This window comes from Acinetobacter johnsonii CIP 64.6, from assembly GCF_000368045.1.
GTDB classification, from domain to species: domain Bacteria; phylum Pseudomonadota; class Gammaproteobacteria; order Pseudomonadales; family Moraxellaceae; genus Acinetobacter; species Acinetobacter johnsonii.
The window spans coordinates 1,038,964-1,096,634 of record NZ_KB849236.1; the positions used below are offsets into that span (position 1 = coordinate 1,038,964).

The window sequence follows — 57,671 nt, forward strand, 5'->3', positions numbered from 1 at the left end:
GGCTTTAAAAATAATGGTTATATTCCTGCGATTTATTTGGCCGTATTATCGCAAAGCCTACAAATGCACATGATGGGGCAAGAGCCGTTTCCATTTCCTGTGCTAGGTTTGGTACATATTCGCAATCAAGTCAAACAAATGCGTAAAGTTGGCGTTAATGAAACCCTCACTTTATCATGTAAATATGGCGCGCTTGAGCCACATGATAAAGGTGTTCAATTTGATTTTATTACCACAGTGAAAGTTGGCAATGAAGTGGTGGTTGAAGCATTAACCACGTATTTAGCACGTCAAAAGACCGATGGTAAAACAGCACAAAAATTAGTTGAAGCAACGACTCCAGATTATCAGCCGAATGCAGTCTGGGAAGTCTCTGAAAACACAGGTCGTCGTTATGCAATGACCTCGGGCGACTTCAACCTCATCCACATTCATGCGGTGACAGCAAAAGCCTTTGGTTTCAAACAAGCCATTGCGCACGGCATGTGGAGTAAGGCGCGAGCATTGGCTTCGATCACATTGCCTGATGCTTATGAAGCGGATGTTTGGTTTAAACTGCCGATGTATTTGCCTTCAACGGTCGATTTTATGACCACGACAGAAGGTGTAAATACCGCTTTCTTAATTCGAAATAGTAAGAATCAAAAACCGCATGTGACGGGACAGGTCAAAGCACTATAACTTTAAAAAGCCCAGTTTAGATTACACTGGGCTTTTTTATGTCAGCTTAAAAATACAAGGATGTGTAAATGAAAATTTTAAAACAATATTTACAAGCGAATCCGAACCATTACCAAGGCTATGTTGACCCACGTTTTCAAAGTGTTGCCCATTTGTTTAGCCGCTTGCAGGATGCTCGTTCAGCATATGGTGGTGCAGCCTGTGTTTTATATTTTCAAGGTGAAAAAGTTGTCGATATCTATACTGGTTTAGCAGCGGTAGATTCTCTTTGGCAGGCCAATACCATGTCGGTGTGTTATTCGACAGGCAAAGGCGTGCTCGCAACCTTGGCGCATATTTTAGTCAGTCAAGGTGTGCTGAGTTACGATCAACCGATTGCGGATTATTGGCCTGAATTTGCCCAAAATGGCAAAGGAAAGATGACGCTAAGACATGTGCTAAGTCATCAAAGTGGATTATTTGATATCCGTAATAACATTGCCGATGCAACAGAGATGTTGGATTGGGCACATATGTTAGACGTATTTGAAAAGGCACAACCACGCTTTGCAATTGGTGAAGATGCTGCTTATCAACCTTTGTCATTTGGTTGGCTGGTCGGTGGTGCTTTGGAAAAAGCAACGGGGAAACGTTTAACGGAACTCTTCCAAACCTATTTAGTTGAGCCACTTGAGCTAGATGGGGCTTACTTTGGTGCACCCAGTGCTGAATTAAAACGTATCGCACGACCTATTACTCGTCCTGTACCTGTCCAATCAAATCAGAAAAGTCCAACGAAGGTGCGTAAAGTTTCATTGCTGGATAAAGCGATGCAGTGGTCAGGGCAAGATCCACAAGACTTTCAAGATGGCATGATACCCAAAGGCATGAAAAAGGTCAGTTTTTATCATGATGATGCGATTCAGGCGATCATTCCTGCTGCAAATGGTGTATTTACAGCCAATAGTTTAGCCAAAGTGTATGCGATGCTATCTCAAAAAGGGATTTGGGAAGGTCAGCAGCTGATTCGCCCTGATGTGTTTTCTGAATTGAGTCGAGTGCAATATACCTATCGAGATCGCGTGATGCCGATACCTATGCATTGGCGCTTGGGTTATCACCGTATATTAACCTTAGGAAAAACTGCAGAGCAGGGTTTTGGTCATATGGGCTTTAATGGTTCAGGGGCTTGGGGCGATGGTGAGCGAGGCTTGAGTTTTGCTTATACACATAACTTTGCTACAGGTTCTTTAACTGGGGATTATCGACTATGGGCTTTGAGCCAAGAAAGTTTACGCTGTGCAGATGAGATCTTAACAGGCAAAAAAGGCTGGTTTTGATAGGTCTGAGATTTAGTCATCGTCTAAAATATGTTATGTTCGTCGCGGTTTAGGTTTTGAATATTTGTGACATGAAGACTCCCATTCTTATCCCGCTGGTTGCTACAGGATTATTGTTAGGTTGTTCCGAGGCGAATCAAACGCAACATGATCAGTCTAAACTTCAAGTGGCAGAACAAAAGCAGATTATTCCTGCGTGGGTTGGGAGTTATCAGGGGACAACGCCGTGTATGGGGTGTTTGTCCCGTTGTGAAGACTGTCCGGGTATGGCAGTTGCACTAGAGTTGCATGAAAACAAGACCTATACCCTAAAACGAGAAAGTTTGAGTGGGCATAACGAAATCGAAACTTTGACTGGAGCACTTCGTTTTAATGCTCAAGATCAGCACAAGGTAGAGTTGATGAACGTGACAACGCGAAACTTACTTTATATCGATTTAGAAGATGGTGTTTTAGAAATACGTGAAGATGTGACTGGAAAAAAATACCAAATGCAAAGTGATTTTATTTTGGCGAAACCGGCTTAATTTTCTAAATAGTCGTATTTTAGGAATTCATTTTAATATTTGCACCTTTTTACTTTTCCAGAGCTTTCACTTTATTTCAAATCTATAATCTAAATGCATAAATAACTTGAGATAGAGAGTGGGATAAAAATGGAGCTAATGGTTTTTGAATTATTGATCTAAATCAGGTTTGTAGCTTAGAAATGAGAGAACGGAGTGAAGTAATTCATTCACTCTTTGGCAAAAAAACAGTATGCTTAGACCTATAAAAAGGAGCATACATGTATCAAGTACTTGCACGGAAATATCGTCCTCGCAATTTTAATGAGCTGGTGGGTCAAAACCATGTTTCTCGAGCGCTAACCAGTGCTTTAGAGCGCGGGCGTTTGCACCATGCTTATTTATTTACAGGAACGCGTGGGGTCGGAAAAACCACGATTGCCCGTATTTTGGCGAAGTGCTTGAACTGTGAAACAGGTGTGACTTCGACGCCATGTGAAGTTTGCCCAACCTGTACCGCCGTGAATGAAGGCCGTTTTATTGACTTGATTGAAATTGATGCGGCATCACGGACTAAAGTTGAAGATACGCGAGAGCTTTTAGACAATGTTCCTTATGCGCCGACACAAGGTCGTTTTAAGGTCTATTTAATCGATGAAGTGCATATGCTGTCTACGCATTCTTTTAATGCTTTACTCAAAACATTGGAAGAACCACCTGAACATGTGAAATTCCTTTTTGCAACGACAGATCCGCAAAAGCTCCCAATTACCGTGATCTCGCGTTGTTTGCAATTTACACTACGTCCGTTGGCTGTAGATGAAATTACCGAGCATCTGGCTAATATTTTAAATAAAGAAAGCATCCAAGCCGAACAAGATGCGATTTGGCAAATTGCAGAGTCTGCCCAAGGCTCATTACGTGATGCGCTTTCTTTGACAGACCAAGCGATTGCTTACGGTCAGGGCGCTATCCAGCACCAAGATGTCAAAGAGATGTTGGGTTTAATCGACCGTACCATTATTTATGATCTGATCCTTGCGATACATCAAAACCAGAAACAACGGGTGAGTAAGTTGCTGATGCAATTCCGCCAGCAAGCCCTGGATGTATCTTTAGTTTTAGATCAGCTGATTTCGACTTTACATGAGTTGGCATTACTACAATATTTGCCAGAACTTAGTCTCAAATATAGTGATGAAATTAATAAAAAAATCATGCAATTGTCTCAGCAGATTGCTGCACAAGACTTACAACTTTATTACCAAATTGCATGTAAAGGGCGTGCTGAATTACAGCTAGCAGTCACACAAGAGCAAGGCTTTGAAATGTCAGTGCTGCGTATGTTAGCGTTTCGTCCATTACAACCGAATGAAGTGTTGGTGGCTCAGACCAATAGCGCTGTAGTTGAATTTGTACAACAAACGGCAATACGGAGTGCTGATCCAGAAACGGCTTTGCAGCAAGATGCTCAAGGCACAGACGTTGATGCGGCATTTGAAGATACTGCAATAACTCAGAATGTAGAACTTGAGTTTAAGTCTGAACTTGATGATGTCGCTCTTTCAGAAAGTGCCGAAGATAGTAAACCACTAGTGGATGCATCTCAGCAATCTGATCAAATCGTTTTCGATCCTTCCAGTGATGAAGTGCTATTCGATTTAGATGAAGCAGACGAATTTAATGCGCAAACTCATGACGAGGAGCCCAATAGTGATGATTTCTTATTTGATGAAATTGTACCGCTAGACCTAGAAACTCAAAATGACGCATCCGTTGAACCTGCCGCAGTAATAGCTGAACCTGCTGTGCAAGCGAAGTCGTTTGATTTAGCAAATGAAGTGCTGTCTGCTGATAGTGTACAGGACACCCAAGTTGTAGAAAATGAAAGCCTGCAAACTGTTGCCGCTATTGTAGAGCCCGTTCAACCTGAACAGGTTTCAACTGCATCAGCCGATTTAATGCCACAAGATATTTTACAACTTCAACCGCAGCAGTTAGTCGGTGAGTGGACGGTGGAGAAGTGGGAGTACTGGTTCAGAAGCAGTGGCTTATCACCCGCGGTACAAGAGTTGGCTCAGCAAGGTTTAATGGCTGGGCAAATTAATGCCGAGTCTGTGTTTATGATTCCGCAGCGTTATGAGCAACTCCTCACCCAGTTACGTCATGTCTTGGAAGATGCGCTCAAAGCTGAATGGCCTCAGACGCGTTTTGATGTGAAATATGCAGAAGTTGAAACAATTACCCCGTACACCATGCAGGCGCAGCGCAAGCAAAGAGCATTTCAACGTGCGCATGAATTACTGCAAAACGAAGATACGGTCAAAGGCCTTGTACAAACTTTTGATGGTGAATTGCAGAATATCCAACTTAAGTAATGCCATGGCTTAAGTAGTGGCGCAAAGCACTCCGCATTTCAGATGGAATCGGGGTGCTTTTGCGTGTTTCACGGTCTACAAAGACATGAACAAAATGTCCTTGAGCTGAAGCAGTTTCTTGACCAAATTTGAAAATGGCAAGTTCGTAAGTGAGTGAAGAGTTCCCTATTTTGGCAATAGTCACACCAACATCAATAATCTCAGGATAAGACAACTCATGTAAGAAACTGCATGCTGAGTCGACCACTAAACCAATAATAGGGGATTGGTGAATATCAAAATTTGCTTTTTCAATCAGTAAGGCATTTGCGGCAGTATCAAAATAACTATAGTAGGTGACATTGTTGACATGGCCATAGAGGTCATTGTCCGACCAACGTGTTTGAATCGGTAGAAAATAATGAAATTGGTCACGTGTCTTTGCAGCTTGTCTCATCGATATCATCCTTAAAAATCATCTTATAAGTAGCCTAAGTTAATTATATGGTTTAGCTGTAAATGGCTTGATAAATTTCGCGTGCCTGTTGCCATTCTAGTTCTCTTGGGTTGTTTTGTAGTAGGCGTGTTTGCAACATGGCATCGGTTGCAAGCTGGTCTAGACTATGTTCAGAAACATTCAATGCTTTGAGTTTTAAGGTTAAACCGCTACGGTCCAAATGGTTTTGCATATGATCGACGAAAAGATCAGAAAGACCATCGGTACAGCCTGTACTTTTTGGGTCGAGCCAGCAGATCAGTTCCGCATAATGTTGCTTAGCTTGAGGTAGATTAAACTTTAAAACCTCTGTCAGCACTAAGGCATTACTGTGTCCATGAGAAATGTGAAAATGCCCACCCAATGGATAAGCAAGCGCATGAACAGCACCTACTGGGGCATTGGCAAATGCTTGTCCTGCCAACATCGAACCGACCAACATATTTTGTCGAGCTTCTAAATTTTGACCATCTTCTAGCACCAAACTGAGGTTTTGATTCAGCAGTTTTAAAGCCTGTTTCGCCAACATGTCAGCATAGGGATTTTTCTTGATTTTAGAAGTATAGGCTTCAATCGCATGTACCATCGCATCAATGCCTGTAGCAGCACTAATATGACGCGGCAGGTTTTCAGTAAATGTCGCATCCAAAATCGCGACATCGGCAAAAAGAACGGGTGCTACGATTCCAGTCTTTGTCGTTTCACCTGTGGTGACGATCGAAATTGGTGTGACCTCAGAGCCTGTCCCTGCAGTGGTAGGGACTAAAATTAAGGGTAGACGAGGTGCTTGGACATTATTTACCCCATAAAGATCGGCTAACTTTTGCTGCTGTGCAGGATGGCTGAGGATGGCAATAATTTTTGCAACATCCATAGAGCTGCCGCCACCAAAGCCTAAAACGATATCTACCTTTTGCTGTTTGGCATAATCAACCGCATTTAAAATAATTTGTTCACTCGGATCTGCTTCAACCTCACTGTAAATACTGTAAGTGAGCGAGAGATCTTCTAAAATTTCCAAGATGGGAAGGTGAAGCTGATGCTTTAACATGCCTGCATCTGTAACCAATAACAGATGTTGATAAGGGCGTACTGTTAAAATGTCTCTGAGTTGCTGAATGCTGCCTAAGCCTGAAATAATATTCGGCACAGTTTGAAATTGAAATTGGTTCATAACAGCATCCTTTTTTATATCTTATCCAACAATATTGTTTTGTACTTCTATAGGATTCATCCTCTAAATAACTTAACATAAGACACTTGAAAATAAAGCTGTTTCGAGGTGGTTATGTCATTCACAGCGCCCTATAAGGTGTTATGTGTCTGTTTAGGAAATATTTGTCGTTCTCCCACGGCAGAAGTGGTTCTCAGACATTTTTGTGATGCACATCAGCTCAATATCGAAATCGATTCGGCGGGAACCAGTAACTACCATCCCAACAAAGCACCTGACTTACGTAGTCAAGAACATGCTTTAAAACGGGGCTATGATTTATCCAGCTTACGCGCACGACAGTTACAGACCCATGATTTTGTTCATTTCGATTTAATTTTGGCGATGGATCATCTTAATTTTGATGATATTCAAGCGTTGTATCAAACAGCGCAAACTGAATTTGGTGCTCAACCTCTCCGCGCTAAAGTTGCACTCATGTCTGAGCATGACGCACAGTATCCGCAGCAAGCATTACCTGATCCTTACTATGGTGGCTTTGATGGTTTTGAACGTGTTCTTGATCAATGTGAGTCGAGCAGCCAAGCGTGGGTCAGTATTTTTAAACAACAATTTGAACAGTAATTAAGGTTCGTGCATGCAAATTGAAACACAAAAACAGCTTAAACCTTTTAATACGTTAAGCTTAAATGCGATAGCCTCTCATTATGTTCAAATTCACAATCCAGATGAGCTTGTAGACGCATTGGATTATGCACAGCAACACGCTTTGAATGTCATGATTTTATCTGGTGGAAGTAATATGCTGCTTCCTGCACAAATTGATGCTCTAGTTGTGCATATGAACATTCTAGGCGTAGAAAACCTGTCTGAAGATGCAACTACCAAAACTATACGGGTCGGTGCGGGTCAAGTTTGGCATGACTTTGTGCTTTGGACGACAGAACACCATTTATTTGGCTTACAGAATTTGGCATTGATTCCGGGCCTCGTGGGCGCATCTCCTGTACAAAATATTGGGGCTTATGGTGTAGAGGCCGGTGAGTTCATCGAAAGCGTGCAAGTCTATGACCGACAGTTGAAAACATTTAGCGATATTCAAGCTAAAGACTGTGCATTTAGTTATCGTCATAGTATTTTTAAAGATGATCCAAATCGCTATGTGATTACGCATGTGACCTTCAAGTTGTTGAAAAAAGAAGATTTGAAAATTAGCTATGGTGACTTAAAACAAGCCGTGGGTGATGAGCTCACTGCTTTTAATTTACAACAACAAGTGATTCAGATTCGTCAAAGTAAATTGCCTGATCCGAAAGAATTTCCTAACGTAGGCAGTTTTTTTAAGAACCCAATTATTAGTCAGCAAGCTTATGACCTTTTAGCCCAACAATTTGAAAAACTGCCACATTATCCGCAGGCGAATGGTGATGTTAAAATTGCAGCAGGTTGGTTGATTGATCAATCGGGCTGGAAAGGTAAGCAGCTTGGTGTGGTCGGGATGTTTGCCAAACAAGCCTTGGTTTTAGTGAATTATGCCAATGCAGATTTGAACGATGTACAGAGCACATACCGTGCAGTACAGCAGGATGTGTATAATAAATTTAAAGTTTTGTTGGAACCTGAGCCTGTGCTATTTAATTCGGCGGGTCTCATCCAATCTCATCAGGATCGTTAAAAGTATGAGTAAAACCCATAAAATGGTACGTTTAATGCAAATCACTTCGGTGCTGTTTGCATTTTTCGGCTGTTTAATGATTTTTATTTATACGCCTTTTTACTCTAAGCTGATTGTGGCGACATTAAATGCCTTTGTCCCTGTAGACGTCAATGAAGTTGCAGCACAAAGTCAAAAAATGGCGGCACTCAGTGAGCAAGAGAGCTTAGAACCGGGTTCTGATTTGTGGATTGCCCGTCAAGCGTATTTACAGTTGATGGAAGAGCAAATTAAAGAACATAATTCGCAAAACCTAACCACGATTCAGGCACGTTATAAAGCACTGCAAGAGTTAATTATTTCTGAACAGCGTGAAGAGCAAGAAAAAGAGCAAAAGCCTCAAATTCCTTTGGTGGTTGAGACGGCAAGTTCTGAGGTTGACCCGACTGAAAATGTCAAAGAACTGCTAGAGCTGAATAGCAAAGAAAATAAAGCCTTGATGGAACATTATCTCGACTTTTTAAAAACACATAAAGTTGAGACTGTAGAGGAAGAGCCGATAGATGAACAAATCTATCAGGACATCGCACAAATACATGCACAAAATGAAGAGAGAAAAGCGGCATTAAACATGCCGAATGCCATAGTTGTTTTGGGTGGCGGATTAACTTTAGACAAAAACCGTAAAGATATTGTGGTGAATGAATATACGCGACTACGTCTTGAAACCACTTTACAAGTAGAACAACAGTTCAAGCTCCCCATTGTGCTTAGCGGTGTCGAAGCCCCGTATATGCAAAAATGGTTAAAGGCACGTGGCGTCGATGCGAAACTATTGGAAGATCGTAGTATGAACACCTGCGAAAACTCGCGCTTTAGCTCTTTGCTGTTGCAGAAAAAAGGTGGTGCGCCTAGAGTGATTTTAATTACAGATCAATATCATATGCCACGTACACGCCGTTTATTTGCTTTAAATGGTATCGAAACACAGCCGATAGAGGCGCCTATGCCGACCCAATTAACCCAATGGCGTCCAAGTGAACAAAATTATGATCATAGTCGCCGTGCCAATTATGAAATGCTCGCAACGATACGCGATGTACTGTTGGGTTCGAGTGACTGTCGGGAGATTCCATAATGCCTGAACTTCCTTTTTTAAATCCTTCGGTACTCAAACAGCTTGAACTTCCTGTGCCGAGTCGTGAGACAACACCACAGCTTTTAATGCCTTTGAATCTAAACCAGCCGTATGAGGCATCGGTGGAGATGGTATCTTATCGTCGTTTATACGGTTTAGATGCGTTGGACTGTGATCACTGGCAAGGTTATGTTCAAATGCCCTTATTTAAGTTGCATGTCCAAGTTTTTGCACCAAAAATTGAAAAAATCAAAGGTTCAGTCTGTCTGTTGCATGGTTATTTAGAGCATAGCGGAATTTATCAACCCATTATTAAAGAGTTGCTTGAACAAGGCTTTAGTGTACTGACCTATGATCTTCCGGGGCATGGACTCAGTGATGGATCACCTGCGAATATCCAAAATTTTGATCATTATCAAGATGTGTTACATGCTGTGGTACGTTATGTCAAACATGCAGAACAGCTACCGCAACCGTGGCTAGGCATAGGGCAGAGCACGGGTGGTGCAATTTTGATGCATCATTTGCTTGAGTTTGCCGAACGCCGTGAAAATCCTTATGTACAACGTGTCTTGTTGTTGTCGCCACTCATTCGACCTGCAAAATCCGCTTGGTGGCATAATTCAGTTGGATTAGGCATCATTCGTCGGATTAAACGTCAAGTGCCGCGTCATTTTAGGCGGAATAATCACAACCCAGAGTTCTTACGCTTTGTTCGTTTAAAAGATCCGCTACAACCTCGCATGATGGGTATGGATTGGATTTTGGCTATGTCCAAATGGATGTTGGAAATGGAGCAGCGCCCAGCCTGCCGCATTCCTGTCTGGTTAGCCCAAGGTGCGCTGGATCAGACGGTAGACTGGCGTTATAACATTGAGTTTATTCGTGAAAAGTTCCGCTTACAAACTTTATTGATGTTGGAGGAAGGTTCACATCAATTGATCAATGAACGTTCAGATATTCGTGCGGCATTAACAGGTCTAATTCCAGCCTTTTTACATGCGCAGGGTTCATCGAGTGGTTATTACTAACATTCTGTGATTTCTGTTATCGAAAATAAAAAAAGAGGCTGATAGAGCCTCCTTTTTATTTAGAAATGTTCTAATTTGGACATATTCCACATACGGAAATAGAAGTTCTCTTCATCTTTATTTTCACAAGACAGCAGTTCACCATCTTTTAACCAAAAATGTAGCTGCGCATAGTTTCGAATTTCTCGGTCATTAATACGCTGCGCTAAATGGCGTGCTTTAATTTCTGCTGGATGTTTTAAGCCCGCTGAAGCAATCATTTCTGAAAGTGCCTTTAATGTGTTGTCATGAAAATGCAAAACGCGTTCGGCTTTTGTGGGCACATGTATTGCTTTTTGACGCTCTTTGTCTTGCGTTGCGACACCAACAGGGCATTGGTTGGTATGACAACTTTGTGCTTGAATGCAACCCACCGCAAACATAAACCCTCGTGCAGAGTTCACCCAATCTGCACCAATTGCCATGGTACTGGCAATATCAAAGGCACTCACCAATTTGCCGCTGGCACCAATTTTGATCTGATCACGTAAACCGGCACCGACCAGTGTATTGTGTACAAAAAGTAAGCCTTCACGTAGTGGTACGCCCATATTATCTATCAGCTCGATAGGCGCTGCACCAGTCCCGCCTTCTGAACCATCTACGACAATAAAATCAGGAATAATCTGAGTATGTAGCATGGCTTTGACAATACTCATAAACTGCCAAGGCTGGCCAATACAAAGCTTGAAGCCGACAGGTTTGCCTTCAGATAACTCACGCAGTTTTTGAATAAAATGCATCATCTGAATTGGAGTTTTAAAAGCAGAGTGACTTGAGGGAGAAACACAGTCATGATCGCGACTGACTCCACGTATTTCAGCAATCTCTTCAGAAATTTTATCTTTCGGTAGAATCCCGCCATGACCGGGTTTTGCTCCCTGAGAGAGCTTGATTTCGATCATTTTGACTTGAGGTCGTTTGGCTTGAACGGCAAATTTTTCAGGGTCAAATTGACCATCTAGGGTACGGCAGCCAAAATAACCACTGCCTAACTCCCAAACAATATCGCCTCCATACTCAAGATGGTACGGACTTAAACTGCCTTCGCCAGTATCATGGTAAAAACCACCCATTTGCGCTCCTTTATTTAAAGCGCGAATGGCATTGGCACTCAGGCTGCCAAAGCTCATGGCTGAAATATTGAAAATAGAAGCATTATAAGGTTGTGAACATTGCGAATTGCCCACCAGAATACGGAAGGTTTTAGGGTCAGCAGGTGTGCATGGGCTCAGTGAATGAGTCATGAAACGGTAATTATCTGCATAGACATCGATAATGGAGCCGAATGGTTTATCTGCATTTTGGTTTTTTGCACGTTGATAGACCAGACTGCGTTGCATACGTGAAAAAGGCAGTGCGTCTTGATCGGCCTCAATAAAATACTGGCGAATTTCGGGGCGGAAATCTTCAAAAATAAAACGAAAATGCCCTATGATCGGGTAGTTCTTTAAGATCGAATGTTTATTTTGTAAAACATCATGCAAGCCAACAAGACTCAGTAAACCTGTAATCAGCCAAATACTGTTCAGTAAAGTGTCTGAAATAAAATAATTAATATAGATAGGGGTGCGGCTATAATGAAAAAAAGAAATGCTCAAAAAAATAAAAATACACAGTAGCCAAATGGAGTGCCGTGAAAAAAATGTATTCAGCAATTTATGACGTATGGATTGAGCAGGGCTAGACATATGGCTGGGCATCCTTCCTGGTTGTTTAAACCTAATGTGCCAAGTCTCTGTTTCATCTACAAGTAATAAATTGTTGTTACGCCCCTTATTATTTGCAGGAGGAATCCAATATTAAAATTATGGATAAATTTTGTGCAGATTGATATCTTTCAGAATCTAAAGTATATAAAATGAAAATAAATAAGGGCTTATAGTTCGAAAGAAAAAATTATAAATTACTTACTTCTAGGGATAGGTTAGGCCAAGTTTGCATCGGTATAGTGTGGTTGAAGAATGATAAGAAAAAGGGGAAGCTTCAGTGAAAAATAAGGAAACTGTTTTGCCTGCACCTGTTTTAATCGTGGAAGATGAAGCCATGATTCGCTCGCGCCTAGATCTGATCCTGTCGGAGCTAGGCTATAGTCAAGATATGCTGATTTTTGCTAAAAATTTAGCTGAAGCCATGCAAATTATTGCATCACAACCGATTTCTTTAGCTTTAGTTGATTTAGGTTTGCCCGATGGAAATGGTATTACCTTAATTGAAAAACTTAGAGAAATAGACGAAAGCGCCTTAATTTTGGTGATTTCGGCATGGAGTACACAGCAAAGTTTATTTGCCTCGATTAAGGCAGGAGCGAATGGCTATGTACTGAAAGAACGTGATGATGCTGAAGTATTGATGTCGATACGGAGTATTTTGCGCGGCGGAGCGCCGATTGATCCCTTTATTGCTCGCGAAATTTTAAATCAAATCTCAACCTCAAATACCCCCCAAACTGAGCGTGTAGAGCAGTTGGATGGTCAGGACTATGATCAACTGACCAATCGAGAAACTGAAATTCTAAACTTGGTGGCACAAGGCCTGAGTAACCGCGAAATTGCTGAGCAATTATTTGTTTCGCGCTATACCGTTGAAAGCCATATTAAGCATATTTACCGCAAGCTTTCTGTTTCAAAAAGAACCAAAGCAGTCAGTACTGCGCGTTCTTTAGGTATTTTATGAGAAATGGCTGGCTGAGCATTTTTGTCACACTGTGTTTGTGTGTGCTTAGTTTTGCCAGTTCCGCACAAACGAACTTTGCTGTTAGTCCAACCTGTAAAGTGAATGTCGATAAAATTTCTGCGGTGAAAACAAGTTCTATCGATGTTGTTCCGAAGACGGGATGGGTAGAGGTTAAAAACCCTGACGTGTGGACAGAACGCTGGCCACATTACGATGGCGGCGTTTGGTACCATTTTAATTGGCATTGGAGTTGTAACGACAGTAATGAACTGAAGCAGCCTTTAGCATTTTCTGTGGAAGGCATGAGTAGCGCAGGCGCTGTTTTTTTTAATCGAAACCTGCTTTGGAAAGATAAGCATTTAGTTGAACCCCTATCAAAAAGTTGGAATACTCCGCGTTTTTGGATCCTTCCTGTCGAAAGCTTAAAACAAAAAAACAATGACATTTGGGTCTATGTGGTTGGTAATAGTTATGAAAGTCCGGGTTTAGGTAATTTAGAATTTTCTGATATCACAACAGCATATGATAAGCAGCAAAAACGACTTTGGAATAAAAGGGCGCTGTTTCAAGTCAACTTAGTTATTTCCACCACCTTAGGTTTGGTGTGTTTTGTCATTTGGTTTTTTAGACGCAATGAAACGACATTTCTGTGGTTTTCTGTTAGCTGTTTGTTTTGGGTGTTGTTTATTTGGAATGTCATCAATCGAGAAGTGTTTCCATATCCAAACTCTTTATGGGTCATGAAAACCACCCTGACTTATTTTGTTTTATACAATGTTTGCTTTTCCATTTACTTGCTGCGTTTTGTGAAAACAAAGTTTGCAGAGTTAGAGAAAACCTTATTTTTAGTTGCTGCGGTGTGTATTGTCACCATCTTGTTTATCCCGAGCTTGATGGTCAATATCGTATTTGCTGTGATTTTCCTGTTGTGTATAGCACTATTTATCGCATCGTTTTGCTTCGTGATTTATCGTGCCTATAAGACCAAGCGCCGTGATTTTATTTTGTTGGCCGTTTGTTTAAGTGTGATTCTTATCGTTATGCTTTACGATATTTCATTACTTCTTGATGGACATATTAATGACCATCAGCCTTTATCGCCGTATACCTCACCGGTGATCACTTTTTTTATTGTGATTATTCTCGCAACGCGCTTAGATAAAAATATAAAGAAAATACAAAGATTTAATAGTGAGCTTGAGCAGCGTGTAAGCTTTGTGACCAGTAATCTGTCCTCTAGTTTATATGCTCGACATCAATTAGAGCTTGAAAATGTCCGTCTACAAGAGCGTATTCATTTAGCGCATGATTTGCACGATGGTTTGGGTGCATCCTTGGTTCGTTCCATGATTTTGGTGGATCAGAGCTCCAGCACCATGTCGAATCAACAATTTTTATCCATCCTTAAATTGCTCCGAGATGACTTAAGACAAATTATTGACAGTGGTTCCTTAACCAATAACAAAACGCCAGATAATCCAGTGTTATGGATTGCACCTGTTCGGCATCGGTTTAGTCAGATCATGGATGAGTTGGATATTGAAGCGACTTGGAGCATTCCTGAGGCATGGGAAATACAACCGACAGCTCTACAATGTTTGACTTTAATTCGTGTGCTTGAAGAAAGTTTGACCAATATTATGAAGCACAGTCAAGCACGGCATATTGATGTAAAAATGTATTATCCAAGTACAACTCACTTGGTCATGATTATTCAGGATGATGGTGTAGGTTTTAATGTGGAGTGTGTGCTTAACCACGGGATGGGCATTGGTATGCGCAGTATGAAAATGCGTTTAGAAAAAATTGGTGCTGAGCTCAATATCGAGTCTGAAAAAGGTTGTACCAAAATTATTGCCAGTTTAAGGTTTGGTGAAGGAGAAAGTGCTGAGTAGATTAGACTACCCAGCACTTGGTCTGCTTAAGCTTCGTCGGGTGGGAGTAGCATTAAGACAGATTCGTTCATCAGCATCGCAATGTCTTCTAGAATATCGGCATCATATAAGCTTTCATCAAGTAAGAGTGCTTCACCATCTGCTAAATTCTTGAGTAATGGTGCAAATTGCTCCGAAATGCATAGCCCTTCACCGTTGGCCCAAAATAAGAATTCAACTTCATCGTGAGTATAAAGTAGGCGAGAAGCGGGTTCTAAGATCAGCTGATAGCCTTGGTCTAAAATACCTTCTAAATCTCCTGTGCCAATTTCTTCAGCTTCAGGAATATTTTCAGGGTATTTCGGCTCTGACATCAAGGTCATAATAGCATCTTCAAGCAAAGTTGAATTTTGTAGCTGCGCCAAAATTTCTGCTTTTAAATAATCCAATTCGTTTTGTGTTAATTGGCCGATCGGGCTTTGTTGGTCACGAACAATATCGAGCAAAGGATTACGCAATAGCGCGTTATCAGACAGTTTATCGCCTACACGGTCTACCATGTCGGTGACGTTTGGCATACGGAAGCCAAAAGAGAAAGTCAGGCAGTCATCTTCGGCTACACCAAAATGTGATAAACCTGGTGGTACATAAAGTAGATCACCTGGCGCTAATACTTCGTCAAAATGTACGTCAATTTCAGGCAGTAATTTTAAAGGTTGGCCTGCAACAATCTCAGATTCAGCATCGCACATTTGACCCAACTGCCAACGACGATGACCATAACCTTGAACTAAAAAGACATCGTAAAAGTCAAAATGCTTTCCGACAGAGCCACCCTTAGGTGCATAAGACACCATGATGTCATCACGGCGCCACTGCGGAATAAAAGGAAATTTTTTCCACAGTGCTGCTAAGTCAAAAGAGTAGTGGTCTACGGCTTGAACCAATAAAGTCCAGAGTTTTGGCATCTTTTGGAAATCAGCTTTTAACAGCGGTGAAGACTTGACCGACCACTGATTTGGGTCACGGTCTTTTTGTTTGATGAGACGAGCTGTGACATTTTCATCTAAAGCCAGTTCCATGATATCGCTAGGTTCTAAAATATTGATAATTTCAGGCAGCGCGTTGCGGACCAATAATGGCTTTTTTTGCCAATATTCGGCAAGGAACTGTTCAGCTGTAATACCGCCAAGAACATCAAGAGATTGGGACATGGAAATAGCCTAAGCAAATTTAAAACAATATTGTGACTATTGTCTTATGATCGAAGGCCTATGTGCAAGTATCGTTAGATTTATTTAAATGCGCTTGGTTGATTTAAATAAATTAAGTTTGTCTGAGTCGTTATGATTGCAGGCATCAAAATTTTTACAGCATAATAGGTCTAAAATATAGTGAAGAAAAATAGGGTCTGTTGACATTTACTGTTCATAATTAACCCTATAAAGGTAGCCATAAAAATATACAGGCTAAAGCAACAGAACTTTGATAATTTCTTTTGAGCTTGTCATATCGAGTAGCTATTCCTCTAAATTGCTTTAATCTACAAAACATATTTTCAACTAAATGCCTGATTTTATATAAATACCAGTCCATATGGTCATTGTTCGATTGGCTATTTGTTTTCTTTGGTATATTCGCTTTAGTCCCTGTTTTCCTGATCTGTTCACGCAGTGGTTCTGAATCATAGCCTTTATCTGCACATACCACTTTTGTCTCTTTTAAATCTAATGTTGATATTAAATCAGGTGCAACTTTAACATCATGTGTGGTTCCATCGGTAATCATGAAATCAATAGGATTGCCATGTGCATCAACAATCAAATGTATTTTTGAGGAGTTTCCTCCTACACTTTTAGAAATAGATTGATTCGCTATGCCGGCAGAATGTTGATGAGCACGTACATGAGAGCCATCAATAAAAATCCACTCCATATCGGGGCATGAGGCTAATAATTTGAATAATCTAAGTAACTAACCGCTGCTTGACCAACGATTAAAACGTTTGAAAATAGAGTTTGAATGACCAAAACAACAAGGAATATCTCGCCACGGACAGCCTGTTCTAATTCTATAGAGAATAGCTTCAATAAAATTGCGTAAATTTGAGTTGTGGTGAATGGATAAATTACGCAGAATAACTTTCAACTTTTGCCAGTGTTGATCTGTCAGCATGGTAAGAGGCATAGCGAATAGTAAAATTGGGTTTGGCGATTTGATTTTACTACTTCGCTATTTTTTTAAGCTAAAAGTGTCAACACACCCTAATGTTAAGTAAAGAAGATGCCGAGAAAATGGCGAATGAGATATTGCAAAAAGAAAGAGGGAAAAGTCAGTCCAAATTAGCGAAAAAATCATCCTCAATCGATAGGATATACAAAACAAAAAATTTGGCTAAGGTGCCGCAATATCAGCATATTTTACTTTTTAGACAAGCCAAAAGTCTTGCTGAAGATCATCCGCTATATAATAAAATGTGGTATGGCTATTTGGTATTGGCATTGTTATTTGTCAAATATCTCTTTAGACAGAGGGAAAATGTGAGTAGCTTTGACCCTAATAATATTGGTCTATTTTCATTTCTTATTCTTTTTATGCTGATTACGCTGTACCGTAGTCTATTCATTCGAATGTACTTTAAACGACTCATTCAAGCTTATCTCTCAGCAAATTCGTCTAAAAAGCTTTGAGCGATTGGCCATAATTATATTCATGATCTTGTTAAATTTAATATTCAGAATTGAACGGCAACATCTGCTGCCGTTCAATTTATTGGGAATCAACTAAAAACACTTCTAATAATTATGGCACAAGTACTTTTAATTCACGCAGAATATTGCATAACTGAATCATAGGCATACCCATCAACGTGGTTTGATCTTGTCCTATCATTTGTTCAAATAAGCTGATACCAAGGCTTTCACACTTGAAGCTTCCTGCACACATCAGTGGCTGTTCAATTTCAACATAACGCTGAATTTCAGGCAGTCCCAGTTTACGGAACTTAACTTTATAGTGCTCAACTAGACTACGTTCAAAACCTGTTGAGTGTTGCTGCACGCTGAGTGCGGTACTGAAGTAGACAATTTTGTCCGAATTGGCCTGTAGCTGTTTAATGGCTTTTTCAGTACTCAATGGCTTACCAATAAAAATATCGGGTGCACCTTCACGCCATGCCACTTGATCTGAACCAATCACGATTGCTTCAGGGTTTTGTGACGCAATGACATGCGCTTTTTCAAAAGCCAGTCGCTTGGCTAAATCATCGGCATGGCTTTCACCACGAGGCGATTCGTCTATATCAGGGACAACGCAGCGGTAGTCTAGGCGTAAACGGTTCATGAGGTCTTTACGAGTTTGACTGCTTGATGCCAAGATGATTTCTGAAGTATTCATTCGACTGCATATTCCATAAGCACATTCAGTGGTACATAGGACAGTACAGCTTGATGGCAAGCTTGAACTTTAACAGGAGGCGCAAAACCGGCCTGATAAGCTTCTACCCAACGGGTCACACAGATACACCAAAAGTCACCAGGTTGTAGACCTGGAAAGTCAACTTCAGGCACAGGGGTAATGAGATCATTACCTACACGCTGAGAAAAATTTAAAAACTCAGAGGTCATTTCAACACAGATCGTGTGTTGTCCCAAATCGGAAGGTGCTGTATGACAAAAACCATTACGGAAATATCCCGTAATCGGGGAATAACAACAGCTGGATAAAGGTTCACCCAAAACGTTTAAACGGTTTAGATTTGGATCAGGATGAATAGACATAAATGCTAAATCTAGTGAGACTTTTCACTATGATAGCAAAACTTTGCCTTTCGTTTGCTTTTCTGCAAAAGAAGCTAACCTTTTTTTGCATAATCATTTAAAATCGACGCGATTTTTATATATAGAAAGAGAGCTCTACATGAATTTTCAGCGTATGACTGACCTCGATTTAACGGGTAAACGTGTTCTTATTCGCGAAGATTTAAACGTTCCTGTTAAAAATGGTGTGATTACAAGCGATGCACGTTTACGTGCCGCTTTACCAACAATTAAAGCAGCGTTAGCACAAGGCGCAGCCCTAATGGTTTATTCTCACCTTGGTCGTCCAGTTGAAGGTGAGCCAAAACCAGAACAATCATTAGCACCTGTTGCTGCGTATTTGACTGAAGCATTGGGTCAAGACGTTCAATTAGTGACGGATTACCTTGATGGTGTTGAAGTTTTAGCAGGTCAAGTGGTACTCCTTGAAAACTGCCGTTTTAACGCGGGTGAAAAGAAAAACAATGCAGAACTTGCAGCAAAATATGCAGCACTTTGTGATGTATTTGTGATGGATGCATTCGGTACAGCGCACCGCGCAGAAGCATCAACTGAAGGTGTGGCACGTTTAGCGAAAGTTGCAGCAGCGGGTCCTTTATTGGCGGCTGAGTTAGATGCACTTGGCCGTGCATTACAAACCCCTGAAAAACCAATGGTTGCTATTGTTGCGGGTTCTAAAGTATCGACTAAGTTAGATGTGTTGACATCACTTTCTGATATTTGTGATCAATTGATCGTGGGTGGTGGTATTGCCAATACTTTCTTGGCAGCAGCAGGCTTCAATGTCGGTAAATCATTGTGTGAAAATGATTTGATCGATACAGCAAAAGCAATTGCGGCAAAAGTTTCTGTACCGCTTCCAACAGATGTTGTAGTAGCTGATGCTTCTGAAATCGATTTTGCAGACTTCTTAGGTTCATTGGCTGCTGCTAAAGCAGTCGTGAAAAAAGTTGAAGATGTGACTGACAATGACATGATTTTGGATGTAGGTCCAGAAACAGCAAAAGCATTTGCTGAAATCTTGAAAACGTCGAAAACGATTCTTTGGAATGGTCCAGTGGGTGTATTTGAAGTTGATCAATTCGGCGAAGGCACAAAAACTTTATCTTTAGCGATTGCTGAATCTGCTGGGTTCTCTATTGCAGGTGGTGGTGACACTTTAGCTGCTATTGATAAATACGAAGTTGCAGACAAAATTGGTTATATCTCAACCGGTGGTGGTGCTTTCCTTGAGTTTGTCGAAGGTAAAACACTTCCAGCAGTTGCAGCGCTGATAGAGCGTGCACAATAATTATTGTGTGCTCATGCTGTTGTAAAAAGGTTGACTTCGGTCAACCTTTTTTTATGGGATTAACAAATCTATTCATCATTCAGTCATGAAAATGAAATAATGCTGAAATAAACTACAGGGCATTAAATCATCTGTTCTAGGAAAACATTATGAATTTAAAAATGACCCTTGCTGCACTTTTGTTAGCACCATTGGCACTGACTGCTTGTAAGAAAAATGAAGCACCAGAGCAAACTGCTGCGGCATCTGAAACAGCAGCAGTTGAAGAAGCTGTAACGGCTGAACAACAAGCGGCAATTGATGCGATTGATCAGCCAGAATTGGATGAAAAGAACAAAGACATTCCTGCTGAAGTTGCAAATGCACCTGCAGATGCTGCAACTGCGGATCCTGCCGTAGAGGCTTCGGCTGCTACAGCACACTAAATACACGCGAATTTCGTAAAAAGTCCCTGCAATTGCGGGGATTTTTTTTAAATAGTGTTATTTGTTGCTGAATTGAAACCTTTGAGCATGTAGAATATGTCGCATCAACTGGGAGGACATTATGGCTCTTATTTCATTGCGCCAGCTCTTGGATCACGCCGGCGAACATGCTTACGGCGTACCAGCATTCAACGTAAACAACTTAGAACAAATGCGCGCAATCATGCTTGCAGCAGATGCGACAAATTCACCTGTTATCGTACAAGCATCAGCGGGTGCGCGTAAATATGCAGGTGCTCCATTCTTACGTCATCTTATTTTGGCTGCAATTGAAGAATGGCCACACATTCCAGTGGTAATGCATCAAGACCATGGTACAGATCCGGACGTTTGCCAACGTTCAATTCAATTGGGCTTCTCATCAGTAATGATGGATGGTTCATTGGGTGCAGACGGTAAAACACCAACAACGTATGAGTACAACGTTGATGTAACTCGTCGTACAGTACAAATGGCGCATGCATGTGGTGTTTCAGTTGAAGGTGAAATCGGTTGTTTAGGTAGCCTTGAAACTGGTCTAGCGGGTGAAGAAGATGGTGTAGGCGCTGAAGGTGTTCTTGATCATTCTCAACTTCTCACTTCAGTTGAAGAAGCACGTCAGTTCGTTGCAGATACCAATGTAGATGCACTTGCAATTGCAGTAGGTACTTCACACGGTGCATACAAGTTCACGCGTCCACCTACAGGCGATATTTTGGCAATTGACCGCATTAAAGAAATTCATGCGGCACTTCCAAATACCCACCTTGTGATGCACGGTTCAAGCTCTGTACCACAAGAATGGTTAGCGATCATTAACCAGTATGGCGGCGACATCAAAGAAACTTATGGTGTTCCTGTTGAGCAATTGGTTGAAGCAATCAAGCACGGTGTTCGTAAAATCAACATCGATACAGACTTGCGTTTAGCATCGACTGGTGCAATGCGTCGTATGATGGCTGAACAACCAAGCGAATTTGACCCTCGTAAATTCTTCGCGAAAACTGTAGATGCAATGAAACAAATTTGTGTTGACCGTTATGAAGCATTTGGTACTGCGGGTAATGCCGATAAGATTCGTCCAATTTCTTTAGAGAAAATGGTTGATCGTTATAAATAATTCTTTTTGAATAATTTATATTGGAAAAGCCCACCCTGATGTGGGCTTTTCTATGTGTGTTTATATTCGAGGCGACAATAATAAGAGTGTGCTATGGAACTGATATTTGCTGCGGCCTGTTGTAGTGTGGTGGTCTCCATTCTTTTAAAATGGGGCAAAAACAAAGGATTTGATCCGATCCAGATGATTAGCTGGAACTATGCTTCAGCCAGTTTACTGTGTTACTTCTGGTTTAAACCTGATCTAAGCCACGTTTCTATTTCAAATACCCCTTGGTGGCTGATTGTCGCGCTTGGTGTTTTGTTGCCGAGTGTATTTTTATTTTTAGCTAAATCTTTACAATATGCAGGCATTGTCAAAACAGAAATCGCACAGCGTTTGTCGGTGATTTTATCTTTATTGGCGGCTTATTTTATTTTTCAAGAACAGTTTAATCAGCTCAAAATTATCGGGGTGGTCTTGGGGCTTGCCGCCGTGATGTGCATTTTATTTACCAATGCCTCTGGTGGTGGAGAAGGTCAAAAACAGGCTGTGTGGTATTTAGCACTAGTCTGGTTTGGTTATGCGCTGATTGATGTCTTACTCAAATATACAACAGGGCTGGGTGTGCAGTTTTCCGTTGCGTTAAACCTGATGTTTATTTGTGCGTTTTTATTGTCAGTCGGTTATGTTGCCGTGATTACGAAAAATATCGGCTTAACCAAGAACGTCGTGGCAGGTCTATGTCTTGGGGTGTTGAACTTTGCCAATATCGCACTTTATGTCAAAGCTCATCTGCTACTCAAGGATAGCCCAGCGGTGGTTTTTGCGGGCATGAATATTATGGTGGTGCTGTTAGGCGTATTCAGCGGACTACTTTTCTTTAAAGAGAAGGTCAAACTCGCAACAGCCATCGGATTGGTGTTGGGTATTACAAGCGTGGCTTGTTTAGCTTATGCAATGTCTGTTTAAAATAGTTCTGCATAAAGGAAAAAGGGTGTTTGAGCAGATCTTCAATCACTGCAATCCCTAATAACAGACCTGGTCGCTCACAACTGGGACAATCGGGATAGTGAGGGCGCATGATATGTTGATACTGACCTAAATAGATTTTATTGCAATGTGCACATTCAAATTTCATCGGCATATTGGGCTTAACAGGCATCAGCAACCTCACTTTTTTTGTTTTTGACATTGAACATGATGAAGCAATTTTCAGGCCCAAAATATAAAAGGGACTGAAGTCCCTTTTATATACAAATAGCATTACAGCTGTGTGAAAATATCTTCTTTGCTTAAACGAGACTTTGGCAATTTTGCATTGAAGTCGGCATCACTCCGATAGCCTAGTGTGAGCAATACAGAAGGGACTAGACCTTGTTCGGTTAAACCTAGCTCTTCACTAATAATGGATTCATCAAAACCACCAATCGGTGTAGCATCAATTTTTTCAATACCTGCAGCCAATAGAATTTGACCTAAAGCAATAAAGGTTTGGTTTTCAGCCCAACGCTGTACATCACCTTTTTCATTGCGGTAATAGTTGACATAACCTGAACGACTGTCTTTTTGGCCTTGCTTAGCGGCATCATCTTTAAAACGACCATGTAGGTCATCTTGATGCAATAAATTTTCCAAATGTTGCTCAGAAATATCGGCTTTGGTACAAAATAAAATTGTATGTGATGAATCTAGTACTTTGGGAGCATTGTATGCGTATTTACCCACCAGTGCTTTTGCAATCCGCTCTTTGGCGTTTGTGTTTTCTGCAATGAAAAAATGCCAAGGTTGGATGTTGATAGACGATGGAGTTAAGCGGAGAATTTCTAATAATCGAGTAAACTGTTCATGAGGGATCTTTCTATTTGGGTCATAAGCTTTGGTGGTATAACGACTTTTTGAAATATTTAGCAGATCCATAATCACACTCAATTTATTGTTGATCTCTCATTCTAACCGATGAAAGGAGACTTGTGATCACGCTACAACTCGAACAGACTTAGATTTTAGTTGAAAAAGGCATACAGACTTAGTTCGTTATCATTATTGAATAACGAGTGTGTTACTCAATTTCTACGGGGGGAGGCAGTTAGTATGTAATCAAATCTGGGTGTAAGTTACTCGTTTTGTCTTTATGTGACATTGAGATAGTAATTGCGTTGCAATCAAATCTATAAAGTGGTTGAATTACTTCTTTAAAATAATGAACATACTGTATAAATGTTTGATCTAGAACCTAAAAATATCAAAGCTAAAATCCGACAACAGTCTTTAACGAAAGTTTTTACGGTGTTGATTTTTGGTTTGAGTATTTTAATTATTGTGTCGGAATATCAAAAATATAGTGAATGGAATTTTAAGTTTCTAGTGATTGCTGTGGCTGTCATGGTTTGGAATTATAAGTTGGCTCGTGAAATTAAAAATTTAAAAGATCAAAATACCGATGTGCCTTAAACAAATCATTTTCTGGTTTATGCTAGTATTTACGCAAAGTGAGCTACTTTTGCTTAAATCTTGACAACCTAGTATAATGAAGACTACGAGTAGGTATTGTTCCTACTTTTCTATGATATAGCTGATTGTGATCTATCTGAGTTCAGGCATTTGACTTGAATATCATCATTGTAACTACAGAATTATTATTCAAAACCCGTTTTATTAATCTCTTTGTTCCATCACAAAAAGCTCACTTAGTGAGTTAAAATTTTGACAACTTTAAATACATGGCGTGTTGCTACAGCCGTAAATGGTAGTGAAATCAATGTAAAATTGGTGCCACTTAAACGTCAACAGAATACAAATCACGGTTTAATCTGGGTTGAAGTGGGGCATATGATTCAACTTGAATCTGGCGAAACTCTTCCAATGAACTTAGATGGTTTGAGCTTTTATACCGGTGTTAATCAATTGTATCGTCTAAATGAGTTGAATTAAGGCGGTAAGTACTTGAGTTAACATTATGTATAATATTGATTGGTATAGTAAAAAAATGGCATTAATACTGCCATTTTTTTAATGCCAAATTTTGTAGATGACCATTCGCATTAATTTCTAAAATCTGAGCGGAATCTTCTTTCCAGTCACCGAGTACAATTCTCTTTTTCCCATCGATATCATGAATATTGGCACGATGGGTGTGTCCGTGAATCAGTAAATCCGCATTGCTTAATGCTGCTTGAACAGCATCTTGATTCACATCCATGACTTCATAGCTTTTAAACTGTTGTGCTTGACGGCTTTTTTTACGGAACCCATTGGCCAGTTTTTGTCTAAAGCCAAGCGGTGTACTTTTTAAAAACTTCAGCAGAAGGGGGTTACGGATAATTTTACGAAAACGCTGATAGGATACGTCATCCGTGCAGAGCAAATCACCATGTTCAATACGAATGGTGTGATCTGAAAGTTTGAGTGTGCAAACTTCAGCTAACAGTTGGCCATTAAATTGGTCGAGGAACTGCTGTCCTAGGGCAAAATCACGGTTACCTGTTAAGAAATAGATGTGATTGCCTGCATTTGAAAATTGCTTTAAAGCGCGAATGATTTCATCTAGCCAAGGAGCAGTGTAGTCGTCGCCGATCCATGCATTGAACCAGTCGCCTAAAATATACAGTTGGGTATTCTTGTTCTTATAAGCATCTAATAAATCTAAAAACCCCCGAACGAGTCGAGGGTGATCGGGTGACAAGTGTAAATCAGCGATAAACAAATAGGTCACGGAAGTTTCCTTTTAAAAATCCCTCCCGACCTCCCTTTAAAAAGGGAGGGTAATCTCATATTCGAATGAGAGTCTAGCTCCCTCCTTTATCAAAGGAGGGCTGGGGAGGATTTAAAAATTACTCAGAAATGATCTTAGCAGATTCAATCACAACGTTTTCTAGTGGAACATCAGCGTGGTAGCCACGGTTGCCAGTACGAACGCCTTTAATTTCGTTTACTACGTCTAGACCTTCAGTTACTTTACCGAAAACTGCATAACCCCAACCTTGTGCATTTTTGCCAGAGTGGTTAAGGAAAGAGTTATTACCCACGTTAATAAAGAACTGAGCAGATGCAGAGTGAGGTGCTTGTGTACGCGCCATTGCAATTGTACCAAGGTCATTGGTTAAGCCGTTATCAGCTTCGTTTTCAATTGCATCACGTGTTGCTTTTTCTTTGAAGTTTTCATCCATACCACCACCTTGGATCATGAAACCATCGATCACGCGGTGGAAAATTACGCCGTCATAGAAACCGTCACGTACGTATTCTAAGAAGTTAGCAACAGTGATTGGTGCTTTTTCGTTGTTAAGTTCAAGAACAATACGACCTTTATTGGTGTTTAATTCGACTTGAGGAAAACTCATTGTGTAATCTCCTAATCATGGACATCAAAGCCATGGGTTTTTTGGTTGTGAGAAGCATAAGCAAACTGTAAACTACAAGGCAAGTAAAAACGTTATTTTCTTTGTAAAATAGATCAAATATCGTTTAAGGGGCTGTAAAATATTCATAAATCGACTGATAGATCAGTTAGAATTATGCTCGTATAGCAGAACCCTATTTTTCCTTAATTTTTTTCATCAAAGTGATTTTTAAACTATGAAGCCGAATGATGTTGTTTCAACACTGCCAAATAACCCGACACCAAGTAACAATGCCTCTGTCGCAGCGCAGCAAGAACAACAGCCAGGCTTAGATTTTGTTCGCCAAGTGATTACCGAAGATTTGGCTGAAGGTCGTACGCAAAAAGTAGTCACGCGTTTCCCGCCAGAGCCGAATGGTTATTTACACATTGGTCATGTGAAAGCGATTTGTTTAAACTTTGGTATTGCCAACGAGTTTGATGGTTTTTGCAATCTACGTTTTGATGACACCAACCCAGATGCAGAAGAACAAGAATATGTAGATGGGATCGCCAACGACGTTAAATGGTTAGGTTTTGAGTGGAATGGCGAACCGCGCTATGCATCAAGCTATTTTGATCAACTCCATGCATGGGCGATTCAACTGATAAAACAGGGTGATGCTTATGTGGATTTGCAGTCACCTGAAGAAATTCGTTTGAACCGTGGTAACTTTATTGAGCCGGGTAAAAACTCGCCTTACCGTGATACTTCAGTTGAAGAAAACCTTGCGCGTTTTGAAAAAATGAACAATGGTGAGTTTGCGGAAGGTGAAGCTGTTCTGCGTGCCAAGATTGATATGGCATCTCCAAATGTGCATATGCGTGACCCTATTTTGTACCGTGTACTCCATTCAGAGCATCACCAAACAGGTGATAAATGGAAAATGTACCCAATGTACGACTATGCACATCCATTATCCGATGCAATTGAAGGCATTACTCACTCATTATGTACTTTGGAATTCCAAGACCACCGTCCGTTTTATGACTGGGTGGTTGAGAAAGTTCACTCGGAAGCAGTACCACGTCAGTATGAGTCTAGCCGTTTAAATATTGACTACACCATTACCTCTAAGCGTAAATTACGTAAATTGGTTGAAGGTGGTTATGTCAATGGATGGGATGACCCACGTATGCCAACCGTTGTAGGTATGCGTCGTCGTGGTTTTACCCCAGAAGGCCTACGTGACTTCTGTAAGCGTGTTGGTGTGTCGAAGTCAGATGGTATTGTTGATGTTGCAATGCTTGAATACTGCATCCGTCAGTCTTTGGAAAATACAGCTGCTCGTGGTATGGCAGTATTGAATCCACTCAAAGTCACACTCACAAATTTGCCTAACGATATAGATTTAACTCATTCACGTCATCCAAATGTAGACATGGGTGAGCGTGTAATTCCGTTAACCTCTGAAATTTACATTGACCGTAAAGACTTTGAAGAAGAACCACCAAAAGGCTTCAAGCGTTTAATTCCGGGTGGTGAAGTTCGTCTACGTCATGCTTATGTCATTAAGTGTGATGAAGTGATTAAAGATGAAAACGGTAAAGTGGTTGAGTTGAAATGTTCAATCGACCCTGAAACTTTGGGCAAAAATCCAGAAGGTCGTAAAGTTAAAGGGGTGATTCACTGGGTATCTGCGACTAAAGGCATTCCTGCTGAAGTGCGTATTTATGATCGCCTGTTTACAGAGTCGGACCCTGAAGTGGGCGATGATTTCTTAGCGAACTTGAATCCTGATTCATTGAAAATTGTAAACGCGGTGATTGAGCCTGCATTGGCGCAAGCACAGCCTGAAGACCGTTTCCAATTTGAGCGTGAAGGTTATTTTGTTGCAGATCAATACGACCATACAGCAGAGAAACCTGTGTTTAACCGTATTTTAGACTTAAAAGACAGCTTTAAGCCTAAATAAGCGCTGTTTGCTTGATTTGGATAGATATAAGGCTCAACTTCGGTTGAGCCTTTTCGTAGCGAAACCAATAGGAATATACTGTGATCGTTCGAGATAAAACCAATAGCTTTGCATTACTCTTTGCTTGGCGTGGCACCATTTTGCCGAAAGTGTTTCCGGCACTGATGGTCGGTGTTTTAATTTCAACTCTTTTGGTTTATCTAGCGACTCAACATTACGTGACAGCTCCTGCAGTGCCTGTCATTGGGTTTACTGTATTTGGTGTGATTCTTTCGATTTTCTTAAGCTTTCGAAATACAGCGTGTTATGACCGCTGGTGGGAAGGGCGTAAGCTATGGGGCGCAATGATTGCCAACGCACGGCATATGATCCGTGATAGTTATGTCTTAAATGATGCAGAGCGTACAGTTTTGATGTATCGCGTGATGTTATTTAGTCATTTGCTTCGAGATCGTTTACGGCAGCAAAGTCATACCTATGACCACTATCAAGCCAAAGTACAACTGACAGTAGAGCAGTGGGAGGTATTGGCTACGCATATTAATCCACCGCAATATCTATTAGAGCTTACGCAGAAAGATCTGGCGGTGTTGTATAAGCGTGGTGAGATTAGCGATATTATTTACAGTATGCTGACTAAGCATACGGTGGCAATGGGAGATATTCACGCTGGTTGTGACCGTATTTCATCTACACCTCTGCCATTTTCTTATTCAGTTTTGTTACACCGTGCCGTGTACTCTTTCTGTCTCATTTTACCTTTTAGTTTAAGTTCCAGTCTCGGTTTTTGGTCACCGGTGATCGTGGCCTTAATTGCCTATCTATTATTGGGTTTAGATGCGCTAAGTGCAGAGTTAGAAGAACCCTTCGGGCTTCAGGAAAATGATTTGCCTTTAGATGCTATTGTGCGGGGCATAGAGCGCGAAATGCTCAGTTCTTTAAATGAATCTTTGCCAGAACCAGTAAGTGCGCATAGAGCCAATTTAAGTTAAAGCAGTGAACAAATCCATAACAGAAAATGAGCGGATTGCCTGAGCCATAACAAATTTTCGATATGATTGGTTTGTTGAGATGTGCTATCACTAAGTTTAAAAGTGATAGGGATATAACAATGACTACCGTGATCGAAACTCAGATGTTGATTCGCCGTTCTGTCAATATTGTGTTTAACGCTTTTGTTGATCCACTTATAACCACCAAGTTTTGGTTTAGTCAGTCTTCGGGCTATTTAGAAAAAGGCGCAATGGTCGATTGGACCTGGGATAAATACCAAATTACACACTCGACTCATGTCCTACAAGTCGTTGAAAATGAGTTGATCTGCATCGAATGGGGCACGCCTAAAACTAAAGTGGATTTTGTATTTGAAAAAATCGACAGCATGAATACCTATGTGATCATTCGAAATTATGACATTGAGTTACAAGGTAATGAGCTGATTCATTATGTGATGGATGCAACAGGTGGCTTTACTACAGTGCTAGATGGTGCCAAGGCATGGCTTGAATACGATATCCAGCTCAACTTGGTTGAAGATAAATTTCCGCCTTTTCAACTGCGTTCACATCAGTGATCTTTTTTAGAGCGTTCCTCTTTAAACTCAAAATAGTTCCCAAGCTGCTGTTTGGCCTTATCACGTAATTTCTTTTTGATGTAGAGCACCAAGGCAAAACAGGTGGTGGTCAGCGTTAACATCAGGCTGTTCATGAAACTCATCATAGAGCTGACATAGCCAATAGTAGTAAGTCTGTTCATCATTTTGATGACTTGTGGGCTACTTTCAACGCCTGTAATGGCCCATGTGCATAAGTGTTCACAGTTATTGATAATAAGATGGTAGTTGTTTTCATGCATGCGTGAGCGCATACGGCGAACCACTTTACGGCCTTTATATTTGGGGGCTTGGTACTGATTAACTGTAATTTTACGTCCGTGGCTAAAGTTCTCGATGGAGGTGATTTCAATCGGATACTTTTTAAAAAGATGTGCAAAACCTGAATAATGAATCACACGTCCACGCCCCGCATATATGCCGTGATGCGTATAGCCAAAATGTTTGACTATAAGATGAGCCCCCAAGGGGTAGTGGACTTTTTGTTGTTGCATGCCTAATACGTGCTAATTCATTACAGTTGTCTTTTATCTGTATTTTAAAGCTTCTGCTGTGAATTAGCGACTGTTTAGTGGGTTTCGGTTATTTGAGTTTACGATGATAGAAATAAAAGAGACCGATTGGAAAGGAGTATCTAGCTTTTGTGATCGCATTAAAAGAGGATGCAAGCATCCTCTTTTAAGATGAAGTAGTGTTTATTGATCCACTAGACCTAAAAGTGAGTTTTGGGTACTGCACATGCGTGTTGCTTCTTCAGTGTTCATCGCTTTCACGTCTTCTTCAAATTTCTTTTTTTGTTCTTTGAGTTGTTCTTCAGGCAAACCCATCTGCTCGGCAAGTTTTTCCATTTTTTCCCAAGACTCAACACAAGCTTTCGGCATCTTGCTACATGCTGTTAAAGATAAAAGGGTAATACATGTGCTGATTATGAGTAGTTTTTTCATTACTTAACCTTTTAATTTCAAACATTATTGATTTTTATATTGAGCCTGTAAGGTAACAAAAATTTAAGACTTTGTATAATATTTAAACGTGCAAAGTGTGCTGTGCTTCATATACCGTGGTTTTTTATACGCAGAATGATGTACAGCCATTAAAAAAGGCACTTAGATCAATCTAAGTGCCTTTTTGATGAATATTCAGTGACTCTACTACTGTAGAGGTCGATGCTGAAGTTCATTTAACTCCTTACGGCCATAGCCACGAGAAGCTAATACTTTTTTAATCCCAACAATCACTTCTTCATCGGTCGCTGTTTTAAGCTTTTCGATGAGCTGTTCATTGGTTTTACAAGAGCAGTCATTTTCAACACAAGCAATTTGATTTTTATGCTCGTTTTGCTGTTCATTTGAAAACAGCTTTTGCCAAAAACTCATATAGACTTCATTTACAACCTAACATAGGGTGAAATATAACCAATCTGTAAAATAATGCAAGTCAGCGTGAGAGATAAAAGCAGCGATCGATGTCGAAAAATTCCGATTATAGCGCAAGGTATTAACGTTATTATGACAGTTGAAATACTTGCATTTTATATAAGCTTATCTTTTTTCATGAAAATTAAAAAAGAAGCTCATTTGAGCTTCTTTTTTATACGGTTTAAGTTGCAACAAATTGTTTAAATTTTTTCCAGCAAAACCCCAGACTCGACATGGTGGGTATAGGGAAATTGGTCAAACAGCGCAAACTGTGAAATTTTATGGGTTTGGCTGAGTGTTTTTAAGTTGTCATGCAAGGTATCAGGATTACACGAAATATAGATAATCCGTTCAAAACGCTGAATCAATTTTAAGGTTTCACCATCAATGCCCGCACGCGGTGGGTCAACAAACACGGTATCGAACTCATAGCTGCTCATATCTATATTTGCTTCTTGTAAGCGACGGAATTCGCGTTCGCCGTTATAGGCTTGTGTGAAGTCTTCTGCTGATAAACGCGCGACTTGAATATTATCGATGTGGTTTTGTTCGATGTTCCACTGTGCGGCATACACCGAAGACTTAGCCAGTTCAGTGGCTAAGACACGGTTGAAACGGGTGGAAAGCGGTAGGGTAAAGTTACCATTGCCGCAGTAAAGTTCTAACAAATCTTTATTTGATTGCTGTGCAGCATTGCAGGCCCATTCGAGCATTTTTTGGCAGACTTGCGCATTGGGCTGTGTAAAGCTACTTTCAATTTGTTTGTATTGATATTTACGCTCAAAAACTTGCAGTTCTTCCACCACAAATTCATCGGTGAGTACCACTTTTTGACCACGGCTACGGCCAATCAACTTAATATTTAATTTTTCTGAAAGTTGTTTGGCTAAAACCTGCCATTGTTCATCGAGTGGGCAGCGGTAAATCAGGGAAACTAGCATTTCACCTTTTAAGGTCGCTAAGAAATGCACTTCAAATAGGCGTTTTGAGAGGAGATCATTGCTTTTCAATTCTGCCAATAAAACAGGCATGAGCTGATTAATACTGGCATCAGCGATTGGGAAGTCGTCAATACGGATGACTTTTTTCTGATTGTCTTCATCGCGTTCAAACATGGCATAAAACATATCATCTTCGGTATGCCAAATACGGAATTCTGCACGCATGCGAAAGTGTTTTTCAGGAGAATGAAAAACTTCAAGCGAAGGTGGAGTGAATTCAGCAAATTGAGCTGTAATTCGTTCAATTTTGGCGTCAAGTTGTTGTTGATAAGAAGGAGTCATATGCAGTAAAAATCGCAAACATATTGAAAAAAGAGATGGTAACAAAGTTTGCCGAATTAGCCTAAAGATATTCAGCAAAAGCGTGGGGTTTATTCATGCTACAGATGGCTTGATGCTGTGCTATATCGGAAATTTTCGAGCAGATTGGGCCAAACTGAGCCGCATAAAAAATGCCAAGTAAACAGACCAGAAGATGTTTACTTGGCAATAGAGGAAACACAGTAATAAACCTGCAGTCCCAATGAGGACTACAGGTTTAAATTAGGTTTAATTCAAAGTCATGAGACTTGCATTACCACCAGCAGCTGCCGTGTTAACACTAATAGCGCGCTCAATCACAAAACGTTCTAAAGGAATGGCCGTTTGTGATGGGCTAAGGTGAGTAATACCTACAATCGCCCCTTGACGCTCAGCAATCTGCTGTTGCAGAGCTAAAAGCTGCGCTGTCGTACCATGGTGTAGTACTGCATCAAAAGCATCAGTTTTGATGTCTTTGATGACATGGAACGCTTGAGCCAATGCTTTAGGCATGCTTGGCATGTGTTTTAACACAAAGCTGTTATCTGCAAGCACTGCTGGACGGCTACCGACTGCAAAAATCGCATTCAACTGTTGTAGTTGATCTGCTTCTTGTTCAGCTAATGACAAGACTGCATGACGCGGAATCACCATGTATTGGTTGCTTTCACCAGTCGGACCTTGCAGCTCGTAATGATGGCCTGAACAGAAGTTCTCAATTTTTGCCAATTTCACTGCTGGGAAGGTTTTAGCTGCCCACTCAAGGAACAATGCAGAGTTGCTGAACTCAACCTGAGGGTTTAAATCAGCACCTGTAGCAAAAGGTTTATTCAACTTTTTCGCAGAACAGTTTTGCATTAGGCGATATAGATAAATTGGACCACCCGCTTTAGGGCCAGTGCCTGATAAACCTTCACCACCAAAAGGTTGTACACCGACAACTGCACCCACAATGTTGCGGTTGATGTAGAGGTTACCTACTTCAGCATGGGTCATTACAGTTTGAATGGTCTCATCAATACGGGTATGTAGACCCATCGTCAGGCCATAGCCTTTGCTGTTGATGTGCTCAAGTAACTGTTTGAGTGAACCTTGGTTAAAGCGAATCACGTGCAGCACAGGACCAAACACTTCGCGCTCTAAATCATTTAGATTTGGCAACTCAATTAGTGTTGGTGTAATGAACGTGCCTGCATTTATCTCAGTGTCTTGAGCATCATTACGCATCAACTGGTGTACGCGATGACCTTTTTGGCGCATTTTGTCGATGTGCTTTTGAATGTTTTCTTGCGCTTCAGCATCAATGACTGGACCAATATCTGTTTTAAGTAGATATGGGTTGCCCACTTGAAGTTGCTGCATTGCGCCTTTAAGCATTTGAATCACAGCATCGGCATTGTCTTCTTGTACACACAGTACGCGAAGAGCAGAACAACGTTGACCTGCGCTGTCATAAGCTGAACTGACGACATCAAGTACAACTTGTTCAGTCAATGCTGATGAGTCAACGATCATGGCATTTTGACCGCCTGTTTCAGCAATCAATGGAATGCTTTCACCATTTTTGCTTAGACGCTTCGCCACAGTTTTTTGCAAAATCTTAGCAACTTCAGTTGAACCTGTGAACATGATGCCTTGAACTTGCTCGGATGCACTGAGTTGTGCACCCACAGTTTCACCGCGACCCGGCATCAGCTGTACAGCCGCTTGAGGCACACCGGCTTGCCATAAGATCTGAATTGCTTGCGCTGCGATCAATGGCGTTTGTTCAGCTGGTTTAGCAATCACTGTATTACCTGCAACCAATGCAGCAGCGACTTGACCTGTGAAGATGGCCAATGGGAAGTTCCATGGACTAATGCATAGCATCGTGCCTAAAGGCTCAACTTCTGCGTTTGCATCTAGATCAATCATTTGCGTTGCATAGTAGCGTAAGAAATCTACAGCTTCACGAACTTCTGCAATGGCATTGGCATACGTTTTACCACTTTCACGGCAAAGTAAAACCATCAGTTCTTCTAAGCGAGCTTCCATTAAGTCAGCAGCGCGAAGTAGGTAACTCGCACGGGTGTCTTTAGCCGTACGTGCCCAAATGTCTTGAACAGCCTGGGCATTGTTTAATGCTTGCTCAACTTGTTCAGTTGTTGCTTCTTGTACATAACCGACAACATCTGAGTGACGTGCTGGGTTGATGATGCTTTGCGGAGCAACGGCGTCATTGGTCTGAATGTGTTCACCCATTGGGGCAGCAGACCATTGATGCTTAGCAAACTGTTGAGCTGTTTGGTTCAACTGAGCTAATGCAGAGTCATTTGCAAGGTCTAAACCTTTAGAATTTGCACGCAGTTGGCCATAAAGTTCAGCAGGAAGTGGAATCGAAAGGTGCTTTTGACCCACGATATTTTCACGTTTTGCACTGCTTAAAATGGTTTGAGTTGGATTTTCAATCAAATCATCAATCGCGAGTGACTTGTCTGCAATACGGTTTACAAAAGAGGTGTTTGCACCATTTTCAAGTAAACGACGTACAAGATAAGCCAATAGTGTTTCATGGTTACCGACAGGTGCATAAATACGGCAAGGTACACCTAGTTTTTTATCTAGTTTTTCGCCGACTACTTGTTCATACAGTGGCTCGCCCATGCCGTGTAAGCATTGGAACTCATACTGACCTATGTAGTATTTCTCTGGGTTGGCCATTTCATAAATAGTCGCCAAGGTTTGCGCATTGTGTGTTGCAAACTGTGGGTAGATTTGTTCTGGTGCAGCCAATAATTTCTTCGCACACGCGATATACGACAAGTCTGTATGTACTTTACGGGTAAATACAGGGTAGTCAGTCATCCCTTCAATTTGTGCTTTCTTGATTTCGCTGTCCCAGTACGCACCTTTCACTAAACGGATCATTAAGCGTTTTTCGCTACGTTTAGCCAAGTCTACGATGTAGTCAACCACGTAGAAACAACGTTTTTGATACGCTTGGATAACGAAACCAATGCCTTTCCAGTCTTTGAGTTCTGGTTCAAAGCATAGGCGTTCAAGCATTTCTAAAGAAATTTCTAAACGCTCAGATTCTTCTGCATCGATATTTAAACCGATGTTATAGCCGCGTGCTAATTTAGCAAGGGTAAAGACTTTACCGTATAACTCTTCATGCATACGTGCAACTTGTGCACGTTGGTAGCGAGGGTGTAGAGCAGATAATTTAATTGAAATACCTGGACCATCGTAAACATCTTTGTCTTTTGACGCTTGACCAATGGCATGAATGGCATCGGTATAGTCTTTCATATAACGATCAGCATCATGATCGGTCAGTGCTGCTTCACCCAACATGTCGTATGAATAGCGGAAGCCTTTTTCTTCAAGACGTTCAGCGTGTTGTAATGCTTCACCAATGGTTTCACCAGTCACAAACTGTTCGCCCATCATACGCATAGCCACATCAACCGCTTTACGGATGATGCCACGCCCACTACGTGCCAATAAGCCTGTTAAAGTGCCTGATAAGCTATTTTGCTTTGGTGTTTCCATGAGCTTGCCAGTCAACATGAGACCCCATGCTGCCGCATTGACAAACATCAGGTTACTTTGACCAACGTGCTCTTTCCAGTTGCCTTGGTTGATTTTGTCTTTAATCAATAGGTCACGTGTCGCCATGTCTGGAATACGAAGCAAAGCTTCAGCTAAACACATCAGCGCGATGCCTTCTTGAGAAGACAGCGCAAATTCTTGTAAGAGACCCTGTACAATACCTGCTTTACCGCTGCCGCTTTTACGTTCACGTAAAGTATGAGCCAAATCAAACGCAAGTTCATGAATGCGTTGATTCATCTCGTCAGAGATTTTGCTGTGGTCTAATAAGTTTTTAACACAGTCAGTTTCGGCACGTCGCCAAGCGGTATTGATTTCAACTTCAAGCTCACTTTTTTCTTTGAATTCGGTAATATATTCAAATTGATTTTGAGCGTCGTTGAAATGCGTATTGCTTTCCATCATATTCATGCCTACATCCTGTGCATACAATAATGTGTTGAGAGATCTATAGTAATTAATTTATGATTACAGAAAGAATGCCGAATAACTCACTATAATTTGTATGCTATTTAGAGATTAATTCAGATGACGAGCCCAATTTTTAGCTTGGACCGAACAGATATCAAAATATTAGATATTCTTCAAAGAGATGGAAAAATATCGAATATTAAACTTGCCGAAGAAGTGAACTTATCAGCGACGGCTGCTTTGGCGCGGGTGCAAAAATTAACCAAGGAAGGCTTTATTCTGAGTTATGAAGCACGCTTAAATCCGAACATGCTCAATGCCAGTTTTGTGGTTTTTGTTGAGATACTTTTGGATAAAACCACCCCACATGTCTTGGAAGATTTTCGCCATGCCGTGCTACAGCATGATGAAATTGTGGAATGTCATATGACCAGTGGAGGCTTTGATTTTGTGGTGAAGATTCGCTGTGCCAGTATGGATGAGTTCCGAAAAATCTCAGGTCAAGTCTTGTGGCAACTGCCGGGCGTTAAAGAAACGCGCAGTTATCCAGTGATGGAAGTCATCAAAGAAAGTTCACGTATTCAACTCAAATACAAACCCTTGTCGAAATAATTGAGTACATGAGATGCAAAAAAGGGGCTTAAAAGCCCCTTTTTTGCATCTACACGTTCAATTAACGTTGTGTAGATTCTTCTTTCATTTCAGCCATCGCTTGTTTGTACATGCTGTCTGCTTGTTCAAAGCGTTGTACCACTTCAGCTTCAGGGGCTTTACCCATTAAGCTTACAACTACAATGCTGATCCAAGAGAAGATGAAGCCTGGAATAATTTCATATAGACCTAAGTGTCCTAATGCATTTTTCCACACAATCACGGTTACCGCACCAACAATAATACCTGCAATAGCACCATTCAAGGTCATGCGCTTCCAGAACAAAGACAAGATAATCAGTGGACCAAATGCTGCACCAAAACCTGCCCATGCATAAGCGACAAGGCCTAAAACTTTACTGTCCGGGTTGCTTGCTAAACAAATTGCAAGAACAGCAACAGCAATAACCATGAAACGACCCACCCAGACCAATTCTTTTTGAGAAGCGGTTTTACGGATGAATGCTTTGTACATGTCTTCTGTCAATGTTGTAGAACAAACTAGTAACTGACAGCTTAATGTACTCATCACCGCAGCTAAAATTGCAGCTAAAATGATACCCGCAATCCAAGGGTTGAATAAGAGTTTAGTCAGTTCCATGAACACAGTTTCAGGGTTTTGAGAAACCACAGCCGCTAGTTCAGGGTGTTGTTGGAAGTACGCGATGGCAATAAAACCAGCACCTACCGCACCACCTAGACATAAAATCATCCATGTCATACCAATGCGACGCGCAGCAGGAATCGTTTTCACAGAATCCGCAGCCATGAAGCGCACTAAAATGTGTGGCTGACCAAAATAGCCTAAGCCCCATGCCAATGATGACAGGATGGCAACAGTGCTGAGTTCAGAAACAATATGCATCGCTTGTGGGCGAGCCGTTTCAAGTAAGACGGTGAACTGTGCAGCATTACCATCAATCGCAAGATAAGTCATGATTGGGGTAAGCAGCAGAGCAAAAATCATTAAGCCTGCTTGGAATGTGTCTGTCCAGCTAATTGCAAGGAAGCCACCGATACATACATAACTGATGGTTGCAATTGCGCTAATCCAAAGAGCAGTGGTGTAGTCCCAGCCAAAGATGCTTTCAAATAAACGTGAGCCAGCCACCATGCCGGAAGCACAGTAAATCGCGAAGAATACTAAAATGACGATCGCTGAGATCATACGCAAGATACGTTTACGATCGGCGAAACGACCTGTGAAATAATCAGGCAGGGTGAGGGCATTGTTTTGGACTTCAGTATGTACACGTAAACGTCCTGCAACCAATAACCAGTTGAGCCATGCACCAATGATCAGACCTACAGCAATCCACGCTTCAGACAAACCAGACAAATAAATTGCGCCCGGTAAGCCCATCAGTAACCAGCCACTCATGTCTGATGCACCTGCAGAAAGCGCAGTAACTACACTTCCTAAACTACGACCACCTAAGATGTAATCATCAAAGTTGTTTGTAGACTTGTATGCATACAAACCGATGCCAACCATGGCAATGATATAAACTAAAAATGTGACGAGGGTGGGGTTAATTTGACTCATAGGCATTCCTTGGCAAAATCCGACTTGGGAGATTTTTTAATCGCTTTGTTTGAGACGGCGATTCAAGCATAAAAATAAAATTACACTCTGTAACAGTTGTGAGGTGTTTTTGTATATTTTGTGTAATTATTAATTGTTTTTTAAAATTAAACAATAAGTTGTTGAAAATATGCTGTTTATTGATCGTTTATTATTCTTTTTTTATAGGGTAAGTGAAATTTTACGCTTTTATTCCGTAAAATCAGCGGGCTAGTTATAATTTTTGATTTTTTATTGCTTACGTAAAATTACATTGCCTGCAGAATAGGCACATTTCCATATAAAATGTTTCATTTATGAAATGTATTTATAGTGATGAAATGGATGGAAAAGATGAATATTTCACTATTTAACTAACTTTCTTGGGGCATTCATACTTTGAGTTTATAGGAATACTTTCAAATTTCTAATTAGAAAATAGGAATTCAATGGCATTTTCTGCATGCTTTGGCGTAAGTAAAAATAGAGTCAGCATAAATTAACTGCACATTTGGCAAAAATCTCTCATGAAATTGTGCAGGCCATTGCGGTGGCATGTGAGCAATTGATCCAACCATCTGAAAGTTGGTTACACGCTTTTCCCTTAGATCTCTATCAGCGTGTAGCGGGCATCTCAACTAATATGAATAGCAACCAAGTGCTGGCCAATCTTGCATTAAAGCATGTATTCCTTTCTTAAGGTAAATGCTAGGTTATTCAACCAAATGACTTTGTCAATAAATCTTAATCGACCAATACTTTCTACAGTGGCGCTATGTTTAGCAATTAATTAGTGTTGGTATTCTCACTTTGTTTAATCGAATCTTAGGCCATGCGAAATGTGATGAAATGGGTAAACAGTGTATTGCGGAAAACAAAACAGTTCGGTGAGCGGTATTGGAGAAAGGGTTGTTGACTTAATAACCCTTAGGTCACATTTCTCATTTGAAACTTGGCTGCTGAGGTGACGCCTAAGGTTGTATCTTTAGCATACGCTAGCTAGAACATTTATAACTATATATAGGTATAAAAGTAGTCAATGCGCTGCTTTTATACTTTTTAGCCGATACACGCTAACAAAATGTAGTAGTTAGAACTACAATAAGCTTGAGTGAAGAACCATGATTAGATGTCTATGCTGAGTAAATTAAGTCAATTATTTAAATTAAAGAAAGATGCACCAGAACAACTTTTTTTGCAGCAGCATCAGATTGAATATGATGATGAAAAAGGCTTTATCATTGAAGGTATTGTACTAAATGCCATACATGCTGAACGTTTGGTCTATTTTTCAAATCGTAGAATTAGTCAGTTTGATGACCTCAATGCACTTTTTTATAGTGCTATGTTAATCAATGAAAAGATCGATTTGGAAATTGCCAATGAACGATTTGTCGCACGTTTAGGTAATAATCTAGAAAACTTAACTGAGCTAAAGCGAATGATTAAGCTACTCAATGACTATTATTACCAGTTTATACGTGACAAAAAATAAGTCTTTTAAAAGCCATAAATTTGAGTTGTAAAAAGGACTTAGCGCTAGATTGATGTTGTTGTTGTCGTGAAAAATAACATGCAGCGTGAGGACATCATGCTAGTATATGACGCATGTTTTTAAACGCTAAAGCCATGTCCATGCTCCAAGAAGAAATCTCCCAACTGAATGTGCAACAACTAAAAGCAGGCGAAAAACGTTGGCTGGGAAATTTGCTCGGCTCTTCAGCTGCATTATTCATTCAAACGTTAAGTTCACAAAATAAAAAGCTCTTTGTGGTTGTGGCAAAAAATAATCAACACTTAGCACAACTCGAAAGTGAATTTGAATTTTACGGTATTCGACCGACCATTTTCCCAGACTGGGAAATTCTGCCTTATGACCGTTTATCTCCTCATCAAGATATTGTGTCTGAGCGTCTCGCAATTTTATCCAATATGCCGCAAACAGGCGTCTTACTGATTTCGGCTTCGACCTTGGTGCAGCGTGTAGCGCCGACGTCGTGGGTGTTGGGAGAACACTTTGATATTCACGTTGGTCAAAAGTTTGAATTGGAACAGCAAAAGAAGCGTTTGATTCAAGCAGGCTATCATTTGGTCGACACAGTATATGACCATGGTGAATTTGCGGTTCGGGGTAGCATTATGGATATCTATGCCTCAGGTCAAGCTGCCCCAATTCGCATAGATTTGTTTGATGATGAAATTGAAACCCTCAAATTTTTTGATCCTGAAACACAGCGCACTACGGAAAACTTAAAACAATTTTCCGTATTACCGGCTAAAGAGTTTCCGCTGAAAGAGGCACGCAGCATATTTCGTGATCGCTATGCAGAAATGTTTCCGACGGCAAATCCAAAGAAAAATCCAATTTATCAGGATGTGTTAGAAGGAATTGCATCACCAGGTATCGAATTCTATTTTCCACTATTTTTCAGTGCTGCGCAGATGGAAGCTCAAAGTACACTACTTTCGTATTTACCAAGTCATTCCATCGTCATTACAGATAAGCAAGTTGATGATGGTTTGGATAATTTTTGGAAAGAAATCGATCGACGTTATGAAGACCGTCGTCATAATGTTGACCAGCCAATTTTAGCCCCTAACCAGCTTTTTATTTCGACCAATCAAGTTTTAGAACAGCTCAATACCTTTCCCCGCATTATTGCCTCAGTCGAGGCTTTTGATCTAAAAGCGGGTGTGATTAATTTAAACACGGAGCTTCCACCACGTTTAGCGGTCGATCCTAAACATGAAAAGCCCTTTCATGCGGTTAAACAGTATATTGATGCTGCTAATCATCCAGTATTGCTGGTTGCTGAAAGCGCTGGGCGTCGTGAAACTTTGAAAGATGCATTGCGCGCCACATTGGGAGAGATTCCTAATGTTGAGAATTTTGCTGAATTTCAAAAATCCTTGCATGCCATTGCAATTACCAGTGCGCCATTAGAGCGTGGCTTGGTATTAAAAGACAGCATTAGCATCATTTCTGAAAATCAGTTGTATGAGCATCGTGTTGTACAGCGTCGTCGTAAACGCCAGCAAGAGGTTTCGGAAGAGTTTCTCATCCGTAGTTTGACTGAACTGAGTATGGGTGCGCCGGTGGTGCATATCGACTATGGTGTGGGGCGTTATGCGGGCTTAGTCACCTTAAGCATTGATGATCAAGACTATGAGTTTTTGCAACTTGATTATGCTGATGCTGCCAAAGTTTATGTTCCAGTGACCAATTTACATTTGATTAGTCGCTATAGTGGTGGCGACCCAGACTTGGCACCCTTGCATAAGTTGGGTACAGATGCTTGGAGCAAAGCAAAGCGTAAAGCACTCGAGCAAATCCATGATGTAGCAGCGGAGTTATTGCATATCCAAGCTCGTCGTCAAGCCAAACCTGGTTTTGGTTTTGAGCTAGAGCATGGTCAATATATGCAGTTTGCCAGTGGTTTTGCCTATGAAGAAACACTGGATCAGGCCAATGCAATTGAAGCGACTTTATATGATATGCAATTGGCTAAACCTATGGATCGTTTGGTCTGTGGTGATGTAGGCTTTGGTAAAACCGAAGTGGCAATGCGGGCTGCCTTTTTGGCCGTGCAGAACAACAAACAAGTGGCAGTTTTGGTGCCGACGACGTTGCTGGCCCAACAGCATTATGAGTCGTTTAAAGACCGTTTTGCCGATTGGCCTATTCGTATCGAAGTTTTATCTCGTTTTGGCAGCAGTAAATCACATACGAAAACGATCGAAGACTTAGCTGAGGGCAAAGTCGACATCGTGATTGGTACGCATAAAATTCTACAAGAAAGTGTCCAGTTTAAAGACTTAGGCTTAATGATTGTGGATGAAGAACACCGCTTCGGTGTACGTGATAAAGAGCGGATTAAAGCAATGCGTGCAGATGTGGATATGTTGACTCTGACTGCAACTCCAATTCCACGGACTTTAAACATGGCCTTTAGTGGTATGCGTGATCTATCGATTATTGCTACACCACCTGCACGACGTTTAGCGGTAAAAACTTTTGTGCAAGAACATACGGGTGATTCAGTTAAAGAAGCCATCTTGCGTGAGTTACTACGTGGTGGACAAGTTTATTTCCTACATAATGAAGTAGAAACCATTGAGCGTGCAGCGGAGAGTCTTCGAGAGTTGGTCCCTGAGGCACGTGTGGCTGTTGCACATGGTCAAATGCGTGAACGCGAGTTAGAACAAGTCATGCAGCAGTTCTACCATAAAGAATATAACGTGCTGGTCTGCTCAACCATTATTGAAACAGGGATTGATGTTCCGAATGCCAATACCATTTTAATTGAGCGGGCAGATAAGCTGGGTTTAGCGCAGTTGCATCAACTACGTGGGCGTGTAGGGCGCTCGCATCACCAAGCTTATGCCTATCTGTTGGTGCCATCCATCAAAGGATTAAAAGGTGATGCTGAAAAACGTCTGGATGCGATTCAGCGGGCATCGACATTAGGTGCGGGCTTTATGTTAGCGACGGAAGACTTAGAAATTCGCGGAGCGGGTGAGCTACTTGGCGAGCAACAAAGTGGTTCAATGCAAGCCATTGGCTATAGCTTATATATGGAGATGCTCGAAAAGGCGACCAAAGCCATTCAAAAGGGCAAAACCCCAAATTTCGATGCTCCACTCTCACTGACCGCAGAAATCAATTTACATATGCCGGCCTTGATTCCAGATGAATATCTAGGAGATGTCCATCAGCGTTTATTGTTCTATAAGCGTATTAGTAATACGGACAGTCAGGAAAAACTCGATAACATTCGTATGGAGTTGATTGACCGTTTTGGGATACCGCCACAACCTGTGAAGCAGCTTTTTGCTGTGCATCAGATGCGTTTGAAAGCAGAAACACTGGGCATTACCAAAGTGGATATTGCTGCTAATGGGGGGGTGATTGAATTCTCACCTGATACTCCTGTTCAGGCGATTAGTATTATTCAGATGATGCAAAAACACCCGACCTTTTTTAGGATGGAGGGTGGCCAGCGCTTAAAGGTCATGGTGATGCTAGAGGACTATGAAAAACGAATTCAATTTATCAATGACTTATTGGAAAGTTTATTGAAAGAATTGCATTAAAATTTAGCTCTAATTTGCTGTGATTTCATACAGATATCAGGTCTTTTTTGCGGACTTGCGCTATAAAAAGAAAGACTTGATTTTTTGATGAAATTTATTAAAGTAATAAATGTGATGTGGTTCAAAGTAAAACGTAGTTTATTTGTGTTGAAACACATTGCTTGCAATATTCACCTCTGATTGGATGTGATAGTATTAGCCATTATTCTAATTTGCATCATTTATAAAGATATGTTTAGTTTGCATCCACAACTTGCTCAAGATACGTTTTTTGTAGGCGACTTTCCACTTTCAACATGTCGCTTAATGAATGATATGCAATTCCCGTGGCTAATTTTAATTCCACGCGTGCCAGGCATCACTGAGTTATATGAGCTCAGTCAAGCCGACCAAGAACAGTTTTTACGTGAGTCAAGCTGGTTATCAAGCCAATTGGCTCGTGTATTCCGTGCTGACAAAATGAATGTTGCTGCTTTAGGTAACATGGTTCCGCAGCTCCATTTTCACCATGTTGTACGTTATCAAAACGACGTCGCATGGCCAAAACCAGTTTGGGGTACACCCGCTGTTCCTTATAGCAATGAAGTGCTTGCGCATATGCGTCAAACTTTAATGCTTGCACTACGTGGTCAAGGTGATATGCCATTCGATTGGCGTATGGACTAATACACGTGAGAAATCAAATCAGGGATGATTTGATCGTGAGCATAATGGGGAACGAGCAGTGCCATTAGACGATTGGTTATCTAAAGAGCCCAAACAATTTGAGTATTTCCATCGTGCGATGGGATATGGCATGCTGTCTTTAATAACCATCGTCTATCATTATACGATGGCAGATACTCAATATCAGATTTACGTGCCGCTGCTGTTGCTCATTGTATTATTGATCACCCCCCCATTTTCAAGGTGGTTAGGTTATCGCTTCAATAATAAGATGCGACGCGGTGTAATGTTTGTTATTGATATTGTCATTACTGCGATCATTTTAGCCGCTGTACATCTCAGTATCGTACTCACATTTTTAACCATTTTTGCTATGCTTTACACGGCTATTAGCAATAAAATTTCTTTTTTGATGGTGTCTTTGGCCAGCCTGATTGGGGTGGTTGTCTTTTATATCTCAATTATCTTTGTCTTCGGTTTTGGTGAGTATTTCGAGGCTACCAGTACCGAACTGATCGTATTGGGTTTTTTGTGCCTCACCACTTATTTTGGCGTGGGTAGCTATTATCAGCGCAACCAAATGCAAGACATATACCGCCGCAAAAATCACTATTTCGATCAGATGAACCGTTATATGGAGTTTGCCAATCAGCTGAGTCGCTATGCACCAGTTCAGTTGTGGCAATCGATTATGAAGGGTGAGTCTGAAGCGAAAATTGAATACAAGCGTAAGAAACTGACAGTTTTCTTTTCAGATATTCAGGGTTTTACAGAGCTTTCTGAAAGCTTAATTCCGGATGATTTAGCATTCCTACTCAATGATTATTTAAAACACATGACCGAGATTGCGAAGCAATATGAAGGTACTGTGGATAAATTCATGGGGGATGCAATTTTAGTGTTCTTTGGTGACCCTAATTCTGAAGGTGTAGAGCGTGATGCTCAAAACTGTTTGGAAATGGCTATGGCGATGCGTCAGCAAATGAAAATCCTGCGCGAGCGTTGGGTGAAAATGGGTTATCCGCCATTACATATTCGTATGGGAATTTCTACAGGGTATTGCCACGTAGGGAACTATGGCGCATCGCACCGTATGGCTTATACCATTGTTGGTCGTGATGCAAACCTTGCTGCACGCTTACAAAGTGCAGCGCAAGTGGATGAAATCTTAATTTCGGACGATACACATAATTTAGTAAAAAATGATTATCTTTGTGCGCCGAAAGCACCAATTTTCCTTAAGGGGATTAAAGGTGCTGTGAAAACGTGGCAAGTCGTTGAAAAATATACGTCGCAAAAATCAGACTATCAACGCTGGTTTGATTATGAATATAAAGGGTTTCATTTGCTGCTAAACTTAGATGAAGTGCAGAATTTTGAATATCCGCAGTTGATTCAAGTTTTAGAAAAAATGATTCAACGCATTCAAACCCAGCAGAAGATGACCAACTCGCAAGGTATCGTTAAACTCAATCTTGAAGATGAAGTAATAGAACCTGTTCAAAAAAATGAATATCATTAAGTTGATAGGATGAGATACAAAGCGAGAGTCGTAAAAAAGCCACTACAATGAGTGGCTTTTTTATGCTTTGAAAATTAGTGATTTTCAGATGCGTGGTTAATTGTGTATTTAGGAATTTCAACTTCTAAGTCTTCATCCACTAACTTCACTTGGCAAGACAAGCGAGAGTCAGGTTCTAAGCCCCAAGCACGATCCAGTAGATCAGCTTCAACATCATTCATTTCTTCTAAACTGTCAAAGCCTTTACGTACCACAACGTGGCAAGTTGTACATGCAGCGGACATATCGCACGCATGTTCAATTTTGATTCCATTTTTCAGTAAGCTTTCACAAAGATTCGCATTCTGTTCAACTTCAAACTCAGCACCTTCTGGGCAGATTTGCGCATGTGGGAGAACTTTAATACGTGGCATAGTCTTTACCTATAAATTAGTTTGAGTTTGACCAGTCGTCGAGTTTTGTGCCTTTCAGCGCTGCATCGATATGCTGATTCATACGTGCTGCTGCAAAAGCATCACTGTATATTTTAAGCTGTTCAACAGCAGATTCAATTGCTTTGATTTCTGTTGTTTCAAGTGTTGCTTCTAATGAAGTTTTGGCCGCATTTAATGCAACTTGTTGTTCACTCGTGAGCAGGTGAGCATCCACTTTTAGGGCTTGCTCTAAAGCTTCGAGTTCGCGTTTTGCTTCAACTTTGGTTTCTTGTAAGTGACGAAGATTTTTATCTTCTTCAGCAAACTTGTAACCATCGAGCAGTAAGCGTTCCATATCGCTATCAGCCAAACCATATGATGGTTTGATATCAATTTGTGCATGTACGCCAGAGGTTGTTTCTTTAGCTGAAACCGTCAGTAGGCCATCGGCATCCACTTGGAAGGTCACTTCAATACGCGCTTGACCCGCAGTCATTGGTGGAATGCCGCGAAGGACAAAACGACCTAAGCTACGGCAATGCTCAACCAAATCACGCTCACCTTGAACCACATGAATCAGCATCGCGGTTTGGCCATCTTGGTAGGTGGTGAACTCTTGGCGACGTGCAACTGGGATTGCGGTATTACGTGAAATAAGGCGCTCAACCAAGCCGCCCATGGTTTCCAGACCGAGAGAAAGCGGAGTTACATCAAGCAGTAATGCGCCATCGGCTGTGTTTCCAATCAACTGATTGGCTGTAATCGATGCACCAATAGCAACAACTTCATCTGGGTTGATGGTACATAATGGCTCTTGAGCAAACACATCGCGTACAGCGTTTTGTACAGCATAAGAGCGAGTTGAGCCACCGACCAAAACTACGTTTTGAATGTCGTTGAGTTCGAGTTTGGCATCGCGGAGGACACGTTTGCAGACACTAATCGTTTTATCTAAAGCAACTTTGATAATGCTTTCAAATGTCGTGCGATCAAGAGTCAAGCTGTGCTCTAGGACTTGTAAATGAACGCTTTCTGCATCGGTTAAAGCTTCTTTAGCTTTACGTGCAGCAACTAAAACGTGTGCATATTCAGTGTCATCGAACTGCTCAATGTTGAGTTCTTTTTTCGCCCATTTTACGATTAAACGGTCAAGGTCATCACCACCTAATGCAGTGTGACCACCCGTCGCTAACACTTCAAACACGCCTTGTGAAAAGCGTAAAATTGAAACGTCAAAGGTACCGCCACCCAAGTCATAAATCACGTAGTTGTGATCATGCGCAAGATTGGTTTCTTGGTCGAGACCATAGGCAACTGCAGCAGCAGTAGGCTCATTTAAAAGACGTAATACGTTTAAACCCGCAAGTTGTGCGGCATCACGTGTCGCTTGACGCTGAGCTTCATCGAAGTATGCAGGAACGGTAATCACTGCACCATTGACTTCATTTTTTAAGCTCGCTTCAGCACGATCTTTCAGTTGCTTTAAAATTTCAGCGGACACTTCGACAGGGGTTTTGCGACCCTGAGCGGTTTCAAAAGCTGGCATTTGATTATCTTCCCCCACTAAAGTGTAGGGGTGTTGAAACTTAATGTCAGTTTTAGAGCGTCCCATAAAGCGTTTGACTGAAACGATGGTGTTTTTAGGATCAGCAGTCAAAAATGGTTTTGCTTCGTCGCCATATTGGGTTTGATTTACACCATAATGCGCGATCGATGGGAGTAAGACACGACCTTGTTCATCATGCAAAACCTTTGCTTTGCCTGAAAGTACAGTTGCAACTAGAGAGTGAGTTGTACCTAAGTCGATACCAATGGCAATACGGTGTTCATGTGGCGCACTTGATTGTCCAGGTTCTGCAATTTGCAAGAGAGCCATGTGTTACATCCTTTGAGCGTCAAAAATTAAAAATAAGTTAAAATTCATCATCTAAATCAAAGCTATCGTCATCTTCAAAACGATCTTCAGCTTTATCTATGTCATGCATGACTTTTACAAAGAAGCGAAGTTTGCGGACATCATCACGTGCCTCAGCCCAATCTTCCTCTTCAAAATCAATTTTGAATTCGCGGACTAAACCATCAATCCATTGTTGAACGTCTAATTTGAGTGATTGTAATTCATCTGCTGAACGTGCTTCATCAAGTTGTTCACGGATTTCTAAGGCAGACTGGAGAAATTCAAAATCGTTGATGGATTGATCAAGATGATAATCTTGTTTTTTTAATCCTAATAAATATCCTGCACGGCTATCAACCTGAGATAAAACTTTAAATGCTTGATTGATCTCACTTGATTTTATGAGGGCTTGATCTTTATCGAGAGCTTTATCTGGGTGATATTGTTGCTGCAACTTTAAAAATTCTGATTTTAAGGTTGCTAAATCAATATCGAGTGCTACTGGGAGGTTAAACAACTCAAAATGATTCATAGGAGAGGGATTCCGCGCTAAATTGGGGGTCATTGCGAAAGCAAAAACACTCTATGTAAATGCAATTAAAACAGTGTGATACACACTGTTTTAATGTTGAAAAGCAAGTTAATGAACTGTTATACCGTGAAAGATTCACCACAGCCACATTCGCCTTTTTTGTTTGGGTTGTTAAACTCAAAGCCTTCGTTTAAACCATTTTTCACGTAGTCCATCTCCATACCATCGAGATAAACCAAGCTTTTTGGGTCTACAAATACTTTCACCCCAAACTGCTCAAAGGTGGTGTCATGTGCATCAATTGAATCGACAAATTCAAGCACATAAGCCAAACCAGAACAGCCTGAAGTTTTCACGCCAACGCGAATACCTTCACCCTTACCGCGATTTTTTAAATAATTGCTGATATGAGTTGCAGCATTTTCAGTTAAGTTGATCATGAAAACTCCCTAATCTTTCTTTAAAATGCGAAGCAATTAAGCTTTAGATTTTTTGCTGCGGTAGTCTTCAACAGCAGCTTTAATAGCATCTTCAGCCAGTACAGAACAGTGTACTTTTACTGGAGGAAGAGCAAGTTCAGTTGCGATATCAATGTTTTTGATCGCTTGAGCTTGATCTAAAGTTTTGCCTTTTAGCCATTCAGTCACTAAAGAGCTTGATGCAATAGCAGAGCCACAACCATAAGTTTTGAAACGTGCTTCTTCAATCACACCGTTGTCATCTACTTGGATCTGTAAACGCATAACGTCGCCACATGCAGGTGCTCCGACCATACCTGTACCTACGTTTTCAGCATTTTTGTCTAATACACCTACATTACGAGGGTTTTCGTAATGGTCAATTACTTTTTCGCTATAAGCCATGATGCGTCTCCAAACCTCGGGGTCAGCGTTAATATTAAATATGGGGTCAAAACTTGATTTTTCAATGAAGCCATCCAGTATGTGGATGACTTCAATAGGAAAAATTAGTGTTCAGCCCACTCAACTGTAGAAAGGTCGATACCGTCTTTGTACATGTCCCAAAGTGGAGAAAGTTCACGAAGTTTCTCGACCGCAGAACGCGTCACTGTAAGTACATGGTCAATGTCTGCTTCAGTGGTGTATTTACCAAAACTGAAACGAATTGAACTGTGCGCAAGTTCGTCAGACAAACCTAGTGCACGTAATACATAAGAAGGTTCTAATGTTGCTGAAGTACAAGCTGAACCCGAAGATACAGCAGCGTCTTTCAACGACATCATTAACGATTCACCTTCAACAAAGTTGAAACTTACGTTTAAGTAGTTCGCAACGTTTTGTGTTGGGTGGCCGTTTAAGAAAATTTGTTCTAAGTCTTGTAAGCCATTCCAAAGCTTGTCACGAAGTACGCGAATGCGTGCTTGTTCAGAAGCTAAGTTTTTACCTGCAAGTTCAAATGCTTCACCCATACCAACGATTTGGTGTGTTGCAAGTGTACCAGAACGCATACCGCGTTCATGACCACCACCATGCATTTGCGCTTTTAAACGAACACGTGGAGTACGACGTACATAGAGTGCGCCAATACCTTTAGGGCCATAAATTTTATGAGCAGAGAAGCTCATAAGGTCAACTTTCATGGTAGAAAGGTCAATTTCAACTTTACCTGCAGCTTGCGCCGCATCGACATGGAAGAAGATCTTGTGTGCACGAGTAATTTCACCAATTGCCGCAACATCGGTCACAGAACCAATTTCGTTGTTTACCATCATAAGTGAAACAAGAATAGTGTCTGGACGAATAGCTGCTTCAACCATTTCAGGGGTAATTAGACCCGTGTTTGGAAGTGGCTCAAGGTAAGTGATTTCAAAACCTTCAGACTCAAGCTCACGGCAAGTGTCTAAAATAGCTTTGTGTTCAATTTTACTTGTAATAATGTGCTTGCCTTTAGACGCATAGAATTGTGCTACGCCTTTAAGAGCTAAGTTATCTGATTCAGTTGCACCAGAAGTCCAAACGATTTCGCGTGGATCTGCTTTGATCAAGTTCGCAACTTGTTCACGTGCATATTCTACTTTTTCTTCTGCTTGCCAACCGTAAGCATGAGAACGAGATGCTGGGTTGCCAAATGTGCCGTCAAATGTCAGACATTCCATCATGCGTTCAGCGACTTGCGGGTCTACAGGAGTTGTTGCTGCATAATCAAGATAAATTGGACGTTTCATGTCAAATACCTGTTACCGATAAAAGGGCTGAATCTGAAGGTGCTGTGTTTTGGCGAATGGCAACTTTTTGAACGTTGTCACGTGCTACAAGGTCAGCAAGAGTGATTTTAGCGAGATAGTCGGCAATGTGATGGGAGAGTTCTTGCCATAAATCGTGAGTTAAGCACATTGCGCCATTTTGGCAGTTGCCTTTATGGTCACAGCGAGTGGCATCAACTGTTTCGTTTACAGCTTCAATAACTGCTAATACTGTGATTTCATCAGCGCGACGAGCTAAATGGTAACCACCGTTGGCACCACGAATACTAGAAACTAAGCCGTGGCGCTTTAATTTCGCAAATAACTGCTCAAGATAAGCAACAGAGATAGTTTGACGAGCTGCAATTTCTGCAAGCGTGATCGTTTGTTCAGTTGGCTGCAAAGCTAAATCAAGTAGAGCAGTCACTGCGTAGCGTCCGCGAGTTGTTAAGCGCATGATTCGATACACATGATTAGACTAGATGTGTCGATTTTAAGAATCCTGACTAAAATAGTCAAGTTTTTTTAATAGGGATTGCGCGTATTTAATTTGCTTGAAATATTATGTAGTTATGCAAGCCAAATATTATATACCAATAAGCTAATCAAAAGTATAGAAAACACAAAAAATGTGACATTTATACGTTTTTGACGTTGCTCGATACGGCGAATACGATTTTTGTATTGTTTCACTTCAACCTGTAGAGTGTTGATTTTAGAACGTTGTTCTTCAATTTTCTCTAAAAGTGGTGCAATGCGCTTTTTAGATGCAACTACATTTTGTGGATCAGTTGGTTCAGTTAACCAGTTTTTCCAGTCGGCAAGAACTTTAGGTGCACTAAAATGTAAAATTAAATCTCGGAACTCATCTTTTAAGATGATGTCACCATCAATACGCATGGTTTTAATACTGCGACGGTTTCCAAAGACGAAAATTTTAATTAAATCCATCAATGTGGTGCGTACATCTAGGTCGACCGGTTTTTCAGGTGCTTTGGCATCAAATAAAACACCTTGAGCGGTAAAGGTGATATAGAAGTCAAAATAAGGCAGATAGCTATTTATTTTAATCGCAATATTTTGCTCAACAAACTTTTTACAGTGAAGTGCAACCACACGGTCGTGTTTTAAAATAAGAGAAAAGATCGTCTCAAGAACAATCATCACCATAGTGAGTAGCATATGTGTTTGATTGTGTTCTTTTTGAGAATCACTCATAAGTAGTAACCTAAATCCTGACCTGAAATGAGCATCCTGCTCGCAAAAACTTCAGACTTAAAAATAAAAATGTAATAAAGATGCTTTGTAGAACAGTTTTACAAATCGATCAAGTCTAATATTTGCTAGTATAGTGCAATCTATAAGATTTTTTGGATGTTTTTGCACATAAATCATGCAGGAGATGGTGTTAATGGAAAAAGCAGATATAGAGTTAGATGATATTTCGCAAGAAGATGAAACACTAAAAAAAACAAAAACTAAGCATCATTTTCATCGTAAAAATAGTTTGGATTTTAGAAAGTATACCAAGCAAATCTGGTTAGCCGGTTTGGGTGCTTTTTCACGTGCAGAGGAAGAGGGGAATAAATTATTTGACTCGTTGGTCCAAGTCGGCGAAGAGTTAGAATCTAAAACCACTGAAATTGCTGACCAAACGGTTGAAAAGGTATCTGAGAAAGCACGTGAATCGGTGACGGATACTAAAGACAAGGTTGAGAAGATCGTGGATCGTGGAGTAAATCACTCCTTAAACCGGATTGGATTGGTCACGGTGAAAGACATTCAGTACTTAGAAAACCTGATTCTTCAACTGAATGATAAAATCGATGTTTTGATTGAAGAAAATAAGAAGTTAAACGAAAAAGTGAGTAAAAAGTGATCTGGTTGTGCTTTTGTACCTTTTTCAACGTTTTTTTGTGATTTATTTTCCAAAAAAGCATATACAGAGTATTGCGTTTTCACCTAAAGCATTGCTATAAAGGCGTTACGGTAATTTATACTAAATTTTTGGACCTTAAATAAACGATATTAAGAGGACGCGATCCACATGAATAAATCAGAATTAATTGATGCAATTGCAGAGAAAGGGGGATTGTCTAAGACTGATGCTGGTAAGGCCTTAGACGCTACAATTGCTTCAATCACTGAAGCGCTTAAGTCTGGTGATACAGTTACACTTGTTGGTTTTGGTACTTTCAACGTGAAAGAACGTGCTGCACGTACTGGCCGTAACCCACAAACTGGTGCTACTTTAGAAATTAAAGCAAGCAAAGTACCAAGCTTTAAAGCTGGTAAAGGTTTAAAAGATTCTGTTGCTTAATCTTTTAAATAAATACTAAACGCGCCTTTTCGGCGCGTTTTTTATTAAACATTAGAAAATGTGTCGATAACACATTCATTCATTGCTGCTTTTCAGTTAAAATCTCGGGCAAATAAAATATTGGAATACTTATGGAATCTTTTCGTAAAGTTATTAAGGGTTGGTTGGGCAAAGCTTTGCTCATTTTGTTTTTGACCCCTTTAGCACTTGTAGGTATTGAAGGATATTTTAGTAGCGGATCAAAAGACGCTGTAAAATCAGTCAATGGCCAAGATATTTCTGAAAAGGAATTAGAGACCTTAACCGCTTCCTTTAAAGAACAATTCTTAACTTATGCCAATGGGGATGAAACTTTACTCAACCAAAGCTTTATTAAAGATAAGGCGATGGACCAACTGATCGCAAACACTTTGTTATTGCAACAGGCTGAAAAGCTGGGCATTTCACTCAGTGATACTCAAATTGAACAGATGATTGCTCAACAGCCAAGTTTTCAAGAAAATGGAAAATTTTCAGAAACGCGTTATTCAAGCTATTTGCAGTCTGTGGGTATGAGTAGTGATGCGCTCGTTGCAAACTTACGTCAAGACCATGCATTAAAAATGATGCGTTCGACTTTTGTTGATTATGCATTGGTGAGTAAACTAGATATTCAACAAATTGCTAACTTACAAACAGAACAGCGTACTGTGCAGTTTGCCAATGTAAATCTTGATGAATATAAAAAGAACGTCAAGGTTTCAGCACAAGAGATTGAAAACTATTACAAGCAACACCCAGCTATGTTTAAACAAGTGGCAAGTGTAGATGTTGACTATGTGCTGTTAACACCAGCCAATGTACCTGCTGCTGCTTCACCTGTAACAGATGCGGAGTTGCAGCAAGCCTATACACAGTTTGTTGAAGCACAAAAAGATAATGTTGCGCCTTTGGTTAAACATATTCTGATTACGACGGATGCACGTACAGATGCTGAAGCGAAAAAACGTGCAGAAGAGGTTGTGGCAAAAATTAAAGCAGGAACAAGCTTTGCAGCAGCTGCGGCTCAATACTCTGAAGATACTGCATCTAAAGCGAATGGTGGTGCTTTAGCAGTTTATAACAAAGGCACTTTTGGTGATGCTTTTGACCAAGCTGTAGCATCACTTAAATCAGGTCAAGTATCAGCGCCTGTAAAAACTGAATTTGGTTACCATGTCATTGAAACTGATGCGCCAGCTGTGAAGTTGCCATCTTTTGAAAATGAAAAAGCACGTTTGACGGCGGAAGTTCAAAAGAATAAAACAGCCAATGCATTCTCTGATACTGTAAACAGTTTAAATGAACTGGTTGTAGACTCAGATGCTTTAGATGTGGTGTCTCAAGAAGTTAAAGGTGTACAAGTTCAAACTGTAAAAGGCATGACCTTATCTACACAGCATCCTGTATTAAGTAATGCTGCGGTAAAAGTGAAACTGTTTAACGATGACGTTAAAAACGGTGATCGTAACGCGACCAGCAGCATTCAACTTCCGAATGGGGATGTGGTTTGGGCAAAAGTACGTGATTATCATGCGGCAGGTGTCCAAACGCTTCAAGAAGCAACACCACGTGTGAAAGCAAAATTGGTTGAACAAAAAGCTTATGATGCTGCTAAAGCCAAAATTGCTCAAAGTTTAAAAGACTTTAAAACTCAACCAGCAGTATCTGTTGTTGCCAAGAGCGGTTTGACCTTTACTCCACCGCAAGTGTTTATTCGTTCACAAGGCTTACCACGTGCAGTTGAGCGTGCGGCGTTTAGCCAAGCGGCACCAAAAGCAGGACAGTGGTCTGTAACAACAGCATTATTGCCAACAGAAATGGTGGTGGTAGCGGTATCAAACGTAAACAAGACGACGTCTAGTGCGTTGACGGATGAGCAATTGGCTGAGCTTTCGAAGTTATATCAACAACTTCGTGGTCAGCAAGAAGCTGAAGATTATGTGCAATACTTAAAAGCACATGCAAAAATTAAATAATCGTATGACATAAAAAAACCTGCATTCGTGCAGGTTTTTTTATGTGTGTAGATAAACAAATTTTATTTAAGGATAAACAAGCTTAGGCACGAATTTTGAGCTCATAACCTGAATATTTACGAATATTAATCACGCCTGTATCTAAAATCAGGTACTGACCTTTGATCCCTTGTAACTTGCCGCGAATAACTGGGGTTTTATCCAGATTGTGGGATTTGATTTTCTCAGGGTATTGCTCAACTGGATAAACAAACTCGCGCGGCAGTTCGGTTTCCAAAAGCTCAACAGTTTCATTGAACTCAAGGTTTTGACTAAATTCCTCACGAATGGCTTGGATTTTAGATGCAAATTCTTCGATGAGTTGTTCGCGAACTTCAATCAAGTCGAGTGGTTCAGCTTCGCCCTTGAGCAGTTTACGCCAATCGGTTTTGTCTGCCACTTGTGTTCCAAACATAATTTCGAGTTGGCCTGAAAGACGACGCGAACCGACTTTCATAATTGGAAGGGCTTGGGTTGCACCTTGATCAAGCCAACGAGTTGGCATTTGGCTAATCCGTGTAATCCCAACTTTTAAGGCACTTGAGTTAGCTAAATAAACAATATGAGGCTGAAAGCAAACTTCATGCGCGAAGCTGTCTTCTCGGCAGGTGCCTAAGTGGTAGTGACAGGTTTCAGGTTTCATAATACACATGTCACAAGAGGCTTTGGTCTTAAAGCACTTGAAGCAATGGCCTTGTGAAAACGATTTAGAGGTTTTCGTACCACATGAAACGCAGAAGATTTTACCAGTCCATTCAATCTCGATTTCTTGACCCAAGTTAAAAGGAAGGTCAACTTCTGAACGATCTAGGATAAATTTATATTCAACATTTGCCTTGTGTGTATGTTGATCAGTTACACTAAGGTCCTTAAGACCTGCATGCATTTTATGGCAAATGCCTTGAAGTTCCATACAGAATTACTCACTCAATATTAAGGATGCGGTTATGGCTGAACTGAACGTCATTACTTCTATGCTAGACGATTTATCTCAAGAACAGCCTATTTCAACTGCATTGTGCATTGGGCAGGATCTCAGCCCAAATCATCATCAATCTATTCAATGGCAATATTTTAGCGTATCTGACTTTTTAAGTCTGCCTTTTACCCAGCGCTATGATTTAGGTTTTGTACTTTTTGACACGGCAGAAATGCAAAATATAAGCTCACAACAAAAATCACAACTATTGGTGCGTTTAAGAGATTTGATGGCAAAGCGTATTGTGGTGGTGAGTCAATTGCAGGATGAACAACTGCTTCGTGCTTTAGGTTTTACTCAACTGATCGATAAAACGACGCATGGTAAAGACTTTGCTTTATGGCAATTTAATATTTTGACTTATAAGCATGTGCCTGACTGGTTTAATTCAAAGTTTTGGGCGAATCCTGAAAACTGGAATAAATTCCGTTGGTGATTTGACTGCCACTCTATTTTTTTCATTCATAGCAAAAATTAACAATTTATCTCTATAGGGTTTTTTTAAACATCGTATGCTGTTTAAAAAACCTAGAAAGGATAAAGTGATGACGAATCTGAATAATATTATAGAAATTTTAGCAAAGCAGGCCATGGGCGGTCAGCAACAGTCAAACCAACAAAGTGGTTTGGGTGGAATTTTGGGTTCGGTGCTTGGACAACTTGGAGCGGGTGGTACAGGCCAAACACAACAGGGTGGTCTGAGCGATATTTTTGGTTCGGTGTTGGGTGGTTTGACTGGTGGACAGTCACAGCAGATGCCAAACTCGCAGAACTCAGGATTTTCAGGCGGTGGAAAAAGTTTATTGATTGCGGTATTGCCTTTGATTTTGGCATGGATTCAACAGCAAGGTGGTTTGCAGGCAGCTTTAGATAAACTTAAAGGGCAAGGTTTAAGCAGTCAGGTTGAGGACTGGGTTTCTACAGGACCAGGAGAGAACGCCAGTGTAAATCCAGAGCAAGTTCAAAACTTGTTTGATGATGCCGCGGTGGAGCAAGTTGCAGAGCAAACTCAAGCGCCGAAGCAAGATATTTATAGTGCGATTTCTACAGTCTTACCACAAATTATTGACTCATTGACACCGCAGGGTGAGCAAACCAGTAAACAAGAAGCCAATGCTGATATTCAACAGGTGATGAATTTAGTATCTGGCTTTTTAAAGCGTTAATGTTAAAAAATCATCTTTGTAAAACTTACCTAGATAAACAAAGCCAGCAAATTTGCTGGCTTTTATTTGCCTATAAGTTGTTGCAATAAAAAACACGCCGAAGCGTGTTTTTTTGTTTTTTAAGTTCGGTTAAGACTTAGAAGTCGTAACGGAAACCTAAAGAAAGTGCTGTAGAGTTTTCGTCTTTAGCACCTTTTACAGAGTTACCAAAGCTACGACCTTCTTTCCAAGGAGTAAGGTCTGCATTTTTATCATTTAACATGGTTGCAAGGTTTGCATATACACGTACTGCCTTGTCTAAACGATGTTCAACACCAACCGCTAAAAGGGTAGAGTTTGCATCATCGGTGTCAACGTCACGGTGGAATACCTGACCGC

Annotated in this window: 57 protein-coding genes and 1 pseudogene (2 of these 58 only partly in view); 31 read left to right on the forward strand and 27 right to left on the reverse strand. The window is 40.7% G+C overall.

Features of this window, described 5'->3' with window-relative positions:
• The 4 genes from F986_RS16130 to dnaX all read left to right on the forward strand — a co-directional run.
• Positions 1-681: the 3' portion of a MaoC family dehydratase gene (locus tag F986_RS16130; protein WP_004696930.1), read on the forward strand. The gene continues 174 nt to the left of window position 1, outside the view; only the last 681 of its 855 coding nucleotides appear in the window; its start codon lies beyond the left edge, outside the window; its stop codon occupies positions 679-681.
• A gap of 68 nt (positions 682-749) precedes the next feature.
• Positions 750-2,000 carry a serine hydrolase domain-containing protein gene (locus F986_RS16135; RefSeq protein WP_004696932.1) on the forward strand — a complete coding sequence of 417 codons (1,251 nt, stop codon included), beginning with the start codon at positions 750-752 and terminating at the stop codon, positions 1,998-2,000.
• A gap of 71 nt (positions 2,001-2,071) precedes the next feature.
• Positions 2,072-2,527: a copper resistance protein NlpE N-terminal domain-containing protein gene (locus F986_RS16140; protein ID WP_004696933.1), complete on the forward strand. Its 456-nt coding sequence runs from the start codon at positions 2,072-2,074 to the stop codon at positions 2,525-2,527.
• Positions 2,528-2,787: 260 nt separating this feature from the next.
• Positions 2,788-4,884 (forward strand): DNA polymerase III subunit gamma/tau, encoded by a 2,097-nt coding sequence (gene dnaX / locus F986_RS16145; protein WP_004696934.1) that lies wholly within the window; start codon positions 2,788-2,790, stop codon positions 4,882-4,884.
• Here the strand turns inward: dnaX and F986_RS16150 are convergent.
• The gene (locus F986_RS16150; protein ID WP_004696935.1) at positions 4,877-5,320 is read right to left on the reverse strand and encodes an acyl-CoA thioesterase; all 444 of its coding nucleotides are present in this window, start codon (positions 5,318-5,320) and stop codon (positions 4,877-4,879) included. The two genes, dnaX and F986_RS16150, sit on opposite strands and share 8 nt — an antisense overlap.
• 52 nt (positions 5,321-5,372) lie before the next feature.
• Positions 5,373-6,533, reverse strand: coding sequence for an iron-containing alcohol dehydrogenase (locus F986_RS16155; protein WP_004696936.1), 1,161 nt, complete (start codon positions 6,531-6,533; stop codon positions 5,373-5,375).
• Between the two features lie 114 nt (positions 6,534-6,647).
• On the opposite strand from F986_RS16155, the gene F986_RS16160 reads away from it, so the two are divergent.
• From F986_RS16160 to F986_RS16175, 4 genes are read left to right on the forward strand one after another with little or no spacing between them, the layout of a single operon-like run.
• Positions 6,648-7,157, forward strand: a complete 510-nt coding sequence (locus tag F986_RS16160; protein WP_004696937.1) for a low molecular weight protein-tyrosine-phosphatase — start codon at positions 6,648-6,650, stop codon at positions 7,155-7,157.
• Between the two features lie 13 nt (positions 7,158-7,170).
• On the forward strand, positions 7,171-8,208 hold the full coding sequence (murB, locus tag F986_RS16165; protein WP_004696938.1) for a UDP-N-acetylmuramate dehydrogenase: 1,038 nt from the start codon (positions 7,171-7,173) through the stop codon (positions 8,206-8,208).
• A gap of 4 nt (positions 8,209-8,212) precedes the next feature.
• Positions 8,213-9,325, forward strand: a complete 1,113-nt coding sequence (locus F986_RS16170) for a YdcF family protein (protein ID WP_004696939.1) — start codon at positions 8,213-8,215, stop codon at positions 9,323-9,325.
• Positions 9,325-10,356 (forward strand): alpha/beta hydrolase, encoded by a 1,032-nt coding sequence (locus F986_RS16175; protein ID WP_004696940.1) that lies wholly within the window; start codon positions 9,325-9,327, stop codon positions 10,354-10,356. The genes F986_RS16170 and F986_RS16175 overlap by 1 nt, the downstream gene beginning before the upstream one ends.
• A 59-nt stretch (positions 10,357-10,415) precedes the next feature.
• Here the strand turns inward: F986_RS16175 and F986_RS16180 are convergent, their stop codons facing one another.
• A complete protein-coding gene (locus F986_RS16180) occupies positions 10,416-12,086 on the reverse strand; it encodes an FMN-binding glutamate synthase family protein (RefSeq protein WP_004696941.1) in 1,671 nt (556 codons plus the stop codon).
• A 298-nt stretch (positions 12,087-12,384) separates the two neighbouring features.
• On the opposite strand from F986_RS16180, the gene F986_RS16185 reads away from it, so the two are divergent.
• Both F986_RS16185 and F986_RS16190 read left to right on the forward strand, forming a co-directional pair.
• Positions 12,385-13,071: a LuxR C-terminal-related transcriptional regulator gene (locus F986_RS16185; RefSeq protein WP_004696942.1), complete on the forward strand. Its 687-nt coding sequence runs from the start codon at positions 12,385-12,387 to the stop codon at positions 13,069-13,071.
• Entirely contained in the window at positions 13,068-14,966 is a 1,899-nt protein-coding gene (locus F986_RS16190) for a sensor histidine kinase (RefSeq protein ID WP_004696943.1), read from the forward strand. Before F986_RS16185 ends, F986_RS16190 begins: the two co-directional genes overlap by 4 nt.
• A gap of 26 nt (positions 14,967-14,992) precedes the next feature.
• Here F986_RS16190 and F986_RS16195 read toward each other — a convergent pair whose 3' ends face one another.
• Both F986_RS16195 and F986_RS16200 read right to left on the reverse strand, forming a co-directional pair.
• The gene (locus F986_RS16195; RefSeq protein ID WP_004696944.1) at positions 14,993-16,159 is read right to left on the reverse strand and encodes a ribosomal protein uL16 3-hydroxylase; all 1,167 of its coding nucleotides are present in this window, start codon (positions 16,157-16,159) and stop codon (positions 14,993-14,995) included.
• Positions 16,160-16,366: 207 nt separating this feature from the next.
• A pseudogene (locus tag F986_RS16200) lies at positions 16,367-17,132 on the reverse strand (IS5-like element ISAba31 family transposase).
• A gap of 80 nt (positions 17,133-17,212) precedes the next feature.
• Between F986_RS16200 and F986_RS16205 the strand changes: the two are divergent.
• Complete coding sequence (locus F986_RS16205) at positions 17,213-17,635, forward strand: hypothetical protein (protein ID WP_004696946.1); 423 nt, start codon at positions 17,213-17,215, stop codon at positions 17,633-17,635.
• A gap of 112 nt (positions 17,636-17,747) precedes the next feature.
• Here F986_RS16205 and F986_RS16210 read toward each other — a convergent pair whose 3' ends face one another.
• Together F986_RS16210 and F986_RS16215 are read right to left on the reverse strand one after the other, a co-directional pair.
• On the reverse strand, positions 17,748-18,341 hold the full coding sequence (locus F986_RS16210; RefSeq protein ID WP_004696948.1) for a Maf family protein: 594 nt from the start codon (positions 18,339-18,341) through the stop codon (positions 17,748-17,750).
• Complete coding sequence (locus tag F986_RS16215; RefSeq protein ID WP_004696950.1) at positions 18,338-18,724, reverse strand: DUF2237 family protein; 387 nt, start codon at positions 18,722-18,724, stop codon at positions 18,338-18,340. Before F986_RS16215 ends, F986_RS16210 begins: the two co-directional genes overlap by 4 nt.
• 139 nt (positions 18,725-18,863) lie before the next feature.
• On the opposite strand from F986_RS16215, the gene F986_RS16220 reads away from it, so the two are divergent.
• The 4 genes from F986_RS16220 to F986_RS16235 all read left to right on the forward strand — a co-directional run bounded on the left by F986_RS16220 (position 18,864) and on the right by F986_RS16235 (position 22,589).
• Positions 18,864-20,054: a phosphoglycerate kinase gene (locus tag F986_RS16220; protein WP_004696951.1), complete on the forward strand. Its 1,191-nt coding sequence runs from the start codon at positions 18,864-18,866 to the stop codon at positions 20,052-20,054.
• 149 nt (positions 20,055-20,203) lie between these two features.
• The gene (locus F986_RS16225; protein ID WP_004696954.1) at positions 20,204-20,479 is read left to right on the forward strand and encodes a hypothetical protein; all 276 of its coding nucleotides are present in this window, start codon (positions 20,204-20,206) and stop codon (positions 20,477-20,479) included.
• A 121-nt stretch (positions 20,480-20,600) separates the two neighbouring features.
• Positions 20,601-21,638 (forward strand): class II fructose-bisphosphate aldolase, encoded by a 1,038-nt coding sequence (gene fba, locus F986_RS16230; protein WP_004696956.1) that lies wholly within the window; start codon positions 20,601-20,603, stop codon positions 21,636-21,638.
• A 93-nt stretch (positions 21,639-21,731) separates the two neighbouring features.
• Complete coding sequence (locus F986_RS16235) at positions 21,732-22,589, forward strand: DMT family transporter (RefSeq protein WP_004696958.1); 858 nt, start codon at positions 21,732-21,734, stop codon at positions 22,587-22,589.
• Here F986_RS16235 and F986_RS18655 read toward each other — a convergent pair.
• Both F986_RS18655 and nfsB read right to left on the reverse strand, forming a co-directional pair.
• On the reverse strand, positions 22,549-22,782 hold the full coding sequence (locus F986_RS18655; RefSeq protein ID WP_004696960.1) for a hypothetical protein: 234 nt from the start codon (positions 22,780-22,782) through the stop codon (positions 22,549-22,551). The two genes, F986_RS16235 and F986_RS18655, sit on opposite strands and share 41 nt — an antisense overlap.
• Before the next feature lie 101 nt (positions 22,783-22,883).
• Complete coding sequence (gene nfsB, locus F986_RS16240) at positions 22,884-23,537, reverse strand: oxygen-insensitive NAD(P)H nitroreductase (RefSeq protein ID WP_004696962.1); 654 nt, start codon at positions 23,535-23,537, stop codon at positions 22,884-22,886.
• A gap of 300 nt (positions 23,538-23,837) precedes the next feature.
• On the opposite strand from nfsB, the gene F986_RS16245 reads away from it, so the two are divergent.
• The gene (locus F986_RS16245; RefSeq protein WP_004696964.1) at positions 23,838-24,071 is read left to right on the forward strand and encodes a hypothetical protein; all 234 of its coding nucleotides are present in this window, start codon (positions 23,838-23,840) and stop codon (positions 24,069-24,071) included.
• A 252-nt stretch (positions 24,072-24,323) separates the two neighbouring features.
• Positions 24,324-24,551: a hypothetical protein gene (locus F986_RS16250; RefSeq protein WP_004696967.1), complete on the forward strand. Its 228-nt coding sequence runs from the start codon at positions 24,324-24,326 to the stop codon at positions 24,549-24,551.
• A gap of 61 nt (positions 24,552-24,612) precedes the next feature.
• Here the strand turns inward: F986_RS16250 and F986_RS16255 are convergent, their stop codons facing one another.
• On the reverse strand, positions 24,613-25,332 hold the full coding sequence (locus F986_RS16255) for a UDP-2,3-diacylglucosamine diphosphatase (RefSeq protein WP_004696968.1): 720 nt from the start codon (positions 25,330-25,332) through the stop codon (positions 24,613-24,615).
• A 118-nt stretch (positions 25,333-25,450) separates the two neighbouring features.
• Entirely contained in the window at positions 25,451-25,960 is a 510-nt protein-coding gene (locus F986_RS16260) for a peptidylprolyl isomerase (RefSeq protein ID WP_004696971.1), read from the reverse strand.
• 235 nt (positions 25,961-26,195) lie between these two features.
• On the opposite strand from F986_RS16260, the gene F986_RS16265 reads away from it, so the two are divergent.
• From F986_RS16265 to F986_RS16275, 3 genes are all read left to right on the forward strand, one after another.
• A complete protein-coding gene (locus F986_RS16265) occupies positions 26,196-27,914 on the forward strand; it encodes a glutamine--tRNA ligase/YqeY domain fusion protein (protein ID WP_004696972.1) in 1,719 nt (572 codons plus the stop codon).
• Between the two features lie 80 nt (positions 27,915-27,994).
• On the forward strand, positions 27,995-28,906 hold the full coding sequence (locus F986_RS16270; protein ID WP_004696975.1) for a bestrophin family protein: 912 nt from the start codon (positions 27,995-27,997) through the stop codon (positions 28,904-28,906).
• A gap of 119 nt (positions 28,907-29,025) precedes the next feature.
• A complete protein-coding gene (locus F986_RS16275; RefSeq protein ID WP_004696977.1) occupies positions 29,026-29,487 on the forward strand; it encodes an SRPBCC domain-containing protein in 462 nt (153 codons plus the stop codon).
• Here F986_RS16275 and F986_RS16280 read toward each other — a convergent pair.
• From F986_RS16280 to putA, 5 genes are all read right to left on the reverse strand, one after another.
• Positions 29,481-30,020: a lecithin retinol acyltransferase family protein gene (locus tag F986_RS16280; protein ID WP_004696979.1), complete on the reverse strand. Its 540-nt coding sequence runs from the start codon at positions 30,018-30,020 to the stop codon at positions 29,481-29,483. The genes F986_RS16275 and F986_RS16280 overlap by 7 nt on opposite strands.
• Positions 30,021-30,221: 201 nt before the next feature.
• A complete protein-coding gene (locus F986_RS16285; RefSeq protein WP_004696981.1) occupies positions 30,222-30,470 on the reverse strand; it encodes a hypothetical protein in 249 nt (82 codons plus the stop codon).
• Positions 30,471-30,677: 207 nt separating this feature from the next.
• On the reverse strand, positions 30,678-30,902 hold the full coding sequence (locus F986_RS16290) for a hypothetical protein (protein ID WP_004696983.1): 225 nt from the start codon (positions 30,900-30,902) through the stop codon (positions 30,678-30,680).
• 242 nt (positions 30,903-31,144) lie between these two features.
• Positions 31,145-32,227 carry a tRNA (uridine(54)-C5)-methyltransferase TrmA gene (trmA, locus tag F986_RS16300; protein ID WP_004696985.1) on the reverse strand — a complete coding sequence of 361 codons (1,083 nt, stop codon included), beginning with the start codon at positions 32,225-32,227 and terminating at the stop codon, positions 31,145-31,147.
• Between the two features lie 267 nt (positions 32,228-32,494).
• Entirely contained in the window at positions 32,495-36,250 is a 3,756-nt protein-coding gene (gene putA, locus F986_RS16305; protein ID WP_004696987.1) for a trifunctional transcriptional regulator/proline dehydrogenase/L-glutamate gamma-semialdehyde dehydrogenase, read from the reverse strand.
• A 117-nt stretch (positions 36,251-36,367) separates the two neighbouring features.
• Between putA and F986_RS16310 the strand changes: the two genes are divergently transcribed.
• Positions 36,368-36,862: an Lrp/AsnC ligand binding domain-containing protein gene (locus F986_RS16310; protein WP_004696989.1), complete on the forward strand. Its 495-nt coding sequence runs from the start codon at positions 36,368-36,370 to the stop codon at positions 36,860-36,862.
• Positions 36,863-36,923: 61 nt separating this feature from the next.
• Here the strand turns inward: F986_RS16310 and putP are convergent, their stop codons facing one another.
• The gene (gene putP / locus F986_RS16315; RefSeq protein WP_004696990.1) at positions 36,924-38,447 is read right to left on the reverse strand and encodes a sodium/proline symporter PutP; all 1,524 of its coding nucleotides are present in this window, start codon (positions 38,445-38,447) and stop codon (positions 36,924-36,926) included.
• 529 nt (positions 38,448-38,976) lie between these two features.
• Here putP and F986_RS16320 point away from each other — a divergent pair.
• The 5 genes from F986_RS16320 to F986_RS16340 all read left to right on the forward strand — a co-directional run bounded on the left by F986_RS16320 (position 38,977) and on the right by F986_RS16340 (position 45,747).
• A complete protein-coding gene (locus tag F986_RS16320) occupies positions 38,977-39,165 on the forward strand; it encodes a hypothetical protein (RefSeq protein ID WP_017396890.1) in 189 nt (62 codons plus the stop codon).
• Between the two features lie 429 nt (positions 39,166-39,594).
• The gene (locus F986_RS16325) at positions 39,595-39,960 is read left to right on the forward strand and encodes a hypothetical protein (RefSeq protein WP_004696992.1); all 366 of its coding nucleotides are present in this window, start codon (positions 39,595-39,597) and stop codon (positions 39,958-39,960) included.
• Positions 39,961-40,100: 140 nt separating this feature from the next.
• On the forward strand, positions 40,101-43,559 hold the full coding sequence (mfd, locus tag F986_RS16330) for a transcription-repair coupling factor (RefSeq protein ID WP_026056431.1): 3,459 nt from the start codon (positions 40,101-40,103) through the stop codon (positions 43,557-43,559).
• Positions 43,560-43,790: 231 nt separating this feature from the next.
• On the forward strand, positions 43,791-44,225 hold the full coding sequence (locus F986_RS16335; RefSeq protein WP_004696995.1) for an HIT domain-containing protein: 435 nt from the start codon (positions 43,791-43,793) through the stop codon (positions 44,223-44,225).
• Between the two features lie 58 nt (positions 44,226-44,283).
• Positions 44,284-45,747: an adenylate/guanylate cyclase domain-containing protein gene (locus F986_RS16340; protein ID WP_004696998.1), complete on the forward strand. Its 1,464-nt coding sequence runs from the start codon at positions 44,284-44,286 to the stop codon at positions 45,745-45,747.
• A 74-nt stretch (positions 45,748-45,821) separates the two neighbouring features.
• Here the strand turns inward: F986_RS16340 and fdx are convergent, their stop codons facing one another.
• From fdx to F986_RS16380, 8 genes are all read right to left on the reverse strand, one after another.
• Positions 45,822-46,160 carry an ISC system 2Fe-2S type ferredoxin gene (gene fdx / locus F986_RS16345; RefSeq protein WP_004697000.1) on the reverse strand — a complete coding sequence of 113 codons (339 nt, stop codon included), beginning with the start codon at positions 46,158-46,160 and terminating at the stop codon, positions 45,822-45,824.
• 16 nt (positions 46,161-46,176) lie between these two features.
• Positions 46,177-48,036 (reverse strand): Fe-S protein assembly chaperone HscA, encoded by a 1,860-nt coding sequence (gene hscA / locus F986_RS16350; protein ID WP_004697002.1) that lies wholly within the window; start codon positions 48,034-48,036, stop codon positions 46,177-46,179.
• Between the two features lie 37 nt (positions 48,037-48,073).
• Complete coding sequence (gene hscB / locus F986_RS16355; protein ID WP_004697004.1) at positions 48,074-48,589, reverse strand: Fe-S protein assembly co-chaperone HscB; 516 nt, start codon at positions 48,587-48,589, stop codon at positions 48,074-48,076.
• 119 nt (positions 48,590-48,708) lie between these two features.
• Entirely contained in the window at positions 48,709-49,029 is a 321-nt protein-coding gene (iscA, locus tag F986_RS16360) for an iron-sulfur cluster assembly protein IscA (RefSeq protein WP_004697006.1), read from the reverse strand.
• Positions 49,030-49,065: 36 nt separating this feature from the next.
• Positions 49,066-49,452: a Fe-S cluster assembly scaffold IscU gene (iscU, locus tag F986_RS16365; protein ID WP_004697007.1), complete on the reverse strand. Its 387-nt coding sequence runs from the start codon at positions 49,450-49,452 to the stop codon at positions 49,066-49,068.
• Between the two features lie 104 nt (positions 49,453-49,556).
• Positions 49,557-50,774, reverse strand: a complete 1,218-nt coding sequence (locus tag F986_RS16370) for an IscS subfamily cysteine desulfurase (RefSeq protein ID WP_004697009.1) — start codon at positions 50,772-50,774, stop codon at positions 49,557-49,559.
• Position 50,775: 1 nt separating this feature from the next.
• A complete protein-coding gene (locus F986_RS16375; protein ID WP_004697011.1) occupies positions 50,776-51,249 on the reverse strand; it encodes an Rrf2 family transcriptional regulator in 474 nt (157 codons plus the stop codon).
• Between the two features lie 113 nt (positions 51,250-51,362).
• A complete protein-coding gene (locus F986_RS16380) occupies positions 51,363-52,010 on the reverse strand; it encodes a hypothetical protein (RefSeq protein WP_004697014.1) in 648 nt (215 codons plus the stop codon).
• Between the two features lie 193 nt (positions 52,011-52,203).
• Between F986_RS16380 and F986_RS16385 the strand changes: the two genes are divergently transcribed.
• The 3 genes from F986_RS16385 to F986_RS16395 all read left to right on the forward strand — a co-directional run bounded on the left by F986_RS16385 (position 52,204) and on the right by F986_RS16395 (position 55,109).
• Positions 52,204-52,671, forward strand: coding sequence for a phasin family protein (locus F986_RS16385; RefSeq protein WP_004697016.1), 468 nt, complete (start codon positions 52,204-52,206; stop codon positions 52,669-52,671).
• A gap of 168 nt (positions 52,672-52,839) precedes the next feature.
• Positions 52,840-53,112 (forward strand): HU family DNA-binding protein, encoded by a 273-nt coding sequence (locus F986_RS16390; RefSeq protein WP_004697018.1) that lies wholly within the window; start codon positions 52,840-52,842, stop codon positions 53,110-53,112.
• 131 nt (positions 53,113-53,243) lie between these two features.
• On the forward strand, positions 53,244-55,109 hold the full coding sequence (locus F986_RS16395; protein WP_004697019.1) for a SurA N-terminal domain-containing protein: 1,866 nt from the start codon (positions 53,244-53,246) through the stop codon (positions 55,107-55,109).
• 82 nt (positions 55,110-55,191) lie between these two features.
• Here F986_RS16395 and F986_RS16400 read toward each other — a convergent pair whose 3' ends face one another.
• Positions 55,192-56,061: a DUF2797 domain-containing protein gene (locus F986_RS16400; RefSeq protein WP_004697022.1), complete on the reverse strand. Its 870-nt coding sequence runs from the start codon at positions 56,059-56,061 to the stop codon at positions 55,192-55,194.
• A gap of 34 nt (positions 56,062-56,095) precedes the next feature.
• Between F986_RS16400 and F986_RS16405 the strand changes: the two genes are divergently transcribed.
• Both F986_RS16405 and F986_RS16410 read left to right on the forward strand, forming a co-directional pair.
• Positions 56,096-56,563, forward strand: a complete 468-nt coding sequence (locus tag F986_RS16405; RefSeq protein WP_004697025.1) for a DUF6231 family protein — start codon at positions 56,096-56,098, stop codon at positions 56,561-56,563.
• Positions 56,564-56,672: 109 nt separating this feature from the next.
• A complete protein-coding gene (locus F986_RS16410) occupies positions 56,673-57,293 on the forward strand; it encodes a YidB family protein (protein WP_004697027.1) in 621 nt (206 codons plus the stop codon).
• A gap of 136 nt (positions 57,294-57,429) precedes the next feature.
• Here the strand turns inward: F986_RS16410 and F986_RS16415 are convergent, their stop codons facing one another.
• On the reverse strand, positions 57,430-57,671 hold the end of the coding sequence (locus F986_RS16415) for a porin (protein WP_004697028.1). The gene runs 841 nt beyond the window's last position; the window shows 242 of its 1,083 coding nt (coding positions 842-1,083); the start codon falls outside the window, past its right edge; it ends in the stop codon at positions 57,430-57,432.

Excerpts from the sequence above, each read along its gene's own strand:
- F986_RS16135 (WP_004696932.1), top strand. The coding sequence starts at position 750 with ATGAAAATTTTAAAACAATATTTACAAGCGAATCCGAACCATTACCAA.
- F986_RS16140 (WP_004696933.1), top strand. The coding sequence starts at position 2,072 with ATGAAGACTCCCATTCTTATCCCGCTGGTTGCTACAGGATTATTGTTA.
- dnaX (WP_004696934.1), top strand. The coding sequence starts at position 2,788 with ATGTATCAAGTACTTGCACGGAAATATCGTCCTCGCAATTTTAATGAG.
- F986_RS16150 (WP_004696935.1), bottom strand. The coding sequence starts at position 5,320 with ATGAGACAAGCTGCAAAGACACGTGACCAATTTCATTATTTTCTACCG.
- F986_RS16155 (WP_004696936.1), bottom strand. The coding sequence starts at position 6,533 with ATGAACCAATTTCAATTTCAAACTGTGCCGAATATTATTTCAGGCTTA.
- F986_RS16160 (WP_004696937.1), top strand. The coding sequence starts at position 6,648 with ATGTCATTCACAGCGCCCTATAAGGTGTTATGTGTCTGTTTAGGAAAT.
- murB (WP_004696938.1), top strand. The coding sequence starts at position 7,171 with ATGCAAATTGAAACACAAAAACAGCTTAAACCTTTTAATACGTTAAGC.
- F986_RS16170 (WP_004696939.1), top strand. The coding sequence starts at position 8,213 with ATGAGTAAAACCCATAAAATGGTACGTTTAATGCAAATCACTTCGGTG.
- F986_RS16175 (WP_004696940.1), top strand. The coding sequence starts at position 9,325 with ATGCCTGAACTTCCTTTTTTAAATCCTTCGGTACTCAAACAGCTTGAA.
- F986_RS16180 (WP_004696941.1), bottom strand. The coding sequence starts at position 12,086 with ATGTCTAGCCCTGCTCAATCCATACGTCATAAATTGCTGAATACATTT.
- F986_RS16190 (WP_004696943.1), top strand. The coding sequence starts at position 13,068 with ATGAGAAATGGCTGGCTGAGCATTTTTGTCACACTGTGTTTGTGTGTG.
- F986_RS16195 (WP_004696944.1), bottom strand. The coding sequence starts at position 16,159 with ATGTCCCAATCTCTTGATGTTCTTGGCGGTATTACAGCTGAACAGTTC.
- F986_RS16205 (WP_004696946.1), top strand. The coding sequence starts at position 17,213 with ATGTTAAGTAAAGAAGATGCCGAGAAAATGGCGAATGAGATATTGCAA.
- F986_RS16210 (WP_004696948.1), bottom strand. The coding sequence starts at position 18,341 with ATGAATACTTCAGAAATCATCTTGGCATCAAGCAGTCAAACTCGTAAA.
- F986_RS16215 (WP_004696950.1), bottom strand. The coding sequence starts at position 18,724 with ATGTCTATTCATCCTGATCCAAATCTAAACCGTTTAAACGTTTTGGGT.
- F986_RS16220 (WP_004696951.1), top strand. The coding sequence starts at position 18,864 with ATGAATTTTCAGCGTATGACTGACCTCGATTTAACGGGTAAACGTGTT.
- F986_RS16225 (WP_004696954.1), top strand. The coding sequence starts at position 20,204 with ATGAATTTAAAAATGACCCTTGCTGCACTTTTGTTAGCACCATTGGCA.
- fba (WP_004696956.1), top strand. The coding sequence starts at position 20,601 with ATGGCTCTTATTTCATTGCGCCAGCTCTTGGATCACGCCGGCGAACAT.
- F986_RS16235 (WP_004696958.1), top strand. The coding sequence starts at position 21,732 with ATGGAACTGATATTTGCTGCGGCCTGTTGTAGTGTGGTGGTCTCCATT.
- F986_RS18655 (WP_004696960.1), bottom strand. The coding sequence starts at position 22,782 with ATGCCTGTTAAGCCCAATATGCCGATGAAATTTGAATGTGCACATTGC.
- nfsB (WP_004696962.1), bottom strand. The coding sequence starts at position 23,537 with ATGGATCTGCTAAATATTTCAAAAAGTCGTTATACCACCAAAGCTTAT.
- F986_RS16245 (WP_004696964.1), top strand. The coding sequence starts at position 23,838 with ATGTTTGATCTAGAACCTAAAAATATCAAAGCTAAAATCCGACAACAG.
- F986_RS16260 (WP_004696971.1), bottom strand. The coding sequence starts at position 25,960 with ATGAGTTTTCCTCAAGTCGAATTAAACACCAATAAAGGTCGTATTGTT.
- F986_RS16265 (WP_004696972.1), top strand. The coding sequence starts at position 26,196 with ATGAAGCCGAATGATGTTGTTTCAACACTGCCAAATAACCCGACACCA.
- F986_RS16275 (WP_004696977.1), top strand. The coding sequence starts at position 29,026 with ATGACTACCGTGATCGAAACTCAGATGTTGATTCGCCGTTCTGTCAAT.
- F986_RS16280 (WP_004696979.1), bottom strand. The coding sequence starts at position 30,020 with ATGCAACAACAAAAAGTCCACTACCCCTTGGGGGCTCATCTTATAGTC.
- F986_RS16285 (WP_004696981.1), bottom strand. The coding sequence starts at position 30,470 with ATGAAAAAACTACTCATAATCAGCACATGTATTACCCTTTTATCTTTA.
- F986_RS16290 (WP_004696983.1), bottom strand. The coding sequence starts at position 30,902 with ATGAGTTTTTGGCAAAAGCTGTTTTCAAATGAACAGCAAAACGAGCAT.
- trmA (WP_004696985.1), bottom strand. The coding sequence starts at position 32,227 with ATGACTCCTTCTTATCAACAACAACTTGACGCCAAAATTGAACGAATT.
- putA (WP_004696987.1), bottom strand. The coding sequence starts at position 36,250 with ATGAATATGATGGAAAGCAATACGCATTTCAACGACGCTCAAAATCAA.
- F986_RS16310 (WP_004696989.1), top strand. The coding sequence starts at position 36,368 with ATGACGAGCCCAATTTTTAGCTTGGACCGAACAGATATCAAAATATTA.
- putP (WP_004696990.1), bottom strand. The coding sequence starts at position 38,447 with ATGAGTCAAATTAACCCCACCCTCGTCACATTTTTAGTTTATATCATT.
- F986_RS16325 (WP_004696992.1), top strand. The coding sequence starts at position 39,595 with ATGTCTATGCTGAGTAAATTAAGTCAATTATTTAAATTAAAGAAAGAT.
- mfd (WP_026056431.1), top strand. The coding sequence starts at position 40,101 with ATGCTCCAAGAAGAAATCTCCCAACTGAATGTGCAACAACTAAAAGCA.
- F986_RS16335 (WP_004696995.1), top strand. The coding sequence starts at position 43,791 with ATGTTTAGTTTGCATCCACAACTTGCTCAAGATACGTTTTTTGTAGGC.
- fdx (WP_004697000.1), bottom strand. The coding sequence starts at position 46,160 with ATGCCACGTATTAAAGTTCTCCCACATGCGCAAATCTGCCCAGAAGGT.
- hscA (WP_004697002.1), bottom strand. The coding sequence starts at position 48,036 with ATGGCTCTCTTGCAAATTGCAGAACCTGGACAATCAAGTGCGCCACAT.
- hscB (WP_004697004.1), bottom strand. The coding sequence starts at position 48,589 with ATGAATCATTTTGAGTTGTTTAACCTCCCAGTAGCACTCGATATTGAT.
- iscA (WP_004697006.1), bottom strand. The coding sequence starts at position 49,029 with ATGATCAACTTAACTGAAAATGCTGCAACTCATATCAGCAATTATTTA.
- iscU (WP_004697007.1), bottom strand. The coding sequence starts at position 49,452 with ATGGCTTATAGCGAAAAAGTAATTGACCATTACGAAAACCCTCGTAAT.
- F986_RS16370 (WP_004697009.1), bottom strand. The coding sequence starts at position 50,774 with ATGAAACGTCCAATTTATCTTGATTATGCAGCAACAACTCCTGTAGAC.
- F986_RS16375 (WP_004697011.1), bottom strand. The coding sequence starts at position 51,249 with ATGCGCTTAACAACTCGCGGACGCTACGCAGTGACTGCTCTACTTGAT.
- F986_RS16380 (WP_004697014.1), bottom strand. The coding sequence starts at position 52,010 with ATGAGTGATTCTCAAAAAGAACACAATCAAACACATATGCTACTCACT.
- F986_RS16385 (WP_004697016.1), top strand. The coding sequence starts at position 52,204 with ATGGAAAAAGCAGATATAGAGTTAGATGATATTTCGCAAGAAGATGAA.
- F986_RS16390 (WP_004697018.1), top strand. The coding sequence starts at position 52,840 with ATGAATAAATCAGAATTAATTGATGCAATTGCAGAGAAAGGGGGATTG.
- F986_RS16395 (WP_004697019.1), top strand. The coding sequence starts at position 53,244 with ATGGAATCTTTTCGTAAAGTTATTAAGGGTTGGTTGGGCAAAGCTTTG.
- F986_RS16400 (WP_004697022.1), bottom strand. The coding sequence starts at position 56,061 with ATGGAACTTCAAGGCATTTGCCATAAAATGCATGCAGGTCTTAAGGAC.
- F986_RS16405 (WP_004697025.1), top strand. The coding sequence starts at position 56,096 with ATGGCTGAACTGAACGTCATTACTTCTATGCTAGACGATTTATCTCAA.
- F986_RS16410 (WP_004697027.1), top strand. The coding sequence starts at position 56,673 with ATGACGAATCTGAATAATATTATAGAAATTTTAGCAAAGCAGGCCATG.